Annotated in this window: 54 protein-coding genes and 2 tRNA genes (2 of these 56 running past the window's edge); 30 read left to right on the plus strand and 26 right to left on the minus strand. The window is 63.5% G+C overall.

Annotated features, from left to right (window positions below; genetic code table 11):
- From OOT43_RS19955 to OOT43_RS19985, 7 genes are all read right to left on the minus strand, one after another.
- Positions 1–246, minus strand: partial view of a putative molybdenum carrier protein gene (locus tag OOT43_RS19955; protein WP_266022464.1) — the beginning only. 672 nt of this gene lie to the left of the window's left edge; only the first 246 of its 918 coding nucleotides appear in the window; its start codon is at positions 244–246; its stop codon lies off the left edge, out of view.
- Positions 247–253: 7 nt separating this feature from the next.
- Entirely contained in the window at positions 254–466 is a 213-nt protein-coding gene (locus OOT43_RS19960; RefSeq protein ID WP_266022465.1) for a hypothetical protein, read from the minus strand.
- A gap of 143 nt (positions 467–609) precedes the next feature.
- A tRNA-Pro gene (locus OOT43_RS19965) sits at positions 610–686 on the minus strand.
- Positions 687–743: 57 nt separating this feature from the next.
- A tRNA-Arg gene (locus OOT43_RS19970) sits at positions 744–820 on the minus strand.
- A gap of 26 nt (positions 821–846) precedes the next feature.
- A complete protein-coding gene (gene rep, locus OOT43_RS19975; RefSeq protein ID WP_266022466.1) occupies positions 847–2,850 on the minus strand; it encodes a DNA helicase Rep in 2,004 nt (667 codons plus the stop codon).
- Entirely contained in the window at positions 2,847–4,367 is a 1,521-nt protein-coding gene (locus tag OOT43_RS19980; RefSeq protein ID WP_266022467.1) for a YifB family Mg chelatase-like AAA ATPase, read from the minus strand. The genes rep and OOT43_RS19980 overlap by 4 nt, the downstream gene beginning before the upstream one ends.
- 8 nt (positions 4,368–4,375) lie before the next feature.
- On the minus strand, positions 4,376–4,627 hold the full coding sequence (locus tag OOT43_RS19985; protein ID WP_266022468.1) for an accessory factor UbiK family protein: 252 nt from the start codon (positions 4,625–4,627) through the stop codon (positions 4,376–4,378).
- 260 nt (positions 4,628–4,887) lie between these two features.
- On the opposite strand from OOT43_RS19985, the gene glnK reads away from it, so the two are divergent.
- Positions 4,888–5,226, plus strand: a complete 339-nt coding sequence (glnK, locus tag OOT43_RS19990; protein ID WP_010961376.1) for a P-II family nitrogen regulator — start codon at positions 4,888–4,890, stop codon at positions 5,224–5,226.
- A gap of 31 nt (positions 5,227–5,257) precedes the next feature.
- Positions 5,258–6,700, plus strand: coding sequence for an ammonium transporter (locus OOT43_RS19995; protein ID WP_317134025.1), 1,443 nt, complete (start codon positions 5,258–5,260; stop codon positions 6,698–6,700).
- On the opposite strand, the gene OOT43_RS20000 is transcribed toward OOT43_RS19995, so the two are convergent.
- Complete coding sequence (locus OOT43_RS20000; protein ID WP_266022471.1) at positions 6,691–7,044, minus strand: DUF1810 family protein; 354 nt, start codon at positions 7,042–7,044, stop codon at positions 6,691–6,693. The two genes, OOT43_RS19995 and OOT43_RS20000, sit on opposite strands and share 10 nt — an antisense overlap.
- Positions 7,045–7,352: 308 nt before the next feature.
- Here OOT43_RS20000 and OOT43_RS20005 point away from each other — a divergent pair, with 308 nt between their 5' ends.
- The 8 genes from OOT43_RS20005 (at position 7,353) to OOT43_RS20040 (ending at position 17,075) form a co-directional block, all read left to right on the plus strand.
- Entirely contained in the window at positions 7,353–8,414 is a 1,062-nt protein-coding gene (locus tag OOT43_RS20005) for a BLUF domain-containing protein (RefSeq protein ID WP_266022472.1), read from the plus strand.
- An 812-nt stretch (positions 8,415–9,226) separates the two neighbouring features.
- Positions 9,227–9,904, plus strand: coding sequence for a response regulator transcription factor (locus OOT43_RS20010; RefSeq protein ID WP_266022473.1), 678 nt, complete (start codon positions 9,227–9,229; stop codon positions 9,902–9,904).
- A gap of 4 nt (positions 9,905–9,908) precedes the next feature.
- On the plus strand, positions 9,909–11,009 hold the full coding sequence (locus tag OOT43_RS20015; RefSeq protein ID WP_266022474.1) for a HAMP domain-containing sensor histidine kinase: 1,101 nt from the start codon (positions 9,909–9,911) through the stop codon (positions 11,007–11,009).
- Between the two features lie 279 nt (positions 11,010–11,288).
- Positions 11,289–12,394 (plus strand): IS3 family transposase gene (locus tag OOT43_RS20020; RefSeq protein WP_394358012.1). Its coding sequence is split into 2 segments (ribosomal slippage): positions 11,289–11,547 and positions 11,547–12,394, totalling 1,107 coding nucleotides; the frame shifts between segments, so codons are not numbered across the junction.
- A gap of 82 nt (positions 12,395–12,476) precedes the next feature.
- Positions 12,477–13,817 (plus strand): efflux transporter outer membrane subunit, encoded by a 1,341-nt coding sequence (locus OOT43_RS20025; protein WP_266024962.1) that lies wholly within the window; start codon positions 12,477–12,479, stop codon positions 13,815–13,817.
- Complete coding sequence (locus tag OOT43_RS20030) at positions 13,814–15,088, plus strand: efflux RND transporter periplasmic adaptor subunit (RefSeq protein ID WP_266022475.1); 1,275 nt, start codon at positions 13,814–13,816, stop codon at positions 15,086–15,088. The genes OOT43_RS20025 and OOT43_RS20030 overlap by 4 nt, the downstream gene beginning before the upstream one ends.
- Positions 15,089–15,174: 86 nt before the next feature.
- Complete coding sequence (locus OOT43_RS20035) at positions 15,175–15,876, plus strand: ABC transporter ATP-binding protein (RefSeq protein WP_266022476.1); 702 nt, start codon at positions 15,175–15,177, stop codon at positions 15,874–15,876.
- The gene (locus OOT43_RS20040; RefSeq protein ID WP_266022477.1) at positions 15,867–17,075 is read left to right on the plus strand and encodes an ABC transporter permease; all 1,209 of its coding nucleotides are present in this window, start codon (positions 15,867–15,869) and stop codon (positions 17,073–17,075) included. The genes OOT43_RS20035 and OOT43_RS20040 overlap by 10 nt, the downstream gene beginning before the upstream one ends.
- Before the next feature lie 278 nt (positions 17,076–17,353).
- Here the strand turns inward: OOT43_RS20040 and OOT43_RS20045 are convergent, their stop codons facing one another.
- The gene (locus OOT43_RS20045) at positions 17,354–18,979 is read right to left on the minus strand and encodes a Ppx/GppA phosphatase family protein (RefSeq protein WP_449406826.1); all 1,626 of its coding nucleotides are present in this window, start codon (positions 18,977–18,979) and stop codon (positions 17,354–17,356) included.
- On the opposite strand from OOT43_RS20045, the gene OOT43_RS20050 reads away from it, so the two are divergent.
- Entirely contained in the window at positions 18,973–19,899 is a 927-nt protein-coding gene (locus OOT43_RS20050; protein ID WP_266022478.1) for an ABC transporter ATP-binding protein, read from the plus strand. The two genes, OOT43_RS20045 and OOT43_RS20050, sit on opposite strands and share 7 nt — an antisense overlap.
- 6 nt (positions 19,900–19,905) lie before the next feature.
- A complete protein-coding gene (locus OOT43_RS20055; protein ID WP_266022479.1) occupies positions 19,906–20,670 on the plus strand; it encodes an ABC transporter permease in 765 nt (254 codons plus the stop codon).
- Here the strand turns inward: OOT43_RS20055 and OOT43_RS20060 are convergent.
- The 3 genes from OOT43_RS20060 to OOT43_RS20070 form a co-directional block, all read right to left on the minus strand.
- Positions 20,660–21,397: a helix-turn-helix domain-containing protein gene (locus tag OOT43_RS20060; RefSeq protein ID WP_266022481.1), complete on the minus strand. Its 738-nt coding sequence runs from the start codon at positions 21,395–21,397 to the stop codon at positions 20,660–20,662. The two genes, OOT43_RS20055 and OOT43_RS20060, sit on opposite strands and share 11 nt — an antisense overlap.
- A gap of 145 nt (positions 21,398–21,542) precedes the next feature.
- Positions 21,543–23,003, minus strand: coding sequence for a glycosyl hydrolase family 57 (locus tag OOT43_RS20065; protein WP_266022482.1), 1,461 nt, complete (start codon positions 23,001–23,003; stop codon positions 21,543–21,545).
- A gap of 77 nt (positions 23,004–23,080) precedes the next feature.
- Positions 23,081–24,319, minus strand: coding sequence for a polysaccharide deacetylase family protein (locus OOT43_RS20070; RefSeq protein ID WP_266022483.1), 1,239 nt, complete (start codon positions 24,317–24,319; stop codon positions 23,081–23,083).
- A 193-nt stretch (positions 24,320–24,512) separates the two neighbouring features.
- On the opposite strand from OOT43_RS20070, the gene OOT43_RS20075 reads away from it, so the two are divergent.
- Complete coding sequence (locus tag OOT43_RS20075) at positions 24,513–25,274, plus strand: ankyrin repeat domain-containing protein (protein WP_266022484.1); 762 nt, start codon at positions 24,513–24,515, stop codon at positions 25,272–25,274.
- Positions 25,267–26,034 carry a 4Fe4S-binding leucine-rich repeat protein gene (locus tag OOT43_RS20080; protein WP_266022485.1) on the plus strand — a complete coding sequence of 256 codons (768 nt, stop codon included), beginning with the start codon at positions 25,267–25,269 and terminating at the stop codon, positions 26,032–26,034. The genes OOT43_RS20075 and OOT43_RS20080 overlap by 8 nt, the downstream gene beginning before the upstream one ends.
- A 4-nt stretch (positions 26,035–26,038) precedes the next feature.
- On the opposite strand, the gene OOT43_RS20085 is transcribed toward OOT43_RS20080, so the two are convergent.
- Positions 26,039–27,154, minus strand: coding sequence for a transglycosylase SLT domain-containing protein (locus OOT43_RS20085; protein ID WP_266022486.1), 1,116 nt, complete (start codon positions 27,152–27,154; stop codon positions 26,039–26,041).
- Between the two features lie 161 nt (positions 27,155–27,315).
- Here OOT43_RS20085 and mltB point away from each other — a divergent pair, with 161 nt between their 5' ends.
- Complete coding sequence (gene mltB / locus OOT43_RS20090) at positions 27,316–28,443, plus strand: lytic murein transglycosylase B (RefSeq protein ID WP_266022488.1); 1,128 nt, start codon at positions 27,316–27,318, stop codon at positions 28,441–28,443.
- Here mltB and OOT43_RS20095 read toward each other — a convergent pair.
- Positions 28,424–28,909, minus strand: coding sequence for a hypothetical protein (locus tag OOT43_RS20095; RefSeq protein ID WP_266022489.1), 486 nt, complete (start codon positions 28,907–28,909; stop codon positions 28,424–28,426). The genes mltB and OOT43_RS20095 overlap by 20 nt on opposite strands.
- A 378-nt stretch (positions 28,910–29,287) precedes the next feature.
- Between OOT43_RS20095 and OOT43_RS20100 the strand changes: the two genes are divergently transcribed.
- Both OOT43_RS20100 and OOT43_RS20105 read left to right on the plus strand, forming a co-directional pair.
- The gene (locus OOT43_RS20100; protein ID WP_394358067.1) at positions 29,288–30,601 is read left to right on the plus strand and encodes a porin; all 1,314 of its coding nucleotides are present in this window, start codon (positions 29,288–29,290) and stop codon (positions 30,599–30,601) included.
- Positions 30,602–30,642: 41 nt separating this feature from the next.
- A complete protein-coding gene (locus tag OOT43_RS20105; protein WP_266022491.1) occupies positions 30,643–31,032 on the plus strand; it encodes a small metal-binding protein SmbP in 390 nt (129 codons plus the stop codon).
- A 378-nt stretch (positions 31,033–31,410) separates the two neighbouring features.
- Here the strand turns inward: OOT43_RS20105 and OOT43_RS20110 are convergent, their stop codons facing one another.
- A complete protein-coding gene (locus OOT43_RS20110; protein ID WP_266022493.1) occupies positions 31,411–32,817 on the minus strand; it encodes a TolC family protein in 1,407 nt (468 codons plus the stop codon).
- A gap of 322 nt (positions 32,818–33,139) precedes the next feature.
- On the opposite strand from OOT43_RS20110, the gene OOT43_RS20115 reads away from it, so the two are divergent.
- Both OOT43_RS20115 and OOT43_RS20120 read left to right on the plus strand, forming a co-directional pair.
- A complete protein-coding gene (locus OOT43_RS20115; RefSeq protein ID WP_266022495.1) occupies positions 33,140–33,328 on the plus strand; it encodes a hypothetical protein in 189 nt (62 codons plus the stop codon).
- 10 nt (positions 33,329–33,338) lie between these two features.
- Positions 33,339–33,791 carry an RDD family protein gene (locus OOT43_RS20120; protein WP_266022496.1) on the plus strand — a complete coding sequence of 151 codons (453 nt, stop codon included), beginning with the start codon at positions 33,339–33,341 and terminating at the stop codon, positions 33,789–33,791.
- Positions 33,792–33,798: 7 nt separating this feature from the next.
- Here OOT43_RS20120 and lptG read toward each other — a convergent pair whose 3' ends face one another.
- Together lptG and lptF are read right to left on the minus strand one after the other, a co-directional pair.
- A complete protein-coding gene (lptG, locus tag OOT43_RS20125; RefSeq protein WP_266022497.1) occupies positions 33,799–34,869 on the minus strand; it encodes an LPS export ABC transporter permease LptG in 1,071 nt (356 codons plus the stop codon).
- On the minus strand, positions 34,866–36,002 hold the full coding sequence (gene lptF, locus OOT43_RS20130) for an LPS export ABC transporter permease LptF (RefSeq protein ID WP_266022499.1): 1,137 nt from the start codon (positions 36,000–36,002) through the stop codon (positions 34,866–34,868). Before lptF ends, lptG begins: the two co-directional genes overlap by 4 nt.
- Before the next feature lie 81 nt (positions 36,003–36,083).
- On the opposite strand from lptF, the gene OOT43_RS20135 reads away from it, so the two are divergent.
- The 9 genes from OOT43_RS20135 (at position 36,084) to yacG (ending at position 46,438) form a co-directional block, all read left to right on the plus strand.
- Positions 36,084–37,577 (plus strand): leucyl aminopeptidase, encoded by a 1,494-nt coding sequence (locus OOT43_RS20135; protein ID WP_266022500.1) that lies wholly within the window; start codon positions 36,084–36,086, stop codon positions 37,575–37,577.
- On the plus strand, positions 37,574–38,005 hold the full coding sequence (locus tag OOT43_RS20140; protein WP_266022501.1) for a DNA polymerase III subunit chi: 432 nt from the start codon (positions 37,574–37,576) through the stop codon (positions 38,003–38,005). Before OOT43_RS20135 ends, OOT43_RS20140 begins: the two co-directional genes overlap by 4 nt.
- A gap of 94 nt (positions 38,006–38,099) precedes the next feature.
- Entirely contained in the window at positions 38,100–40,865 is a 2,766-nt protein-coding gene (locus OOT43_RS20145) for a valine--tRNA ligase (protein WP_266022502.1), read from the plus strand.
- 49 nt (positions 40,866–40,914) lie between these two features.
- A complete protein-coding gene (gene pilB / locus OOT43_RS20150; RefSeq protein WP_266022503.1) occupies positions 40,915–42,630 on the plus strand; it encodes a type IV-A pilus assembly ATPase PilB in 1,716 nt (571 codons plus the stop codon).
- A gap of 4 nt (positions 42,631–42,634) precedes the next feature.
- A complete protein-coding gene (locus tag OOT43_RS20155) occupies positions 42,635–43,849 on the plus strand; it encodes a type II secretion system F family protein (protein WP_266022504.1) in 1,215 nt (404 codons plus the stop codon).
- Between the two features lie 10 nt (positions 43,850–43,859).
- Positions 43,860–44,738, plus strand: coding sequence for a prepilin peptidase (locus OOT43_RS20160; RefSeq protein WP_266022505.1), 879 nt, complete (start codon positions 43,860–43,862; stop codon positions 44,736–44,738).
- A gap of 7 nt (positions 44,739–44,745) precedes the next feature.
- Positions 44,746–45,342, plus strand: a complete 597-nt coding sequence (coaE, locus tag OOT43_RS20165; protein ID WP_266022506.1) for a dephospho-CoA kinase — start codon at positions 44,746–44,748, stop codon at positions 45,340–45,342.
- A gap of 101 nt (positions 45,343–45,443) precedes the next feature.
- A complete protein-coding gene (zapD, locus tag OOT43_RS20170; protein WP_266022507.1) occupies positions 45,444–46,211 on the plus strand; it encodes a cell division protein ZapD in 768 nt (255 codons plus the stop codon).
- Positions 46,212–46,222: 11 nt separating this feature from the next.
- Positions 46,223–46,438 (plus strand): DNA gyrase inhibitor YacG, encoded by a 216-nt coding sequence (gene yacG, locus OOT43_RS20175; protein WP_266022508.1) that lies wholly within the window; start codon positions 46,223–46,225, stop codon positions 46,436–46,438.
- A gap of 38 nt (positions 46,439–46,476) precedes the next feature.
- On the opposite strand, the gene cysG is transcribed toward yacG, so the two are convergent.
- Positions 46,477–47,877 carry a siroheme synthase CysG gene (gene cysG / locus OOT43_RS20180; RefSeq protein ID WP_266022509.1) on the minus strand — a complete coding sequence of 467 codons (1,401 nt, stop codon included), beginning with the start codon at positions 47,875–47,877 and terminating at the stop codon, positions 46,477–46,479.
- A gap of 47 nt (positions 47,878–47,924) precedes the next feature.
- On the opposite strand from cysG, the gene OOT43_RS20185 reads away from it, so the two are divergent.
- Positions 47,925–48,155, plus strand: coding sequence for a sulfurtransferase TusA family protein (locus tag OOT43_RS20185; protein WP_266022510.1), 231 nt, complete (start codon positions 47,925–47,927; stop codon positions 48,153–48,155).
- A gap of 7 nt (positions 48,156–48,162) precedes the next feature.
- Here the strand turns inward: OOT43_RS20185 and OOT43_RS20190 are convergent, their stop codons facing one another.
- A complete protein-coding gene (locus tag OOT43_RS20190; RefSeq protein WP_266022511.1) occupies positions 48,163–48,825 on the minus strand; it encodes a histidinol-phosphatase in 663 nt (220 codons plus the stop codon).
- Between the two features lie 191 nt (positions 48,826–49,016).
- Here OOT43_RS20190 and OOT43_RS20195 point away from each other — a divergent pair, with 191 nt between their 5' ends.
- The gene (locus OOT43_RS20195) at positions 49,017–49,592 is read left to right on the plus strand and encodes an RNA pyrophosphohydrolase (RefSeq protein WP_266022512.1); all 576 of its coding nucleotides are present in this window, start codon (positions 49,017–49,019) and stop codon (positions 49,590–49,592) included.
- Here OOT43_RS20195 and cpdA read toward each other — a convergent pair.
- The 7 genes from cpdA to OOT43_RS20230 all read right to left on the minus strand — a co-directional run.
- On the minus strand, positions 49,493–50,284 hold the full coding sequence (gene cpdA / locus OOT43_RS20200; protein WP_266022513.1) for a 3',5'-cyclic-AMP phosphodiesterase: 792 nt from the start codon (positions 50,282–50,284) through the stop codon (positions 49,493–49,495). The two genes, OOT43_RS20195 and cpdA, sit on opposite strands and share 100 nt — an antisense overlap.
- A 6-nt stretch (positions 50,285–50,290) precedes the next feature.
- The gene (argA, locus tag OOT43_RS20205; protein WP_266022514.1) at positions 50,291–51,637 is read right to left on the minus strand and encodes an amino-acid N-acetyltransferase; all 1,347 of its coding nucleotides are present in this window, start codon (positions 51,635–51,637) and stop codon (positions 50,291–50,293) included.
- Between the two features lie 16 nt (positions 51,638–51,653).
- A complete protein-coding gene (gene argE / locus OOT43_RS20210) occupies positions 51,654–52,820 on the minus strand; it encodes an acetylornithine deacetylase (protein ID WP_266022515.1) in 1,167 nt (388 codons plus the stop codon).
- 15 nt (positions 52,821–52,835) lie between these two features.
- Positions 52,836–54,524 carry a dihydroxy-acid dehydratase gene (gene ilvD, locus OOT43_RS20215; protein ID WP_266022516.1) on the minus strand — a complete coding sequence of 563 codons (1,689 nt, stop codon included), beginning with the start codon at positions 54,522–54,524 and terminating at the stop codon, positions 52,836–52,838.
- A gap of 55 nt (positions 54,525–54,579) precedes the next feature.
- Positions 54,580–55,143, minus strand: a complete 564-nt coding sequence (locus OOT43_RS20220) for a TIGR04211 family SH3 domain-containing protein (RefSeq protein ID WP_266022517.1) — start codon at positions 55,141–55,143, stop codon at positions 54,580–54,582.
- Positions 55,144–55,271: 128 nt separating this feature from the next.
- Positions 55,272–56,168: an ornithine carbamoyltransferase gene (gene argF, locus OOT43_RS20225; RefSeq protein WP_266022518.1), complete on the minus strand. Its 897-nt coding sequence runs from the start codon at positions 56,166–56,168 to the stop codon at positions 55,272–55,274.
- 24 nt (positions 56,169–56,192) lie between these two features.
- Positions 56,193–56,542: the 3' portion of an acetylornithine transaminase gene (locus OOT43_RS20230; protein ID WP_266022520.1), read on the minus strand. Its footprint extends 826 nt past the window's final position; the window shows 350 of its 1,176 coding nt (coding positions 827–1,176); its start codon lies beyond the right edge, outside the window; it ends in the stop codon at positions 56,193–56,195.

Raw genomic sequence — 56,542 nt, forward strand, 5'->3', positions numbered from 1 at the left:
CCAGCCATCGCCGTTGAAGTTGTCGGAGTAAAACGCCGTCTGTTCAAACTCGATGGCCCAGTCCGCGAACATACGCCAAAGCCCTTGCGACATCGGAAAAGACTCATCCCAAGCGGTGCCGTCGCAGAGATTTCCACCGACTCCAGTCTCGTCTGGGCTGTTGACCAGCCACAGGAATGGTGCGTTGCCGTAGTCCACCATTACGGTGAGGAGGGGAACGAACGCTGCGTTATTGCCAGTCGTCATGGCGCAGTCATCGGTCTTCGGCGAACCACGGACGCTTCAAAACCCGATCTTTGGTCTGGATGTAGTACCCCTTCAGATCATCGTCTTGCCCATGATCCCAATGACGAGGGTTGAACTCCGAAGCAAAGAAGTGGCGCAGCTCGGATTTGAGGGCGGAAGCCACGGCGGTGCACGCCACCATACCTTCCAGCAAGGCCCGGTCTGAGTATTTCCGTATCACGCGGGGGCTATCCAAAGCCTGTCTGCTTCGACGAAGTACTAAGCAACTCCCATCGGATAAATTTGTTATCCCGAAAGTTATCCCGAAACAAATGAAGGCCGGTTTATTACGCCGGCCTTCATTCATAACTCTTTGATTTAATTTGGTCGGGGCGAGAGGATTCGAACCTCCGACCACCTGCACCCCATACAGGTGCGCTACCAGGCTGCGCTACGCCCCGAGATTTACCGCTTTTGCTGCGAATGTCCCCTGGTAGGGCATTCGTTCAGTCTTCAAATGGCGCGCCCGAGACGACTCGAACGTCCGACCTTTGGCTTCGGAGGCCAACACTCTATCCACCTGAGCTACGGGCGCGCTGAGCGGCGTATTATACAAATTCATCAGTCGCTTAACAAACTCCGCATTTGCGCGAGCGATGCGCGGCCGCGTTCGCGCTTGGTTTCGGGGTCTAGCGGCTGGCGGTCGGGCCATTCCAGGTCGTCCTGGGGCAGCTCGGCGAGGAAGCGGCTGGGCTCGCAGCCGATCATTTCGCCGTAGCGTTTCCGGTGGGCGCAGTAGCTCAGGGTGAGGTCGCGGCGGGCGCGGGTGATGCCGACGTAGGCGAGGCGCCGCTCTTCTTCGATGTTGTCTTCGTCGATGCTGGTCTGGTGGGGGAGGAGGTTTTCCTCCATGCCGACCAGGTAGACGTGGGGAAATTCCAGGCCCTTGGCGGCGTGCAGGGTCATGAGGCTGACCCGGTCGCCGGCGTCATCTTCCTGGTTGCGGTCCAGCACGTCGAGCAGCATGGCCTTGGCCACGGTTTCGGCGAGGCTGCGGTTTTCGCCGTCCTTCTCGGCGATGCGCTGGAGCCAGTCGAGCAGTTCGCGCACGTTGCCGAATTTGCGTTCGGCGGATTTGGCGTCGTTGCTGTTTTCCCGCACCCAGCTTTCGTAGCCGATCGCACCGATGAAGTCATCGACGACCTTGAAGGTGTCGCCGCGGGCGGTGCGGTCGGCGGTATCGGCGATGTGCTCGCCGAAGCGGCGCAGGCGCTGGACGGCGTTGGCGGGTAGGGATTGCTCGAGGCCCAGTTCGAAGCAGGCGGCATACAGGCTGATGTGGCGGCGGTTGGCGTACTGGCCGAGCTTTTCCAGCGTGGTGGGGCCGATCTCGCGGCGCGGGACGTTGACGATGCGCAGGAAGGCTGCATCGTCGTCCGGATTCACCAGCAGGCGCAGGTAGGCCATGACGTCCTTGACCTCCGTGTACCCGAAGAAGGACATGCCGCCGCTGATGTGATACGGGACGCTGAATTCGCGCAAGGTCCGCTCGAACAGGCGCGACTGGTGGTTGCCTCGGTAGAGGATGGCGTAGTCGGCGAACTGGGTGTTGTGGCGGAACTTGTGGTGCACGATGTCGGCCGCGATCTGGCGCGCCTCGGCGATTTCGTCGCGGTGCTTGAGCACCCGGATCGGGTCGCCATGGCCCATCGCGCTCCACAGCTTCTTTTCGAAGATGTGGGGGTTGTTACCGATGAGCTGGTTGGCGGCCTTGAGGATGCGGCCCATGGAGCGGTAGTTCTGCTCCAGTTTGATGACCTTGAGCCGGGGAAAGTCGTTGCGGAGCTGGGCCAGGTTTTCCGGCTGGGCGCCGCGCCAGGCGTAGATGGACTGGTCGTCGTCGCCGACCACGGTGAACTTGCCTAAGGTTCCGGTGAGCAGCTTGATGAGTTCGTACTGGGTCTGGTTGGTGTCCTGGTATTCGTCGACCAGCAGGTAGCGGACCTGGTTGCGCCATTTGTCCAGTACCTCCGGGTGCTGCTGGAACAGCATCACCGGCAGCAGGATCAGGTCGTCGAAGTCGACCGCGTTATAGGCCTTCATGTGGCGCATGTAGGCTTCGTACAGCTCGGCGGTCTCGGCCGCGCCGGGCTCGGCGACCAGGCCGGCGCGGTCGGGCGTGACGAAGCGGTTCTTCCAGCGCGAGATGCGGGAGGCGTAGGCATCGACTTCTTCCGGGTCGAAGCGGTGGTCGCCGTGGCGGACCAGTTCCCGCAGCAAAGCCTGCCGGTCCTGTTCATCGAAGATCGAGATGGCCGCCTTGAGTTCCAGCGCCTTGTGTTCGCGCCGGACGATTTCCAGCCCGAGGGCGTGGAAGGTGGAGACCGTGAGCCCCCGCAGTGACTTGTCGTCGGCCAGCTTGCCGACCCGGCTCTTCATTTCGCGCGCGGCCTTGTTGGTGAAGGTGACGGCGACGATGTGGCGGGCCGGCGTACCCTGGCGGATCAGGTAGGCGATCTTCTCGGTGATGACGCGGGTCTTGCCGCTGCCGGCGCCGGCGATCACGAGCAGGGGGCAGTCCAGCGTGGTGACCGCCGCACGTTGCTGGGGATTGAGGCCGTTCATCGGGCGGCGGGAGCCCGGTCGAGACGCCGGTAGCTGATGGCTTCGCCGATGTGGGCGGAGGTGATCGCCTCGCTGCCGGCGAGATCGGCGATGGTGCGGGCGAGCTTGAGGATACGGTGATAGGCGCGGTGCGACAGGTTCAGCCGCGCCATGGCCTGTTCCAGCAAGGTGCGTCCCGCGCCGTCGGCAATGCAGTGGCGCTCGATCTGGCGCGGCGTGAGCAGGGCGTTGGGCTGGCCGCTGCGGTGAAGCGCCTTTTCGCGGGCGGCGATCACGCGGGTCCGGACCGCGGCGCTGGATTCTTCGCTTGTGGGGGCGGCGTCCAGCAGAGCGGCAGGATCCTGCCGCGGCACGTCGATGTGCATGTCGATCCGATCCAGCAGGGGGCCGGAGATGCGCATCCGGTAGCGCGAGACTTGTTCCGTCGAACAATGGCATCGTCCGGAGGCATCGCCCAGATAACCGCAGGGGCAGGGATTCATCGCGGCGATGAGCTGGAACCGGGCCGGGAAGTCCAGCCGTTGGGCGGCGCGGGAGATGGTGATGCCGCCGCTTTCCAAGGGCTCGCGCAGGACTTCCAGGACGCGCCGGTCGAATTCCGGCAGCTCGTCCAGGAACAGCACGCCGTTGTGGGCCAGCGAAATCTCACCGGGCTTGGGCGCGCTTCCTCCGCCGACCAGCGCCGGGGCGGAGGCGGTGTGATGGGGCGCACGGTACGGCGGGCGGCGCCAGGCCGCCGGGTCGAAGGACATGCCGCTGACCGAGGCGACCGCCGCGGTTTCCAGCGCTTCCGTCTCGGTCAGGTCGGGCAGGATGCCGGGCATGCGCGAGGCCAGCATGGATTTGCCGGTGCCGGGCGGGCCCAGCATCAGCAGGTTGTGGCGGCCGGCGGCCGCGATTTCCAGGGCGCGCTTGGCCTGGAACTGGCCGCGGACTTCGGCGAGATCGGGAAATTCCTCGCTGGCCGGAACCGCTACGGTGCGCGATTCGGCGGCGGCGAGAGGGCGGCTGCCGTCCAGATGGGCGCACACGTCGAGCAGATGGCGGGCCGGGAGCACGCAGGCGCCGGAGACCAGGGCCGCTTCGCCGGCGTTGTCCCAGGGGACGATCAGGTTCCGCTCGGCGCGGCGCGATTGGAGGGCGACCGGCAGGGCGCCGGGCACCGGGCGCAGCTCGCCGGTCAGGGCCAGTTCGCCGACACATTCCATATCCGCCAGCCGATCGGCGCGGAGCTGCTTGGACGCGGCCAGGATGCCGAGGGCGATGGGTAGGTCGAAACGGCCGCCTTCCTTGGGCAGATCGGCCGGAGCCAGATTGACCGTGATGCGCTGGGCGGGAAATTCGAAGCCGGTGGTGATCAGCGCGCCGCGCACCCGGTCCTTGCTCTCGCGCACGGCGGTTTCCGGCAGCCCCACGATGGTGAGGTTGGGTAGGCCCGGGGCGATGTGGACTTCCACGGTGACTTCCGGCGCCTCGATGCCCTGGCGGGCCCGGCTGTGGACGATGGCGAGCGCCATGGCCGGAATCAGGCCGGAGGCAGTTGTTTTTCCAGTTCGGCGATGCGGGCCTCGAGTTGTTCCAGGCGGGTGCGGGCCCGTTCCAGCACGGCGCGCTGTACATCGAATTCTTCCCGGCTCACCAGGTTGAGGCGGCTGAGCGCGCTTTGCAGCACGGCCTGGAAATTTTTTTCCAGTTCGTCGCGGACGCCGAGAAGCCCAGTGGGCACGGCGTCAGCGAGGCGTCTGGAAAGTTCGTCGAGAGTGGTCTTGTCAATCATGACGGTCCGCCTGGAGGTTCGGAATGGGTAATGGCTGGATGTGCGCCAGCGCGCCTTAAATTGGTGCGTAATGTTGCCGTTGTTTGACAACAAAGGTGCAATTTGTCTGGTGCTTGACGATATATCGGCTCTCGGATGCTCTTTATTCCCTGTGGCATGGCTCATGCTTTTCATCCAGTGGAGCCATCGGATCGCGCCCGGCCCGCCCGGCTAAAGAGGCGTGAGGCCGACCGTGTAATACTTCAACCAAGGAGACCTGCATGAAATTCGTTACCGCTATACTCAAGCCATTCAAGCTTGACGACGTCAGGGAGGCCCTGTCCGAGGTCGGCATCACCGGCATCACGGTCACCGAAGTCAAGGGATTCGGAAGACAGAAAGGGCACACCGAATTATACCGTGGCGCGGAGTACGTCGTGGACTTTCTGCCCAAGGTGAAACTCGAAGTGGCGATCACCGACGACCAGCTTGAGGCCGTCATCGACGCGATCACCAAAACGGCCAATACCGGCAAGATCGGCGACGGCAAGATTTTCGTGGCCGATCTCGAACAAGTCGTCCGGATTCGCACCGGAGAGACCGGTCCGGATGCCCTGTAACCACAATAGCGGACGATAGGAGACCCCTCAAATGAAAAAAATCCTGACTTCCCTGGCCGGCTTGGCGTGCCTCGGTTTCGGAACCACGGCGATGGCCGAAGGCGTTGGCGAGATCGTCGAAACCGTCGTCGAGGCCGTCCAGCAAGCCGTTGCCCCTGCCGCGCCGACGCCGGACAAGGGCGATACGGCCTGGATGATCGTCGCCACGGTGCTGGTGACCATGATGGTGATTCCCGGCCTCGCGCTGTTCTACGGCGGCATGGTCCGCGCCAAGAACATGCTCTCCGTGCTGATGCAGGTCTTCGTGATCTTCTCTTTGATGGCGGTGCTCTGGGCCGTCTACGGCTACAGCATCGCGTTTACCGAAGGCAGCGCTTTCTTCGGCGGCCTGGACAAGGCTTTCCTGGCGGGCGTGACGCCCAATTCGGTCGCGGCGACCTTCAGCAAGGGCGTGGTGATCCCCGAGCTCATCTATGTCGCGTTCCAGCTGACCTTCGCCTGCATCACGCCGGCCCTGATCGTCGGCGCCTTCGCCGAGCGTATGAAGTTCAGCGCGGTGCTGCTGTTCATGGTGCTGTGGTTCACCTTCTCCTATCTGCCGATCGCCCACATGGTGTGGTACTGGGCCGGGCCCGACGCCTACACCGATGCCGCGGCGGGCGAAAAGGCGGCGGCGACCGCGGGCTTCCTGTTCCAGAAAGGCGCGCTCGACTTCGCCGGCGGCACCGTGGTCCACATCAATGCGGGCATTGCCGGCCTGGTGGGCTGCCTGTTGGTGGGTAAGCGCATCGGCTTCAAGAAGGAAGCGATGGCGCCGCACAGCGTTCCCATGACCATGATCGGCGCATCGCTCCTGTGGGTCGGCTGGTTCGGTTTCAACGCCGGTTCCAACCTCGAAGCCACCGGCACCGCCGCCTTGGCCTTCGTCAACACCATGCTGGCCACCGCCGCCGCCACCCTAGCTTGGTCGGCCGTGGAATGGATCGCACGCGGCAAGCCGAGCATGCTGGGCGGCGCTTCCGGCGCGGTCGCCGGCTTGGTCGCCATTACTCCGGCCTGCGGTTTCGTCGGTCCAATGGGTTCGATCGTGCTGGGTCTGCTGGCAGGGGCGGTGTGCTTCTGGTCCGTGACCAGCCTCAAGAACGCGCTGGGCTATGACGATTCGCTGGACGTGTTCGGCGTCCACGGCGTCGGCGGCATCATCGGCGCGCTGGGTACCGGCATCTTCGCCTCGCCCGCCCTCGGCGGCGCCGGCGTCTATGATTACGTCGCCAATGCCGTTGCCGAATACGATATGGTGACCCAGGTCATCAGCCAGGCTTGGGGCGTGGGCCTCACCATCGTGTTGAGCGGCGTGGTGTCTCTGGTCTCCTACAAGATCGTCGACCTGCTGGTCGGCCTCCGGGTTTCCGAGGAGACCGAGCGCGAGGGACTGGACGTCCGGGAACACGGCGAAACCGCCTATCACCTCTGATCCTGGTTCTTTTCCGGAATACCCCTGGCAGCGCATCGAAAGATGGGCTGCCAGGGACATTTGCCGTGGAGGCGGCGGGCTAGGCCTTCAACGCTCGCTGCGGCCTCCGCAACCCATCTCCCTTCCTCGATGTCATCTGCGCGAGGATTGGCCTGGCCTCTGCCGTCCCGTTTCCCGTCGAAAAACTTCTCCAGCACCGGCACGAGCGGTGCCTTTTCCATCGCTACGGCCTCGAAGAGGGTCAGCGACGACCGCAGTTTCCCCGCATCGACGCGACCGAAGACCTCTTTCGCGTAATCGGTCTCCAACTCATGAAGCGCGGAAACGTATTCACTGAGCCGCATTCCCGACATTTCCAGGCCAAATTGGGTCTGTTCAGAGCTTCCTTAGCGCATCTTTCCTGTGACGACTCAACGAAACGGCAACTGCTGCATGGGGGGCCGCGCGAAACGACTTCGCCCAGGCCCTCTGCTGCACCGCGACCCTTGACTTCACCTGGCAGGCCGGGGAGTTTTCACGTCCCGCAGATTCACCCGGCGCCGTCAGTGGAATACAATCCCCTTGAATCAAAATCCAGGCAAGACGCTGCGCCTATAAGTTACGGCCGGCGTCAACCGATGGGCCTTATCAAAATTCCCTAGCCGTAACTCTCATGAAAAGAGTCATCTATGTCAGCTCCAAAGCCGACACACTGACGGAGCACGATCTTGAGGATATTTCGGAAATATCGCGGCGGAATAACGCGGAACTTGGAATTACGGGGCTGTTGATTTCAGCTCACAGATATTTTTTCCAATTCCTGGAGGGAGGGGAATCCGCTGTCGAGCAGCTTCTCAAACGTATCCAGCAGGACCCTAGGCACAACCATTTTCTGATCCTCAAGGTTGAGGAAAATTTAGAAAGCCGAATGTTTCCGGAATGGTCAATGCGTATTATCGATCTCGACGAGATGAATAATGCCATTCTTGACCCCATCAGAATCATGCTCGAGAATATTACCCAGTCCCATCGCATCATCGAAAGGTATACCCAACCGTCGATTATCAAATTCATCACCGAGGGTGTTAATCCACTCGATATTCCTATCCGCAAAACCGAGAAAATTGTTCTATTCGGAGATATGGTTGGTTTTTCCTATCTCTCGGAAAATTTTCCAGTTGAGGAAGTCGCCGAAGTCGTGAATGAGTTTCTCGAAGTGTGTTCGCAGGAGATCGTCGATCAAGGTGGTGAAGTTACCAAATACATAGGCGATTGCGTGATGGCGCACTTCACTCCGGATCAAGGGGACAACGCCATCGGTACCTGCCTCAATCTCGCGCGGAAGCTGCGCGTCATCCGGGAATCTGCGGGGAGATGCCGCTTGAGCCGCTTTCTATATTGCGGTTTTGGACTGTCGATGGGAATGGTAATTCAAGGCAATATTGGATCGTCGATAAAATTAGACTACACCGTGCTCGGGGACGCCGTCAATATCGCAGCGCGGCTGGAAAGCCTGACACGGGAGCTCAGACGGATGATAGCGCTCACCGCGCCGGTCAAACTGGCTGCCAGGAAAAACTGGTTTTTTGAAAATGTCGGGGACTTTAAGTTCAAAGGACAAGAAAAGAAAATGCCCGTATATTCGGTCCTCCATCCGGATACAGCCGATTTTCCTGACCACCAGCAACTCGTCATGGCTATGCGCCGGCTACGCGTCAATAATGGATCGTGGTAACCGATCCGGCGTTATTGACATCTCCTTAAAATAGCTTCTGCCGCTGCGTGTCTATCGTTGCGGGGGGGGCAGGTATTTAAAAGCAGGACGCCCCCACAAATTCTGTCTCCCTGGCAAGACTATTACACATCGAGCTGTCAGCTGTCTGTATCATCTCGCGTGCGGCAATCCGCGCGAGGATATGTATCTGTCCGAGTCGCGAAAATTTACTGATGATCCTCGCGCGGGCAAAATTTTAGCGCACATTTCCGGCGATCACTCAACGATAGCTATCGTCGATATAATCGGCGTACATTATACTGCAGTCAGCCGGGCGGTAATGGCGTCTGCAACCAGTGGGTATATTATTTCGCAAGACCTTACCCTGGATTGCCCTCATCCGCGTCACCTCATAGGCCGAACTCAAATAGCGGATTTTGAAAGGCATCGCCGAGTTCGACGACGCCCCTGTTCCGTTCCGCCGGAAAAATTCGACTCCAGGCTTGTATGATTTGCGGCTTTTCTCATAGAACGTCCGACTAGTGCCAGGTTCACTGAGGATGTTGGCGCGTCAGCTCCGTTCAAAAAGGTAGACCTCAAGCTGGAAATTTGGACGCGAGTTTCTCGCCCGTAACTTCTACTTAGGGTACCCAGCTGCGCTCTGGAAGCTCTCACATCCGGCGTTGTCCGTCGAAAGCGGTCTCCAGCTAGGGAAATGTGACTTCAGCGACGAGCCAGGCGGAATGTAAAGGTGGGTAAAAATTACCAGGGCCATCTATTTCTCTGGCGTGGCTTGGTTATCATCGGGCCACAATGATGAGGAGTTCCGAACGATGAACGTGCTGCTGGTGGACGACGACGTGGAACTCGCCGGAATGCTGGCGGAGTATCTGCGGAGGGAAGGCTTCCAAGTGCTGGCGGTGCCCAACGGTGAAAGTGGCGTGGCCGAGGCCCTGTCCGGTCGCCACGATATCGTCGTACTCGATGTGATGATGCCGGGTATGGGCGGCATTGAGGCGCTGACCCGCATACGCTTGGAAAGTCGACTGCCGGTGCTGATGCTGACGGCCAAGGGCGATGATCTCGACCGCATTTTCGGCCTCGAACTCGGCGCCGACGACTACGTGCCCAAACCCTGCACCCCGAGGGAGCTGACCGCCCGCATCCGTGCCATTCTGCGTCGTACTCAAGGTATCACCGAGGTTCCGGCCACGCTGGAGGTTGGTCCGCTGACCCTGCACCCACGCAAGCGCGCCGCGCTCTGGGAGGGACAACCTTTGGACCTGACCAGTACCGAATTCAACCTGCTGGAAGTCTTGGCCCGCCATGCCGGCCGGGTGGTCGACAAGGCCGAATTGTCCCAGAACGGTTTGGGGCGGCCATTAGCCCGCTTCGACCGCAGCATCGATGTGCATCTGAGCAGCATCCGCCAGAAGCTGGCCCCCAGGCCGGACGGCGAGTCCTGGATTCAGACGGTGCGGGGCCGGGGTTATCTCTTGGTCCGGGAGTAAGCCGATGGGACGGCTGTTCTGGAAATTCTTCTTCGCACTCTGGCTGGCGCAGCTCACTGCCGGCCTCGGCATGTGGGCCGGAGTCCGCTGGCAATCGCCGGACATTCCAGGGACGGCGGTCGGCGCGGACGCGATCCCGTCCCAGGCTGCTCATAAAGGGCCCCCGGGAGGTCCGCTCGTGCCCATCGTGGCGGGTTTTCTCACCAGTGTGATGTTCAGCGCCGGGCTCGCCTGGTATCTGTCCAAGCCTATCCGCCATCTTCGATCGGCATTTGGCGCCCTGGCGGAAGGCCAATTGGCCACGCGAGTGGGTCCGGCCATGGGACGGCGGCGGGACGAACTGGCCGATCTCGGCCGGGCTTTCGATGACATGGCCGATCGGATCGGTACCCTGGTGGATGCGCAACGGCGACTTCTTCACGACGTTTCCCACGAATTGCGCTCGCCTCTGGCCCGTTTGCACGCAGCCATCGGCCTGGCCCGGCAGCAACCCGAGGAGACGAACGCCAGCTTCGACCGCATCGAGCGCGAGGCGGGACGTTTGGACGATCTGGTGGGTGAGGTGTTGACCCTGTCCCGGCTGGAGGCCGGAGTCCTCGGCGCGAGGCCTCGGGACTTCGATCTCGGCGAACTGCTCGACGCCATCCTGACGGATGCCCGTTTCGAGGCGGCCGCCAAGGGCGTCGCGGTCCAATGCGCAGGGTTGGACGCGTCGGAAATGCCCGTCCGTGGCCATGCCGAACTGATCCTCCGGGCCATCGAAAACATCGTTCGCAATGCCATCAAGCACACGCCACCGGGCAGCACTGTAACGGTTGAACTCGCGCCTGCCGCGGACGAACGCCACTTAGGGCTAGCGGTCACGGACCAAGGGCCCGGCGTGCCAGAAGCTCAGCTGGGGTCCATCTTCGAACCGTTTTTTCGGGGTGCCGACGACCCTTCGGGTTACGGATTGGGGTTAGCCATTGCGCACCGGGCCGTGGCGGCCCACGGCGGTTCGATCAACGCCAGGAACCGGCCTTCCGGCGGTCTCCGAGTCAATCTGGTCTTGCCGAAGAACCTCCCAAGAGACCTATCGCAACCCCCTGAAAAGAAGCGCTCGTAAGTTCAAAACCGTGCGGCATCTTTACAAAGATTTACCCCTCCCTAACCCTGTTTCACACGGGGTTCTCCCACAATGGAGCCATGAATCGACATGGCCCCATACCCAAGACGACGTCCCCGATGCGTTTTGTACCGCTCGCATTGAGCATGACCCTGCTGGCCGGCTGTGCAGGGCTGTTCCCCATGGTCGGGCCGGATTATCAAAAGCCGGCGCTCACCCTGACCTGCTCCCCGAGATTAGTCCGGTCGTGATGTAGAGTCTGCCTCGATAGGAGGCAGCATGAAGAAGCGTTTCACCGAAGAACAGATCATTGGCATCCTGAAGGAAGCCGAAGCCGGCCTAAAAGTAGCGGAGCTGTGCCGCAAGCACGGGCTCAGCGAGGCGACGTACTACAACTGGAAAGCGAAATACGGCGGCCTGACAGTGTCGGATGCGCAGCGGCTCAAGGCACTGGAGACCGAGAATGCCCGGCTCAAGCGCCTGCTGGCGGAGGCGATGCTGGACAATGCTGCGTTGAAAGAGGTTGTAGGCCGAAAGTGGTAAGCCCACAAGCCAAGAGGGTGGCGGTCTCCCATCTGATGACAAAGCACCAGATGGGCGTCACGCGGGCTTGTGGGCTGATCGGTATTTCTCGGTCGCTGTATCGCTACGAAGCTAAGCGGCCAGCAGACCAGGAGCTCAAGGAACGACTGTGCGAATTGGCAGCGCAGAAGCGGCGCTATGGGTATCGCCGGCTGCACGTGCTACTTTGCCGAGAGGGTTGGGAAATCAACCGAAAGCGCACCTATCGCGTGTATCACGAGGCCGGCCTGATGGTCCGCAAACGAAAGCGGAAGCGCATTGCCGGCGTGGAGCGCCAAATCAAGGTCGCGCCATCGGCGCCTAACGAGAGTTGGTCTATGGACTATGTTTCGGACGGTTTGGCCGATGGTCGGCGGCTGCGGTGCCTGAATATCGTCGATGACTTCACGAAGCAGTGCTTGGCCATCGAAGTCGATACTTCGCTGCCTGGCAGACGTGTAGTCGGTGTGCTGCAACGGCTGGCAGAGATCCGCGGATTGCCCAAATCAGTCACCGTCGACAACGGCCCCGAGTTTGCCGGCAAGGCTTTGGATGAATGGGCCGATAGCCAAGGACTGTGCTTGAGCTTCATCCAGCCAGGTAAGCCACAGCAGAACGCCTACATCGAAAGCTTCAACGGCAAATTCCGGGATGAATGCCTGAACGAGCATTGGTTCGTCTCGATGTGCCATGCTCGCCAAGTCATTGAGGAGTGGCGTCGGGAATACAATGAGCAACGCCCCCACAGTTCGTTGGCTTACCTGACGCCAGATCAGTTTGCAGACACATTTTTAACCGCAGACTCTATGTCCGTTTCGGACTAAATCGGGGAGCAGGTCAACCCCGCCATCCCACTGGTCGGACGATGCGGCAGCAAGCCCAAACGCCTCAGTAGCCGGCTCCCGGATCGTCCATTGGTGGCGGCAATTGGGCGATTCGCAACTGGACAAGCTGATCGACGCAGCTTTGGCAGGCAACCTCGATCTCCGCCTTGCGGAGGCCCGCCTTCGGCAGGCCCGCTTCAGCCGGGAACAGGCCGAAGCCAATCTATATCCCACGTTGAAGGCTACCGGCGACATTACCCAGCGTGAGATCGGTGGATGGGGTACCGGAAACCAATCCTCCAGCACCGACCTAGGGGCCGGCATCGGGTCCGGAGGCATCGGCTCGACGGTCGCCGGCACTGAATATAACGCCGGGTTCGACGCGGGTTGGGAAGTCGACCTTTTCGGCGGTAACCGGCGCGGCATTGAAGCCGCGACCGCCGATCAGGACGCGACTGAGGCGCGCTTGAACAACACCCGGGTCAGTTTGGCCGCCGAGGTGGCGCGGAACTATGTCGAGGTCCGATCCTATCAGCGCCGGCTGACCATCGCCCGGGACAACCTGGCGACCCAAAGCGATACCCTGCAAATCACCGAATGGCGCTACCAGGCCGGCTTGACGACGGCAAGCGATGTCGAGCAGGCCCGAACCAACCGTGAGCAGACCCGCGCCGGCATTCCCGACCTGGAGGTCGGCCAGCGAACCGCGGAAAACAGGCTGGCAGTCTTGCTGGGCCGCAATCCGGGCGATCTGCACTACGAATTGGCCGAGCCCAGAGATTTGCCGGCCTTGCCCGCCACCCTCGCCACGGGCATTCCCGCCGACGTATTGCGCCAGCGCCCCGACGTGATCGCCGCCGAACGCACGCTGGCCGCCGAGACCGCTCGGGTTGGACAGAAGCTGGCAAAGCGTTTCCCCAGCCTGAATCTGAGCGCTTCCCTCAACTGGTATACCTTCGCATCGTCCGGGATTACCGCTGCGATTCAGACGGTGGGCGCCAGCCTGGCGACGACCCTCTTCGACGCCGGCCGCCTGCGCACGGCAGTGGACATCCAGAGCGCAGTCCAGGAACAGGCGCTCATTTCCTACAGAAACAGCGTGTTGACCGCCCTGGAAGAGGTTGAGAATGCACTGAAATCCTACGCCGCCGGCCATGAACGAGTCGATGCCCGGCGCATAGCGGCCGGAGCCGCGCAGAACGCCGCGCAGCTGTCGCGCCAGCGCTATGAGGCCGGACTCGCCGACTTCGAGGACGTGTTGATCACCGAGCGCACCCGGCTGACCGCCGAGGACAATCTAGCGCTCGCCGAAGCGGAACTGCGGACCAGCCTGATCTCGCTTTACAAAGCGCTGGGCGGCGGCTGGGAGGAAACCGCCGGCACCTCCGTCTCTTCCAATACAGAGCATCGGACACCCTCATGACACACCACCCGCAAAATTCGCCGGACGCCCTGCAAACCATCCTCGACGCCGCTCCCAAACGCCGGAGCAGACACTGGTGGCGGCTGGCCGTTGTTGCTGTGGCTTTGCTGCTGCTCGCCCGGCTGCTCATACCCGGCGGATCCGAAGCCGGCGGCCGGTATCTCACCGAAGAGGCGGCGATCGCCGACCTGGTAGTCACCGTCTCGGCCAGCGGCACCCTCGAACCAACGACCTCGGTAGATGTCGGCAGCGAGATGTCCGGCACCATGGCGGAGGTACTGGTCCAGGAAAATGACAGGGTGAGGAAAGGCCAATTGCTGGCCCGGCTCGATCTCGCAAAGCTGAGCGACTCCGTCATCCGCTCGAAGGCCTCGCTGACGGCGGCGGAAGCCTCGGTGGCCCAGAGCCGGGCCACGTTGGCCGAGGCTAGGGCGGCGCTGTCGCGGATGCGTCACGTGGCGGAGACTTCCGGCGGCAAGGTGCCGGCGAAGACCGAACTGGAGACGGCCGAAGCCACCCTGCAACGGGCCATCGCCAACGAAGCCAATGCCAGGGCCGCCGTGGTCCAGGCGCAAGCGGCCGTGAAGACCGACGAAACCAACCTGGCAAAAGGAACCATTCGATCTCCGGTCGATGGTGTGGTCCTGGCGCGGAAGATCGAGCCCGGTCAGACCGTGGTTTCCGCCATGACCATCCCGGTGCTGTTCACGCTGGCGGAAGACCTCACCCAAATGGAATTGCAGGTTAAGGTGGACGAGGCCGATGTCGGCAACGTGAAGGTCGGACAGCCCGCCACCTTCACTGTTTCCGCGTGGCCGGGACGCAACTTTCCGGCCAGCATACAGCGTGTCGGTCTCGGGTCGACGATCACCGACAACGTAGTGACCTACAAGACCGTGCTCGAGGTCCGTAACAACGATCTGGCCCTGCGACCGGGCATGACCGCAACGGCGTCCATCGTCACCGCCAGGCGCGAAAACGTGCTGCTGGTGCCGAATGCCGCCTTGCGCTTCACGCCGCCGGAGGCCAGCGAGCCGAAACGGACCGGTGGAATCGTCAACCGTCTTCTGCCGCGTCCCCCGGCCGAGCCGAAAAAGCGGAACGGCACGACCAAATCCGGTGCCCCGCAGGTCTGGGTGCTCGACAACCAACAGCCCAAAGCCGTCCCGGTCAAGACCGGCGTCAGCGACGGCCGATGGACCGAAATCGTGGGCGGCGACATAAAGCCGGGCATGGCTGTGATTACCGAGTACCAGGAGGCAAAGCCATGAGTCCGGCGGAGGCTTCGCTGCTCATCAAGCTACGAAGCATCACCAAAATTTATGGCGCGGTCTTTTGTGTAAACGGAGGAATAGTTATGTACGAGATCGAACTGCGCGGCGTCACCAAGACTTATGGCGAGGGGCAAGCTGCCTTCCAGGCCCTGCGCGGCATTGACCTCCGCGTCGCCGCCGGCGAGTTCGTTGCCGTGATGGGGCCGAGCGGCTCCGGCAAGTCGACGGCGATGAACATTCTCGGCTGCCTGGATACGCCCAGCACAGGCGAGTACCTGTTTCGCGGCATCCACGTTGAGCGGCTCGACCGCAACCAGCAAGCGCTGTTGCGCCAGCACTGCTTAGGGTTCGTCTTTCAGGGCTTCAACCTCCTGCCCCGCACCTCGGCGCTGGAAAACGTCGAGTTGCCACTGCTTTATCGCGGCGAGCAGGCCGCTGCCCGGCACGCGGCGGCGCGGGAGGCGCTCGCCCGCGTAGGCTTGGCGGGCTGGGAATCGCATACTCCGGCCGAGCTTTCCGGCGGGCAGCAACAACGCGTCGCTATTGCCCGCGCCATCGTGACCCACCCGGCGATGCTGCTAGCCGACGAGCCGACCGGCAACTTGGATACCCAGCGCAGCCACGAAATCATGGAACTGCTGGTGGCGCTGAACCGGGACCAGGGCATCACCATCCTCATGGTCACCCATGAGCCGGACATGGCGGCTTATGCCCGGCGCACCGTTCATTTCGTCGATGGTCGGGTGGCCAAGGACGAAATCAAAGGAAATGCCGCATGTTCCTGAACACCCTGCTGCTCGCACTGCGCGCGATTCGCCGCAATCTGATGCGGTCCTTCCTCACGACACTCGGCATCGTCATCGGAGTTGCCGCGGTGGTGACCATGGTGACGCTGGGCCAGGGTGCGACGCAGATGGTTTCCGACCAGATTTCCAGCCTCGGCAGCAATCTGGTGATGGTGCTTCCGGGCCAGCGGCTGGGACCGGGGAGCGCGAGCGTGGGGGCTCCGAACTTCAAGAAGGCCGATGTCGAGGCGATCCGGACACAGATCGGCGGTTTACGGGAAGCGGTGTCGGTGGTCGGCAGTCCGGTGACGCTGGTTGCCGGCAACAACAACTGGTCGACCACGGTCAACGGCACCACCAACGCCTATCTCCTCGCCGGCAACTGGAAGCTGGCCGCCGGCCGGGCGTTTCTGGACGACGAGGAACGCGCCGGCAAGGCCGTTTGCATCATCGGCGCCACCATCAGGAAGGAGTTGTTCGGCAGCCGCAATCCTTTGGGCGACGAAATCCGCGTCAAGACCTTCGCCTGCCAGGTGATCGGCCTCCTCGCCGCCAAAGGGCAGGGCGCGATGGGCTCGGACCAGGACGACACGGTGCTCATGCCGATCAATACCGTGCAGCGTCGGCTGACGGGGAGCCTGGAGATTTCCACCATCATGATTTCGCTGAAAGACGGTACCAGTACCCAGGCCGCCATGTCGCAAATCCACTCGCTGCTGCGCGAACGCCGCAAGCTGGCAGAAAACGAGAATGACAACTTCAACATCATGGATACCAAGCAGATCGCGGAGACGCTCTCCGGCACCGTCGGCACGATGACCGCTCTGCTCGGTGCGGTGGCCGCGGTGAGCCTCCTGGTGGGCGGTATCGGCATCATGAACATCATGCTGGTTTCGGTGACCGAAAGGACGCGCGAAATCGGCATCCGCCTCGCCATCGGCGCCTTGGAACGCGAAGTGCTGCTGCAATTTCTGATCGAGGCGGTGGCGCTCTCTTGCTTGGGCGGATTGGTCGGCATCGTGCTGGCCTTCGTGGCCTGCCTTGGTCTGTCATCGCTGATGCACGTGCCTTTCGTGTTCAATCCGGGAATCAACCTTTTGGCGTTTTGGTTCTCGGCCATCATCGGCGTTCTGTTCGGCTTGATGCCGGCGCGGCGGGCGGCGCGGCTCGACCCGATCGTCGCGTTGCGGCATGAGTGAGGGCCGAGTGTCGACGGCGGGGGAGGGCCGGTATCGCTAACCTTTTTGTGAGCGTTTTCCACCTCCGCCAGGAGACCGGACTCTTGTCACCGCGATTTCAGCCTCCGGCCAGGAGCCGGTCATTGCCGGGCCCAGGCTATCCGGGCGCTTCGATGCCCGAAAGTCGGCATCCGGTAGCCTGCCGGTTTCAGCGATGGCCGAGGATTCGTTGGCGGCAAGATGACCACGAAGGACCGGTCCACCCAAATAGGGGATTTCCCCCGCCAATGGGCAGGGGTTCAGGTGAAATTCAGCGCCAGGTCCGCTCCGCGCAGGTATTCGGCTTCCTGTTCCAGGTCGGCGCAGGTGAGGGGATGTTCGCTGAGCCAGCCTTCTGGAAAGCCCAGGGCGATGGCATTGCCCCGGTGGTCCAGTGTCGTGTCCGGCGGAACGTTTTGGCGGCTGCGGTTGAGGACCACGGCGAGCCGAAGTATCACTGCGAGGGCTTTCCCGGCCTCGTTCCAAGGGGCGGGTAGTTCGCGGAACAGCTTGGCCGGGAACTTTCGCCGGTGGGCGCGGATCAGCGCGGCCAGGACGTTCTGCTCGTGGCGTGAAAATCCGGCCAGATCGGCGTTGGCGGCGATGTAGGCGCCGTGTTTCTGGTATTGGCTGTGGGCGATGTCTAGGCCGATCTCATGCAGTTCCGCCGCCCAGTCCAGCCAGAGCCGGGCGACATCGCGGTCGATGGTGCCGGTCCAGGGCCATTGTTCCAGCAGCTGGCGGGCGGTATCGCGCACCCGGCCGGCATGGGCGGCGTCGACGTGGTAGCGCGCCGCCAGGGCCGACACGCTGCGGCTCCGGACGTCGTCGTCGAACAGACGGCCCAGCAGGTCGTACAGCAATCCCTCCCGCAGAGCGCCGTCCGCGACTTTCATGAGGGGGACGCGCAGCACGTTGAAGGCGGCATGGACGATCGCCGTTCCGCCAACGATGATGGGCCGGCGCTCCGGGCTGAGTTCGGGAAGCGCAAGGCGGTCGACGTGGCCAGCGGCAAGCATCGCGTCCGCCAGGCGGTTCAGTCCTTCCGGCGTGATGCCGTCCCGACTCCAGCCCGAGGTCTGGATGATGCGCTGGATTACGCGCAAGGTGCCGGAGGAGCCGACCGCTTCGTCCCAGCGGTCGCGGTTGAAGACATGCTCGATCGGTTCGAGTTCCTGTTCGGCGTGGAGGACCGCGCGCCGGAAGCGCTTGGGGGTGATCTTGCCGTCTCCGAAATGGGCGAGGCTCATGGACACGCAGCCCAGGCGCAGGCTTTCCTTGTCGCGCGGGGTGTTGTCCACGCCGATGATGAATTCGGTGCTGCCGCCGCCGATGTCCATGACCATCCGGCGCCGGCCGTTGGCGGCCAGACTCTGCGCGACGCCCAGATAGGTCAGGCGGGCTTCCTCGATGCCGGAAATGATCTCGATGGGATGGCCCAGCGCCTGTTCCGCCATGATGAGGAAAGCCTGGGCGTTGCGGGCGGCCCGGAGTGTATTGGTGCCCACGGCGCGGACGGTGCCGGGCGGCATGTCGCGTACCCGCTGGCCTAACCGTTCCAGGCATTCCAGTGCGCGCAGTTGGACTTCCGGGCTCAGATTGCGCGCCGGCGTGAGGCCGGCGGCCAGCCGGACCATTTCGCGCAGGCGGTCGACCACCACCAGTTCGCTGCCGCGAAGGTTGGCGACGATCATGTGGAAGCTATTGGAGCCGAGGTCGATCGCCGCGACGAGTTCCGGCGGATTTCGGCGGCCTTGCGGTCCGCAGTTTGTGCGTGAAACCGGGGACGAGGCGGCGGGAGGGTTCTGATACAATGCCTGGCCTTGAATGTTGGGGGGACGGACGCCTCCATTGTAATCAATCGAGCCGTTAAATTTCCGTGACACCGGCCCTCTCCATCCGCAATCTCCGCAAGACCTACCGCAACGGACACGAGGCTCTCAAAGGCATCGACCTGGACGTGGCGGCGGGGGATTTCTTCGCGTTGCTCGGGCCGAATGGCGCCGGCAAGTCGACCACCATCGGCATCTTGAGTTCGCTGATAACCAAAAGTTCGGGTACGGTGCGCATTTTCGGCCATGATCTCGACCGCGAGCGGGAGGCCGCCAAGTGCTGCCTGGGCCTGGTTCCGCAGGAAGTCAATTTCAACCAGTTCGAGAAAGTCATCGACGTCGTGATCAACCAGGCGGGCTACTACGGCATTCCCCGCCGCGAGGCTCGTCGCCGCGCCGAGGAGTGCATCACCCAATTGGGGCTCTGGGACAAGCGCAATTCCGTGTCCCGCCATCTCTCCGGCGGCATGAAGCGGCGCCTGATGATCGCCCGCGCGCTGGTGCACCGGCCGCGGCTCCTGATCCTCGATGAGCCGACCGCCGGGGTCGACATCGAGATCCGCCGGTCGATGTGGGCCTTGCTGCGCCGCATCAACCGCGAAGGCACGACCATCATCCTGACTACCCATTACCTGGAAGAAGCCGAAAACCTCTGCCGCCACATTGCCATCATCAATCACGGCCGGATCGTGGAGCACAGCGACATGGCCAGCTTGCTGGCCAAGCTCGAGGCGAACGCCTTCATCCTGGAACTGCGTCACCCCGTGTCGGCGCTGCCCGAGGTTCCCGGCTATCGGCTGGAACTGCGGGGCGAGCGCACCGTCCTGGCCACGGTGCCGACGGAACTCGGGGTGCATGGCCTGTTCGACGCCCTCGGCCAGGCCGGCATCGAGGTGGCAACTCTGCGCAATGCGGCGAACCGGCTGGAACAGCTTTTCGTGGACATGCTCGAGACGTCCGAAGACGGTGCCTGATCGCCTATGAACTACCGCGTCGCTCTGCAGACCATCCTGTTCAAAGAAATCTACCGGTTCCTGCGGATCTGGCCGCAGACCGTGCTGCCGCCGGCGGTGACCACGGGCCTGTATTTCCTGATCTTCGGTACGGTGGTCGGCGCCCGGATCGGCGAAATGGGCGGTTTCAGCTACATCGACTACATCGTCCCCGGCGTGGTCCTGATGTCGGTCATCACCAATTCGTACATGAACGTGGTGTCTTCGTTCTATTCCACCAAGTTCCAGCACAACATCGAGGAATTGCTGGTGGCGCCGGTGCCCGATGGAGTGATTCTGGCGGGCTACGTCGGCGGCGGGGTGGTGCGGGGGCTGGTGGTCGGTGGGGTGGTGCTGGCGATCTCGGCGCTGTTCGCCGATTTCCGCCCGGTGCATCCCTGGGCGGTGGCGGCCATGTTCGTGCTGACGGCGACCCTGTTCTCCCTGGCGGGTTTCCTGAACGCGATATTTGCAAACAGCTTCGACGACATTTCCATCGTGCCGAATTTCGTGCTCACGCCGCTGGTTTACCTGGGCGGCGTGTTCTACTCGATCGAACTGCTGCCGGAATTCTGGCGGGAGGCTTCGCGCTTCAACCCCATCCTGTACATGATCAACGCCTTCCGCTACGGCTTTCTGGGGATTTCCGACGTTCCGGTGGAACTGGCTTTCGCCATGGTCGGGATTTTGATCCTGGGCTTGACGCTGGCGGCGCTGATCCTGTTGCGGCGGGGAACGGGTCTCAAGGCTTGAGCAACTGGTCGCCCCGGGCGATCCGTTTCAGCGCAGCGGTGTCGAGGATCTGGACGTTGCGGCTGTTGATGGTGATGACGCCCTGGTTGGCGAACTGGCTGAGAATGCGGCTCACGGTTTCCAGCGCCATCCCTAAGTATTCGCCGATCTCCTGGCGGGTCAGGCTCAGGCGGAACTCGGCGCCGGAAAATCCGCGCTGCTGCAGGCGTTCGGACAGATCGGCGAGAAAGGCGGCGACGCGGGCCTCGGCAGGCCGCTTGGCGAGCAGGGCAAGGTCGGTGGCGCTGTCGATGCTCTTGCCCGCATGCCGGAACAGCTCGCGCAGGAGTTTGGGCACCTCCCGGCACAGGGAGTCCAACTGGGCGGCGGGCAGCTCGCAATAGCTGAAGGTTTCCAGCGCGATGGCGGAGCACTGGTGAATGTCCGTGGAGAGGCCGTCGAACCCGAGCAGTTCGCCCGGCAGCAGGAACGCGGAGACGAACTCCTCCCCACGCCGGTCCTGGGCGATCAGCTTGGCGGTGCCGGCCTTGATCGCGATGATGCCGCGGAAGGAATCCCCGCGCCGGTAGAGGTATTCGCCGCGCGCCAGGGTCTTCCTGCGCCCGACGATGTCGGCGATCCGGTCGACGTCTTCCTGGGCGAGGCCGCGCGGTATGCACAGCGAGTTGAGGCTGCAGTTGGTACAGGTGACGCGGAGTTTTTGGGAGACGTTGGGCTGGTGTTCCATGTCAGGTCTGGCTGGTCCCGGCCGTTTCCTTATCCTTGACAAAGCGATGGCCACGCTCCGCAGGACGCCGGCGGCGAAAAAGTGCAAGGATAACATCCGGAAGCCGCCTCAGGGCGCCTTCCGGTCAGGATATTTTGCAGTTTTCTCAGAATTCGTGCTGGAGGATGGACAGGGTGCGGCGGCAAAGCTCGCGTCCGTAGTCGGTCCACAGTCCCTGGCCCCAGTAGCGGTAGCAGCTCGTCTGCGCCGTCAGCAGGTGGAACAGCCCCTTGCGGAAGCGCGCTTCGGCGGGGTTCACCCCAGGTGCGATGGCCTTGGCGTTGAACGCCACGCTGGCCTCCTCCATCGGCCCCAGCACATTCTCGTAGCCACGCACCCAGGAGATGTCGTTGGTCCAGCTTCCGCCTTCCATGTGGAAGCGGTGGTCTTCCTTCCTCAATTCCTCGATGGTGTTAGCCAGCTTCTCCGGGCCATCGCCGGGCTGGAAGCGCTCCCAGATCTTGTTCTGGTGGATCGGCTGGAGTTCGGGCAGGTCGGACTCCCGTATACCCAGAGCGAACAGGAACTCCAGATATTCGGTGGCGTTCATCAGCGGGGTGTCGCTGGCACTGGCTTCGCGCACCACCTCCAGGAACTTGGGCGGGAATTCGTTCATCATCACCCCGCCGTTCTCGCCGTCGGCGATCTGGGTGACCAGGGGCGGTACGCTCTTGCCGGCGAGCTCCCAACGCGACAGGCTCTTGGCTTCGTAATAGGGCTGCATCTGCGCGACCAGTTTGGTGTCGCTGCCCTGGGTCTTGACGATGGCGATGATGCTGACGCTTTCGCCGGCGGAGTTGCGGCAAACCAGCCGGTGCGGCAGGTGCTTCAGCTCCGGTCCCCGGCCGTTTTCCGGACCCTCCACCGTGTGCTCCTGTACCAGCACCCACAAATAGCCGCAGTCCTTGAGGGTCTTGACGTATTCGTAGGCGACGTCGGGATGATTGGGCAGAGCCATCTCGGACGGAGAAAAGCCGCGAACCCGTTCCAGGGCCTCCAGGCCGAAGATGCCGGCGAAATGCTGCTGCCAGGCCTGGACGTGGAGCCGGAAGTCCTGGCTCGGGGTGGACGGCGCGACCGCGTGCCCCCAGGGGCAGCCCAGCCACTCGACGGCGCGGCGGTATTCCGGGTGGCAGGTAATGGTCTTCAAGCTGTCGAGGACGTCGTCCAGGCCCATCTTGCGCAGCCCATGGAACAACGTGCCTGAATACTCCAGCATCACCCGCGGTTCCTTGCCTTCCTCCATCAGCTGGGGAATGAATTCGCCCATGCGCTTGTAGCACCAGCGGAACACCGGGGCATTGTGGTTGTCGCCGATGTGCTGGTTTTCCATCATGTACTGGAGATTGCTGATGATCTCGGCGCTGGCGAGGTCGCCGCCGCCGGCGGGAATGAGCGGCTGGTGCATGTGCAGGGCGATGGCGCAGGCGCTGCGGACACGATCGAATGCGATCGGGCTGGAGGGTCGGAAGACCTCGGCCGGGCGATGCTCCAGCGCCTCTTCGATCAGGCTTTCGCTGCCACAGATGTTGGGCAGGCCGTCCACGTATTCCGCTATCTCAGTCATGAACAACTCCTCGAATTGGGGCGGGGGGTTTGAGTAACGCCCGGCAATGATACACAAGCGATTGCGCCGGATAGGTGTCAGCCCGCAGGCTGTTTGGGCGTTTCCGGTAGATGCCGAGTTTCCGGCGCGGCGACGGACGTCTCACGGCGCTGCGGTAGGCGGGTGGCGAGGTGGCGCGCCAGGGCAGCGCGGGATTCCTCCAGATCGGCGCGGGCGCGTCCGACCCAATCCTCACCCCAGTAGAAATTGCAGCTCGTTTCCGCCCGCAGTAGCCGCCACAGCGCCGTATCGAGGTCCTGGCCGGCCGCCTGAGCGCCGGGTTTGTCGAGTTCGGCGTGCAAGGCATCGCTCAGCGCCTGGAGTTCGGCCAGCCCGTGTTTCTGCGCTTCCGAGCCTGTCCATTGGGTGAAGTCGCGGCCGTGGTGCCAGCCGGTGTTCCATGCGCCGGTCTTGACCTTGACTTCGCCGAACACGCCGTAGCGGTCCAGATAATCGTGGATGAAGGCCGGCTGGATGTCGCCGCCCCTGCGCGCCGCCGCCAGCAGCGGCTGGTAGAACGCCCCCCAGAAATTGGCCTCGTGGGTGGTGTTGCGGAACCAGCCGCCGTTCTCGCCGTCGGTGCAGGTGGTGACCAGCGGCTCGAAATTGCACCACTTGGTGCGCTCCTTCAGCTCGCTCTCGAACCAGCCAGGCTCCATCCCGGCTTCCTGGGCGTCCGATAGGTCGCGGTCGCGCACGATGACGATGATTTCCATGCTGCCGTGGCGGGCGATGTGGGGGCGGTAGCGGATTTCCTGCCAGGCCATGGGGGTGACGGGCTCCACGTGCTCGCTGTCGACGATCACGTAGCGGTAGCCGCATTTGCGCAGCACGGGGATCAGTTCCATGGAGAAGCCCATCTCCGGCGGCCAGAAGCCGTTGAAGCGCTGACGCCAGAACACGTGGCCGGCGATGCCCTGCCAGCGTTTGAGGTGTTCGAGCCGGTCGCGCTCGGGAATCAACGGCAGCACCGGGTGGTAGTAGCCGGTGCCTAGGATGTCGATGATGGACTGGTTCTGCCAGTGCCAGAGCACCGAGCCGCAGTCGACGATGCCGTAGACCCGTTCCTGGAATCCCGGACTGGAGAGGGTTTCCAGCAGGGTCCCGGAGACCGACAGATGCACCCGGCCGACGTCGGAATAGTCCCACAGCGAGCGGGCGATGCGGTCATAGGCGAACAGGATTTCCTTGGCTTCCCAATCCTGATGGTCGAGCAGGTACTCCAGGTTGCCGGGAGGCTGGTGCAGGTTCAGCACCAGGGCATGGTGGATGGTCATCGTCGCTGGACTCCGGATAACGTCGTTTTCGTCGTGAGTGGGCGGTCTGGCAGGGTATTTGCTCGAAAGTGGTTGAGACGTTCGGCGCCGCTGGGGCATTCAAGGCCCCAGGTCCCGGTTTCTGCCGGGGAGGTGCGGCCTTAGAGCGCCGTGATCGTTGTCCCGAACCCTACAACCGATCCGACACAGTACGATGTACCGACGCATATCGACACGTGAAGCACGCGAAGTGATCGAGACGAAAGAGCCGCTGTTGCTCGACGTCCGCGATGCCGGCGCTTACCACAGCGGCCACCTGCCCGGCGCGCTGCTGTTCTCCGATCTCAATCCGTTGGAATTGCGCAGAAGCCTGCCGCGCGACAAGCCTTTGCTTGTGTACTGCTATCACGGCATCGCCAGCCAGGATGTCGCCCAGATGTTCGCCGATTTCGGTTTCGGCGAAGTATACAGCCTGGACGGCGGTTTCGAAGCTTGGCATGCCGACACTGCGCAGCTGCGGGCACCGTCCGATCCGCTGGCCGGCTGGCTGCGCGAGCACGGCTTCGAGCCGGGCGGGCCGAACGGCGAGGGCGGCGGGACGTGGCCCCTCATCAAGGCCTGCCAACTGGGAAGAGCCGACGTCGTCGAGGCACTTGCCGCCGCCGGGGCGGACCTGACCGTAACCGACGCCTATGGCAACGACGCCCTGTGGGCGGCGTGCTACAGCGGGGATCTTCCGACCATTGCGGCCCTGCTCGATGCCGGCATCGATCCGGACCGCCGCAACCCGTCCGGTGCGACCGCACTCATTTTCGCCGCCTCGTCCGGCAGGACCGAAGCCGTTTCGCTCCTGCTCGACCGCGGCGCCGATCCCGGTATCCGGACGGAGGACGATTTCACGGCCCTGGATCTGGCGGAGAACATCGAGATCCTCCGTCTGCTGCGGCGTGCGGAACGGCGCGAAAGCCATGCCTGAGCCCGTTCCCGAAAATGCCGCTACAGCCGGGACGGGAGCCGGTCCCGCCTCCACGCCGGACTGCGCCGGCTGCGAATTCGAAAAGGACCTGCTGCCGGCGGGCCGCTGCGATCCGGCCGACGCTTGCATCCAGGTTCAGAACAGCCGGCGGATCGACGGCTTCCTGAAGGGCAATCCGGCACTCGCCGAGCGCTACCTCTTCGACTCCCAATGGGAGCGCCGGGCCGTCGCCGCCCGTTATGCCGCTCAGAGCGCACTCAAGCCGCTCTTGTTCGACGACGACGAGGCGGTCCGGCGCACCGTCGCCTATCGTGTGCCGGTGGACTGGCTGGACGCTCTGATGCACGACGTCGACCGGGAGGTTCGGATCACTGTGGCCGACCGTCTGCCCGCGGAGCGGCTGGAAGCGATGGTAGCGGATGCGGATTACCTGGTGCGTGTCTACGTGGCGCGGCGGATGCCGGCGGGCCGGCTGTTCCGCATGATCGCCGACCCCGACGAACAGGTGCGCAAGGAAGTGGCGCGGCGGCTGCCGCCGCAGAGCCTCGCCCTGATGGCTTACGACGAGAACCTGCAGGTCCGCCAGATCGTCGCCGAGCGGATGGATCCGGACAGCGCGACGCTGCTGCTGCGCGACCGTGAATGGCTGATCCGCTACCTCGCCGCCGTTAAAGTGCCGCCGGAGTCCTTGCGGGAGCTGCTCGACGACCCGGTGGAAGAGGTGCGCGAGGTGGTCCGGGCGCGGCTGGCGGGAGGGTGACCCTTCAGCGCAGCAGCGCGGCGCTCAGCGGCGATCCGGCAGGCCCGCCGGGTTCCAGGCCGGGAATGCCGACGTTCTGGATGTGCATGGCATTGTCGCCTTCCTCGTAGCGCGGCAGCTTGCCGTCCAGCCGCCAGAGCCGGAAGGCGAGGGCCGAACTCAGCACCCGGATCGGATAGTCCCGCGGCAGGTTTTGCAGGTACGGCTGGATCGTGACGAAGTCGCGGGCGCCGTACTGGCTCATGATGGACTGGAGGCCGCCGTTCTTGGGGCCGATGTTGTAGGCCAGCAGCGCGAGGAACAGATCGCCGCGCATTTCGGCCAGATAGTGCCGGAACGTGGCGGCCCCGACGTAGGCGTTGTGGCGCGGATTCGCCAGGTCCAGTTTGGCGGCGTCCAGCCGTTTCCGGGCGGCTTCCACAGCCGGCGCCGGAGCCGCGGTGATCTGGAACAGGCCGCGGCCGCCGTCTTTGCTGTCGCGGGGGAGAAACGAGGATTCCGTGGAAGCGACGCCGAGCAGGAGTTCCGTGTCGACGTCGAAGCGCGCGGCGGCCTCCTGGATCGCGGGCCAGAAGAGCTGGCTCCGCTCGATCAGCCGCTGCAGATCGGCCAGGTTGGAGCGCCGGTAGGCCGCGAAGACTTGATGGGAGAGGGTGACGCGCTCGGCCTCTTCCTTGCCGCCGACCAGGGTCCTCAGGCTGCCGAGTTCATGCCGGAATTGCTCGTGGGAGGCGTGGGTCCCGGCGCCTGTGGCGATGAGGACTGCCAGAATGGCAGGCAGGACTTCGGTCTTCCCGGCGAGCCAGGGTCGGATGAGGAACCAGAGCCGGAGCACCAGGGCGTGCAGGAGGGCCAGGGCAAGCACCGTCGCCGCGAAGGGCAGCAGATGCGCCCAGAAGCCGGTTCCGGAAAACCAGTCCGCCGAGTGACCCAGAACGGCGATGACCGCCACCAGAGACGCGGCCGTCAGAGCGCCCGCTTCGGTGCCGATCATGGCCGTGCGCTTCCAGGCCGGGACGCTCTTTTTTTTCTTCTTGCGGCGCCTCGGCTTGGATTGCCGTTTCGGCCGGGGTTTGGGGGCGGGCTGGTCCGGCTGTGTCGGTGTGGAATCGGGTTCCATCGGCGGGGGCTGCATGTGTCCGGGGCTGGCGGCTGCATGGATTATCCGTCCCAAGGATACCGTCCGGACAGGCTGCCACGCCAGCCTCCGGGAAGCCGATGGATTAGAATACCCGGCTGGGCCCCGAGCTGCGGGGCGTAGTCACGGACAGTTCTGTCGCCATGCATCGTCGATTTCATGTTGCCCCTGCAATATTCATCGGACTCGCCCTGCTGTCGGGCTGCGCTTCCGATCCGCCGGCACGGCGCAGCGCCATTGCGGGTGGTGTTTCGGCGTCTCCGCCTGCGGCCGTGGAGGCGCCCGCAACCACCGTAGCCGCATCAGGCACGCCGCTGAAAGGAGGCTATTCGGCGAGAACGGTGACGGGGGATTATGCCGGTTATCCGGCGCTCGACCGGTTCATCGCCAGGATGGCGCAGCAGCACGGCTTTCCCCGCGACTATCTGAACGGCCTGTTTTCCCAGGCGCAGCGTAAAACCTGGACGATCAACTACATGCGCAAGGAATCCAAGCCGGGGCCGCCCAGCCCGGGCGGATGGTCCAGGTATCGCGCCCAGTTCCTGGATAATTTGCACATCTCCCGTGGCGTCGATTTCTGGCGCCGGCATGCCGGTACCTTGCGGCAGGCCAGCGAGCGCTACGGCGTGCCTCCGGAATACATCCTCGGCATCATGGGGGTGGAGACCGCCTACGGGGCCAACCTCGGCAGTCACCGGGTGCTGGACGCCTTGACGACCCTGGCGTTCGATTCGCCGCGGCGTGCCGATTATTTCGCGGAGGAACTGGAGAAATTTCTGCTGATGGCGCGGCAGGAGCGGATCGATCCTGCGCAGCCGAAAGGGTCTTTCGCCGGCGCCATGGGGCTGGGCCAGTTCATGCCCAGCAGCTTCCTGAACTGGGCGGTGGACTTCGACGGGGACGGCAGGAAAGACCTCTGGCAGCCAGCGGACGCCATCGGCAGCGTAGCCAACTATTTCGCCGTGCATGGCTGGCGGACAGGGGAGGGGGTCGTGACGCCGGCGGTCTTGAAGGCCGGCGGGGCTTATGAACTCGAAACCGGATACAACACCCGCTACTCGGTGGCTGAACTTGCCCGCAACGGGATCGTGCCTCCACGGAACCTGGGTGCGGAGACGCCCGTCAGCCTGCTACGCCTGCGCGCGCAGGCGGAAGACGAATATTGGCTGGGCTTGCCGAATTTCTATGTGATCACCCGCTACAACAACAGCACCTACTATGCCATGGCCGTGCACGATCTGGCGCAGGCGATCAAGGCGCAGTACGACTAGCCGGACTACCGCCGGCACCGGAGGTTCCGCTGCTTTTGTTCACGTTGGTATCGGTGAGGTCAAGGGTTGTGGGGTGCAAGAGGGCCTCCAGCTCACGGGTCAGGGACTCGCACTCCGGCACCACGTCCGCGAGTTTCATCAGGGTGGAAAAGCTCGCATGGCGCTGTTCGGCTTCCGCCGCAGCGACTTCGTTCAGAGGATCGCAGGTCCGGATCATGTCCGTTTCCGCGTCCTCGAGTTCGTCCGCGTCGACGTCTCCATTCCCTGCGGCGGTTTCTTCCGAGGTGATCAGCTCGTTCAAAACCTGGTTGTGATGGCGGAAAACATGTTCGACATAGGTCGCGAATTCTTTTTCGTTCATGGTGACGTCGCCGCCTTCCGGGGTGCGGGTTCTGATGGCCGTGCAGCCGGCGAGGACGATCCCTGTGAGCAGCGCGATGCTGACGATAGCCGTAGGATGCCGCATAGATCGTAAATTGGTGGTCTCGGAGTGCTTTATTGTGAGCTTTGTGCAGAGTGTGCCTTGGTGTTCCGGGTCACTGTTGGGCTGTGGGGTGGGCAGACGACGAAACCACACTTTAGCGCAATGCGGAACGTTGCGGTATGGGTGGACGAGGCCAGGTGTATGCCGCAAAGCCGTTGTTGGTGATAAGTCGGTTTCTGTTGTAATTGTACAAATCTGGAGCACAAATGCACCGATATGGTGCTTTCATGAGCGGTTCATGATGCTGTAATCCGCTCAACTCATTGTTTGTCCTTTTGATTTGAAGTGGCATATTCTGTGCTAAAAAACTTCTGAGAGTGGCGATCCAAGACAACGCTGCATAACCAACAGGAGACGATGATGATTCAAACAGCCAAGCTGAGACCGCTGGTGTTCGGGATCCTGGCGACACTTGCCGCCGGTGGGGAAGCGAAGGACTTTGCCGAAACGACGGGGTTGCTGGACTGGGCGACCGATGGCGCCAACGTGCAGCCTTTCGAGGAGTGGGGCGTCAAGTGGGGCGGCTGGATCGATACGGGCATATCGACGAACTTCAACAACAGCAAATGGAACGGTCCGGTATCGTTCGGCGACCGCTCGGCCGAACTGCAGATGAACCAGCTGTACGTCTACTTGGAACGGGCCGTGGCCACCTCGGGCGACGACTGGGACTTCGGTGGCCGTTTCGACTTCATGTACGGCACCGATGCAGGCTATACCCAGGCCTACGGCGCCCCGCAAGGCAGCTGGGACCTGCATCTGAACGCCAGCAACATCAAGTACTACCGTACCGCGCTGCCCCAGGCCTACGCTTCGGTCTACGCGCCCATCGGCAACGGCCTCACCCTCAAGGTCGGCCACTTCTACACCATCATCGGCTATGAAGTCGTTACCGCGCCGGACAACTTCTTCTACTCGCACGCCTACACCATGCAGTACGGCGAGCCCTTCACCCACACTGGTCTTTTGGGCAGCTACCCGATCGACTCCAACTGGACCCTGACCGGCGGTGTCGTCACCGGCAGCGTAGTCGGCGGCTGGGACGGCGGCTTCAACCAGGGCCTGGGCGCCTGGTCCGGCATCGGCGGCGTCGGCTGGGCCAGCGACGACCAGGGCACCAAGGTCAACATCAGCGGCACCACCGGTCCCACCTCCGAGACCAACTCCAACCAGTGGAGCATCTACAGCCTGGTGATCCAGCACAACTTCACGGAAGACCTGCACTATGTCTTCCAGCATGACCACGGCTTTGCCGACGGCGCGTCCGTCGGGGCCAACGGCAAGCCGCAGGACGCCACCTGGTACGGCATCAACAACTACATCTTCTACGACCTGATGGACGACCTGTCGGTCGGCCTTCGCGGCGAATGGTTCCGCGACGACGATGCGGTCGTCTCCTCCGACCCGACTGGCGCCAACTTCGGCCGCGTGTTCTCGGTCGGCCGTCAGGTCGGCGGTGTCGGGCTGGGCTCGTACCTGCCGGCCTCCAGCTTCTACGCATTCACCCTGGGGTTGAACTGGAAGCCGTCGAAGTGGCTGATGGTGCGACCCAATCTGCGTTACGATTGGGCGGACGGTTCGAGGCCGTTCAACAACGGCGGCGCATCGGTGGGCTACGCCGGGGATCGGGGCGACCAGATCCTGTTTTCGACTGATGTGGTCATCAGCTTCTGACCGGATCTGGCCGGGGGCAGTTCTTTGAGGAGATTGTTGACATGAAAAATAATCTGAGCATTTTTGGTGCAGCTCTCGCAGCGTTCGTTTCGTGCGCGGCGCCATCGACGGTCTTCGCGGACGAGCAAGGAAAGGAAGCCGTCGAGGATCTGGAGAAGGCGGCGCAGGACAGCGCCAAAGGCGCCACTTCGAAAGCGGCGAAAGAACTCGACGAGGCCGAGAAACATCTGATCAAGGAAAACAAGGCGCACCCCTACGCCGAACCCATGAAGCAGATCAGTGGCGATGCCCCGAAGGCGGAAGCCGACCGCAAGGCTTTCCGTGATCTGAAGAAAGCCGAGAAGGATGCGAAAAAGAAAGTCGCGGGTGATGCGGCCGACGAAGCGAAAAAAGCCCTGTCGGACGTCAAGGAAAAGGAAAAGGCTCCTTGACCTCTTCGGCTGAGTTTCGCCGGGCCGGGTAGGCCTGGCGAAACTCCCGCCGGCTCCGGCGGCCGCTTTTACAGGGGTGCGGTCTTCTCCTTTCGTTAGGGATGCTTTCCCTGCGGCGCTTAGGGTCTGTCGAAAATACCTTCCCGGAGTGACCGAACGGCATTTTCGTTCAAAGTACCGTCATGCCGGCACAAATCCGCCGGGAGCGGATTTTATGCGGCACATCCCTATGCCGCCCTCTGCGGGGGCTACGCGTGCAAATCGGCTTTCCTGCCGATTTGTGCATCGACCCGATAAGGCGGCAGGCAGGCTGGCCTGCCGTGAGTCCATGCCGGAACGACCGCTGTTAATTTCCGGAAGTTATTCCCTGCCAAATCCTTACTCCTCGCCGATGGCCATTTTCAGGTCGACATAAGCATATGCCCGGTTGGCCTGAGCCTGGTAGTAGTCCAGAATGGTGTTACGGTAGTCGCGCTGTGCCTGGATAAGGTCGAGGATGTCAGTGCTTCCGCTGGTATATGCGATTTCCGCCGAATCCCGGATATGTGTCGCCTTCTGCATCACCTCGGTTTCGAAGCGTTTGACGATAGTGTTGGCCGAGATCCAGGCGGCGAAGGCGGTACTCACTTCGGAACGCACCGCGACTTCCGTTTGTCTGACGCGTAATTCGGCGTCGTTCGATCGGATGCCTGCCTGGGCGATTTCGCCTTCCTGCCTGTAAAACAAAGGCAGAGGAACGCTGAGTCCCAGCGTTGCTCCATTTTGTACGTAGTTGCCGAGGTCATGCGCGAATCCGGCCGTGATCTTGACGTCCGGGATGCGCTGCGCCTTCGCCAAATCGACCCCGTGTTTTGCCTGCGTATACCGAGTCCTGGCTGCCAGAAGGTCTGGGCGTCGCTCCATGGCGGCGTTCATCGCCGACACCTCGTCTTTCAAACCGTCAAAGGCTTTTCCCTCGGGCCATTGGTCTTTCACGCTCATGCTTGCAGTATTTTCCGGCCATGCCAAGAACACGGCCAGCTGCGACCGTGCGGAAACGATCTGGGCGGAATTTTTGTCTATGTCCGATTGAGCCTTTAGTGCTTCGATCTTGATGCGGGTGAGGTCCCGTTCCGAAATGTCGCCTACATCGAAACGCTTCTTTTGTACTTCGACCAGCCGCTGGACGTGGCGGCTCTGCTCTTGGGTGGCGTCCATCGTTTCCTGCGCCAAGAGCAGGTCGTAGTAGGCGCGGCGTACCGCCTGGGTCAGTATGCGGATAGCGTCGCGCAGATCGCTTTCCGCGGCTTGTTCGCCCAGCAGGCTGTTTTCCATCCTCAGGCGGCGTTTCCCTGCGGTTTCAATGAGCTGGGAGACCGAGACGTAGATGACCGGTCCATTCGATGAAATGGGGTAATTCGGTGCCAGTTCCTGCGAATACAGGTTCAGCTCCGGGTTCGGTATGGCGGCAGCGATCACCTTTTGCGCCTGCGCCGTTTCCAGCCCGAATTCCGCTGAGATGAGGGAGAGGTTGCGGGCGTAGAACAGGCCAATGACCTGGCTTTCGCTCAAAGGCTCCGCCGCCGCCCAGGATGCCGAAAGCCCCAGGTGAAGGAGGATAAGTAGTCCAAGACGAGCCAAAGTCGTTTCGAACGGTTTGCAGCCATCGCGGCGCCGTGAAATTTTGGCTATCCGGTGAACGGAAGTTTCCATAAGGAGGACACGAAACGCTGACAAGGATTCCCTTTTTAGGTGCAATGAGTTGAGCCGCCTGAGGGGTGGGGGCGCTTGAGGCGAGAGCGACATGCGCGCTGGAGCAAGTTAGAAGCCAAGCCGGATTTAATTTTATAAATCAGTAATATGAAGATTCCGTGATGCGATTGGTTCGCCGGAATGGGTTGTAATGCACCACAAGCCGTGTCGGCGGCGGGGCGGGAATCCTTTCTCCCCGCCCTGGGGCCGCGACCAGCGCCGCGTCACTTTCCGGTTGTAAGCACATCGGCTGATGGCCGCACCGCAATGGACGGTTATAATTCCCCTGGTCTGACCGGTGGAATCCAGACCGGGCAGATGGCTAAGATCCAAAGCGGCCTTTCCGGTCCACAATAATTAATTTGGAGGAGGTTCTATGCCGTTCAAGTTCGATCTCAACACGTTCGTCGGTCATCCGCTGCTGACCAGTCTGCTGGTCGCCGACATCGGCATCCTGATGTTCATGCCGCTGGTTCGTCCCCCCGTCGTGCTCAACATACTCTTCGTCGGCGGGCTGATTTATCTGTCGATGTATTTCGGAGCAAAGCTGGTGACGCGGGAGTGATGCGCCCTCGGTGAAACCTGTCAGATCCGCTGCGAGCTCAGGGGACCGCAGCGTTCCAGTGCGCGGCGCGGCGGCGGGGGTGTTTCGCCGCTTCGCCGCGTTTCTTTACGACGTCTTAATGGTAGCGGGGGTGCTGTTCGCGGCTACGGCACTGGTATTGCCATTGAATGCGGGTCAGGCTTTCGCTCCTGGGCAGCCGATATACTCGGCGCTTATGGCGGCGGTCGTTTTCCTATACTTCGGCTGGTTTTGGGTACATGGCGGACAGACGCCCGGTATGCGTGCCTGGCGCATCCGTCTCTGCCCGGAAGGCCGTGAACCGCTTCGGTGGTCCCAGGCCGCGATCCGATTGCTGGTCGGCGTCCTCACACTGGGCGTCGGTACCTTGTGGGCCTGGTTCGATGCACGGCGCCGGACTTTGCAGGACATCGTTTCCCGTACGTCGGTCCTGCGGACGGACTGACCCCCGCCTACGGCCTTCGCTTGAAGGCGATCAAGGCGGCGCTGAGGACCACCAGGGGAGGCGTCACCATCGTCAGCGGGGCATTCAGTTCGTATACCAGTCCCAGATGGGACACCATCCTGCTGGTCAGATAAAAGCCAAGGCCGATCGTGACGCCGACCACGATCCGCTGTCCGCTGCTGACGTCGCGGCGGACGTTGAGCACGAAGGGGATGGCCAGCAGCAGCATGGCCAGCGTGATGAACGGGTTGACCATGCGGCCCCAGAAGGCCTGCTCCACGGCCAGCGATTTTTGCGCGTTTTCGGTCTGATAGGCCATGTATTTGGCGAGATCCTGCGCCGACAGGTTTTCCGGCCGGACGATGAACACGTCGAGCATGTCCGGAGACAGCACGGAGGACCAGTCCTCCTGTTCCTTGTGTTCCGCGACGGCGGCGTTCCCATCAGCATTGAAGCGGGTGACGCCGATGTCCTTGAGTTTCCAGATGCCGCGGTCGAAACTCGCGCGCGCCGCATGCATTGCCAGGGTTGGCCGGCCGTCGGGTGAGATTTCGAAGATGTGGATGTCGCCTAATTGTTCCTGGTTCTCGATTTCCCGGATATTGACGTAAACGTTGCCATCGCGGATCCAGACTCCGTACTTGGTCTGGGAAGCGACCTGTTGGCGGGTCGCGGTGGCCTTGAGCATTTGGGCGGCCCGTTCCGCCGGCGGAATGATGTATTCGCTGATGACAACCGATATCAACGAGATCACTATGCCCGCTCGCAGGACCGCCCAGACGATGCGGCCCCGGGAAACTCCGGCGGCCTGCATCGCCACCAGTTCATGGCTGTTCGCCATGTTGCCGAGCACCACCAGCCCGCCGATCAGTGCGCCGGAGGGGATGAGTTCGTACAGACTATGGGGAGAGGTCAGCGTCAGGTAGAGGAAGATGCTGCCGAGTCCATAGTTTCCCTCGCCCAGATCGCGCAGTTCGTCGGCGAAGGTGAAGAAGTTGAGGAGGGCGACCAGGACCAGTGCGGCAAATGCGGCCCCCTTGACGACTTCCCGTCCGATGTAGCGGTTCAGAGTATTCATCGGCGGCCAAGAGCCGTGTCACGTAGCCAGCGCCAGCCGGTGTTGCGGGCCAGGAGCAAAGCGGTGGCGAGCAGCATCACGGCATAGATGCCGCCGTAGCTCAATCCCAGCGACAACTTGCCGGTGGCGAGCAGGCCCTGGGAGATTTTCTGCAGGTTCTCGTAGACGATGTAGATCAGGAAGGCGCCGATCAGGTTGCCCCACACGCCGCCGCGCGGCGATGTCCGTGCAATCGGGACGGCCAGGAGAGTCAGGGCGAGGGTGCCCAGCGGTACCGCCAGCCGGCGCTGGAGTTCGGCGAGTTCGCGCGGCCGTCCCGAAATCCACAGATGCAGGCTGTTCGCGGCTTCGCGCTTGAGCGCCGCTTGGCTGCCTTCGGGCGGATTGATTCGCACGCCATAGGCGTGAAATTCGCTGAGTACGAAATCGGGGCGTCCGGGCACACCCTGGTAGCGGCGGCCGTTGTTCAAAACGACGAAATGATCGCCCGCGTCGTTGATTTCCATATGGCCGCTTTCGGCGATGACGATGCCGGTTTCATCGCCGCGGCGGCTTTGTGCAAAAACCTTGCTCATGGTCTTGTCGGTGTTCAGCTCCTCGGCGTAGAGCACGACGTCGCCCTGGCTGAATTCGTTGAACCGGCCGGCTTTGATGCCGCGCACGTCCGCGCCTTTCTCGTCCTGGCTGATGAGTTCCTGGCTCAGCCGTTCGGACCATGGCATGGCTTGCAGGGAAAGGAACGCGCCCAGGACGCAGACCGGCCCGGCGAAGAGGAGGATGGAGCGGTAAATCCGCATGGGTCCTATGCCCGCGCAGGCGAACACCGTCATCTCGTTGTCGCGGTACATGCGTCCGAGCACCATCAGAACGCTGAGAAACATGGATGCCGGCAACAGTGCTGCGAGAGTGACGACGATTTTCAGGCCCAGCAGAGTGAAGATCGTTTCGGTGGCGACTTCGCCCTCGATGGCCCGCGCCAGGATGGCCAGGAACTTACGGCTGACCACGATGGCGACGAGCACGAACAGCACCGCGGACAGCGTCTTGGCCAATTCGCCTGCAATCAGACGGTCGATCGTCGGGAGTCCGAAGGGGCGGCGTGCTTTTCTGGGTTCAAAAGGCGGCGGATTCATACTAACCTAGCAGCTTTTCCGGCGGCTGAGCTGCGCGTGGACGCGGCGGTGCCGGGTGACTCAAAGCAGGCGGATGATAGCATGGAGTATTCGACAAGAACTGATGCGCTGGATCGGCTTTCGACCGATTGTCTGGTCGTGGGCGTGTTCCAGAAGCGCAAGCTCGCGCCCACGGCGGAAGCCCTGGACGCAATGCTCGACGGGCTGCTGGCCAAGCTGCTCAAACGCGACGATGTGGAAGGCAAGGCCGGCGACACTTTGCTGATCAACCACGTGCCGGGCGGCCGGATCGACCGGGTGCTGCTGGTGGGCCTGGGAAAGCGCGAGGAGCTGAACGTGGCCGGCTACCGCAAGAGCCTGGCGGCGGCGTTCAAGGTGCTCAAGGAATCCGGCGCCAAGCATGCCGTGTCGGCATTGCACGAGGTCGAGGTCGGCCAACGCGGGGTGGACTGGAAGGCCCCCCAGGCCGTCGAACTGCTGGAAAGCGCGCTCTACCGCTTCCAGGAGATGAAGGGCGACACTTCCGAAGATCACCCGCCGCGCCTCTCGAGACTTCAATTCCTGGCGGCATCCGAGACGGATCGGGCCCTGGCCGAGACCGGAATCCGCGAAGGGCAAGCCGTTGCCCGCGGCATGACCCTGGCCCGCAACCTGGGCAATCTTCCGGGTAACGTCTGCACCCCCGCCTACCTGGCGGAGCAGGCGCAGGCCATCGGCAAGGAGCACAAGAAGCTCAAGGTTTCGGTGCTGGAAGAGAGCGATATGGAGGAGCTCGGGATGGGCGCCCTGCTGTCGGTGGCGCGCGGCAGCCGCCAGCCGGCCAAGCTGATTGTCATGGAATACCGCGGCGCCGGCGGCAAGGCCAAGCCCTACGTCCTGGTCGGCAAGGGCCTGACATTCGACGCCGGCGGCATTTCCTTGAAGCCCGCCGCCAACATGGACGAGATGAAGTACGACATGTGTGGGGGCGCCAGCGTGATCGGCGCGATCCAGGCGGTGGCGGAGCTCGGGCTGCCGCTGAACGTGGTTGGACTGGTGCCGGCCTCGGAGAATCTTCCCGACGGCAACGCCAACAAGCCCGGCGACATCGTCAAGAGCATGGCCGGCGTCACCATCGAGATCCTCAATACCGATGCGGAAGGTCGCCTCATCCTGTGCGATGCGCTGACCTACGCCAAGCGCTTCGATCCGGTGGCGGTGATCGACGTGGCGACCCTGACCGGGGCCTGCATCGTGGCGCTGGGGCGCCATCCCAGCGGCCTCATGGGCAACGACGACTTACTATGCGAGCAGCTGATCCGGGCTGGTGACGCCACCTGGGATCGGGTCTGGCGTATGCCGATCTGGGACGATTACCAGGAGCAGCTCAAGTCCAATTTTGGCGACGTCGCCAACATCGGCGGGCCGGACGGCGGCAGCATCACCGCCGCCTGCTTCCTGTCGCGGTTCGCCAAGGACTTCAAATGGGCGCATCTCGACATCGCGGGGACCGCGTGGAAGACCGGGGCGGACAAGGGTGCCACCGGCCGTCCCGTGCCGCTTCTGGTGCAATACCTCATCGACCGGGCGGTATGACCCGCGTCGATTTCTATCTGCTGCCGGGCAACGAAAGCGTTTTTCCCTATGCCTGCAGGCTGACCGAGAAGGCCTACCGGCAGGGGCACAAGGTATTCCTGTCGACGGACACGGAAGAGGAGGCGGCGCGGCTGGACGAACTGCTGTGGACCTTCCGCCAGGGCAGTTTCGTCCCGCACTTGGCGGTTACCGGAAACACGGATGCCGGTGCCTGTCCGGTGGCAGTGGGCCGGGAGCCGCCCGCCGGCTTCGACGACGTGATGATCAATCTGGGTTCCTCCGTGCCGGAGGCGTTCCGCCGGTTCCGGCGCGTGATCGAGCTGGTCGAGCCGGATGATGCGGCGCGGGCACTCCGGCGCGAGCATTTCCGTTATTACCGCAGCCAGGGGCTGAGTCCCGAAATGCTCGACCTCGAATCCGCCGCATGACCGCCCCTGCGGGTTCGCTATCATTAACATATTATAATTGCTGGAAAACGCCGGCTTCGGAGCCGGCCGGTTTCGCTCATCTTTCTTGAAATCCATGGACAAAGTCTACGAACCCCACGCCATCGAACAGCGCTGGTATCAGCTCTGGGAGGAATCCGGTTTCTTCGCCCCGGCGGGCGAGGGCGCGCCGTACTGCATCATGATTCCGCCGCCCAATGTCACCGGCAGCCTGCACATGGGGCACGCTTTCCAGGACACGGTGATGGACCTCCTGATCCGCTACCACCGCATGAAGGGCAACCGCACCCTGTGGCAGGCCGGCACCGACCATGCCGGCATCGCCACCCAGATGGTGGTGGAGCGCCAGCTCGCCGCTGGCGGCCAGACCCGCCACGATCTGGGCCGCGAGGCGTTCATCGGCAGGGTCTGGCAATGGAAGGAGACCTCCGGCGGCACCATCACCCGCCAGCTCCGCCGCATGGGGGCCTCGCTGGACTGGTCGCGTGAGCGTTTCACCATGGACGATGGGCTGTCGCAGGCCGTGCGCGAGGTGTTCGTCCGGCTGTACGAGGAGGGATTGATCTACCGCGGCAAGCGCCTGGTGAACTGGGACCCGGTGCTGCACACCGCCGTGTCCGACCTGGAGGTGATGTCCGAGGAAGAGCAGGGCCATCTCTGGCACATGCGCTACCCGCTCGCCGACGGCAGCGGCCATCTGGTGGTGGCGACCACCCGTCCGGAAACCATGCTCGGCGACACCGCGGTGGCGGTGCATCCGGAGGACGAGCGCTACCGCCACCTGATCGGCCAGTCGATCCGGCTGCCCCTCACCGGCCGCGAGATTCCGGTGATCGGCGACGACTACGTCGACCCCGAATTCGGCTCCGGCTGCGTCAAGATCACCCCGGCCCATGATTTCAACGACTACGCCATCGGCGTGCGCCACGCGCTGCCGATGATCGGCGTGTTCGACAAGAGCGCGGCGATTTTGCCGCTGGCGGACGTCCCCGCCAAGTACCACGGCCTCGACCGCTACGAGGCCCGCGACCTGATCGTCCACGACCTCGACGAACTCGGTTTGATCGAGAAGATCGAGGAGCACCGCCTGATGGTGCCGCGCGGCGACCGCACCGGCGTGGTGGTCGAGCCGTTCCTCACCGACCAGTGGTTCGTCAAGGCGGGCCCCCTGGCCGAGCCGGCGATCAAGGCGGTGGAGGAGGGACGTATCCGCTTCGTGCCGGAGAACTGGAGCAACACCTATTACCAGTGGATGTACAACATCCAGGACTGGTGCATCAGCCGGCAGATCTGGTGGGGACACCGCATCCCGGCCTGGTACGACGGCGAGGGCCGAGTCTACGTCGGCCGCTCCGAGGACGAAGTCCGGGCCAGGCACGGCCTCGGTGCGTCCGTCGCGCTGCGGCAGGACGAAGACGTGCTGGACACCTGGTTCTCCTCCGCCTTGTGGCCATTTTCCACCCTGGGTTGGCCCGAGCGTACCCCCGAGCTCGACACCTTCTATCCCACCAGCGTCCTGGTCACCGGTTTCGACATCATCTTCTTCTGGGTCGCCCGGATGATCATGATGGGCTTGAAGTTCATGGGCGACGTGCCATTCCGCGAGGTCTACATCCACGGGCTGGTGCGCGACGCCGAAGGCCAGAAGATGTCCAAGTCCAAGGGCAACGTGCTGGACCCGATCGACCTGATCGACGGCATCGCCCTGCAGGATCTGGTCGCGAAGCGGACCCAGGGGCTGATGCAGCCGCAGATGGCGGCGCGGATCGAGAAGCGCACCCGCCAGGATTTCCCCGAGGGCATCCCGTCCTACGGCACCGACGCGCTGCGCTTCACCTTCGCCTCGCTGGCCTCCACCGGCCGCGACATCCGCTTCGACCTGAAGCGGGTCGAGGGCTACCGCAACTTCTGCAACAAACTGTGGAACGCGGCGCGCTACGTGCTGATGAACACCGAAGGGCAGGATTGCGGCCTGGGCGGCGGCGCCTGCAGCTACAGCCTGCCGGACCGCTGGATACGCAGCCGCTTCCAGGCGGCCGTCGGCACCGTGACGGAGGCGGTGGGCCAGTACCGATTCGACCTGGCGGCGCAGGCCATCTACGAGTTCGTCTGGAACGAGTACTGCGACTGGTACCTGGAGCTGGCCAAGGTCGTGCTCCAGTCCGGCGACGAGGCTGCCGCTCGCGGCACCCGCCGGACCCTGGTGGGCGTGCTCGAAGCCCTGCTGCGGCTGGCACATCCGTTCATGCCCTTCATCACCGAGGAAATCTGGGCCAGGGTGGCGCCGCTGACGGGGGCGTCCGCGCCGACCGTCATGCAGCGGAACTATCCGGAAATCGACCCTGCCCAGGCCGATCCCGAGGCCGAGCGCGAAATGGCCTGGGTGATGGACGTGATCCTGGGCGTGCGGCGCATCCGGGCGGAAATGAACCTCGCTCCGGCCAAGCCGCTGCCGGTGCTGCTGAGCCACGGGACCGATCTGGACCGCGTCTGGTCGGAGCGTTCGGCCCCCTTGCTGGAGAAACTGGCGCGGCTGGAGAGCCTGAGCTGGCTGGCGCCGGGTCAGGCCGAGCCGGAATCGGCGATCGCCCTCGTGGGTGATCTGCGCGTCCTCATTCCGATGCGGGGGCTGATCGACAAGGCGGCCGAGCTGACGCGGCTGGATAAGGAAATTCAGCGTCTGAGCAAGGAGCTGCCGCGGCTGGAAGGCAAGCTCGGCGATGCCAGCTTCCTGGGCAAGGCCCCGCCGCAGGTGGTGGAAAAGGAGAAAGCCCGCCTCGCCGATTTGCAGGCCGGCCTCGCTTCGCTCGTCGCCCAGAAAGAACGCATTCAGGCCCTGTGATGCTCACGCATCTGTCACAACGGGGCGGGTTCGGGGGAGCGGCCTGAACATGGCCGCGGTTTCCGGCGTCCAGCAACTGAGCGGCTTGGCGAAAAGCCTGGTCAAGGCCCAGCTGCTTTCGGAGACGGATGCCCAGGCTTACTTCGAGGATGCGCGCCGGAAGAAGACCCCTTTCGTCAGCTATCTCGTCTCCAACAAGATCCTCGACGGTCTCCAGATCGCCCAGGTCGCCCATCAGGAGTTCGGGCTGCCGCTGCTCGACCTGGACGCGGTCGTCTTCGACATTCCCCCGACCCAGTGGGTCAGCGAGAAGCTGATTCGCCGCCATCACATCCTGCCCCTGCTGCGGCGGGGCAACCATCTCTTCGTCGCGGCCTCGGATCCGACCAATTTTCTGGGTCTGGACGAAATCACCTTCCAGACCCGTCTCGTCACCGATTGCATCCTGGTCGAGGAGAACAAGCTTTCGCGCTGCATCGAAGCGGTCCTGGACGCGGCCGACACCAGCCTGAAGCAACTGCTCGAAGAGGACCTGGACAGTCTCCAGATCACTGCCGGGGACGACGAAGGCTCGCACGCCGAACCGGAAGTTTCCGGCATCGACGATGCGCCGATCGTGCGTTTCGTCAACCGGCTCTTGCTGGACGCGGTGCGAAAAGGGGCGTCGGACATCCATATCGAGCCCTACGAAAAATTCCTGCGCATCCGGTTTCGGCACGACGGCATCCTGCACGAGGTCGCGAATCCTCCGGCGGCGCTGGGGATCAAGATATGCGCCCGCATCAAGGTGATGTCGCGCATGGACATCGCGGAACACCGGATTCCCCAGGACGGCCGCATCAAGATGACGCTGTCGCGCTCCCGCGCCATCGATTTCCGCGTCAATACCTGCCCGACGTTGTTCGGGGAAAAGATCGTGTTGCGTATCCTCGATCCCGGTTCGGCCCAGATTGGCGTCGAGATGCTCGGATTCGAGCCGGAGCAGCGGGACAATTTCCTCCGCGCCCTGGAAAAGCCCTATGGCATGATTCTCGTCACTGGGCCCACCGGCAGCGGCAAGACCGTCACTCTCTACACCGGCCTGAACCTGCTCAATCGCGTCGAAGCCAACATCTCTACCGTGGAGGACCCGGTCGAAATCACGGTGCCCGGTATCAACCAGGTCAACGTCAACTACAAGACCGGCCTCACGTTCGCCGAGGCGCTGCGCGCGTTTCTGCGCCAGGATCCCGACATCATCATGGTCGGCGAGATCCGCGACCTGGAGACCGCCGAGATCGCCGTCAAGGCGGCCCAGACCGGCCATCTGGTACTTTCGACCCTGCACACCAACGATGCCCCTCAGACCTTGAACCGTCTGATGCAGATGGGGATCCCGGCGTTCAACATCGCCTCCTCCGTGCTCCTGATCATGGCGCAAAGGCTGGCCCGCAGGCTTTGTCCACATTGCAAACGGGAGGAGAAGGTTCCGCCCGAGGTTCTGCTCGCGTCCGGCTTCCGGGAGGAAGACATCGGCAATTTCACGCTCTACGGACCGGTGGGCTGCGAGCAGTGCGTGAAGGGCTACAGGGGGCGGGTCGGCATCTACCAGGTCATGCCGATTTCGGAGGAAATCAACCGCATCATCCTGGAGGGTGGGAACGTGATGGCCCTGACCGAGCAGGCGCACGCGGAGGGCATCGCGGATTTGAGGGAGTCCGGCTTGAAGAAGGTGAGGGCGGGTGTCACCAGCCTCGAGGAAATCGACCGTGTGACGAGAGACTGAGAGGGTGGCGAGCCAGGAAACCGTATTGTTCGTCTGGGAGGGCCTGGACAGGAACGGCAGCCGGACCAAGGGCGAAGTCAGCGCCCGGTCGGAGATCACCGCGCGCGCGGAGCTGAGACGGCAGGGCATCCGCGTCGTCAAGATCAAAAGGAAGCCCAAGCCGCTGTTCGGCGGTCCGCGCAAGAGGATCACGCCGAAGCACATCGCGGTGTTCAGCCGCCAACTCGCGACCATGCTGTCGGCCGGGGTGCCCCTGGTGCAGGCTTTCGAAATCGTGGGCCGCGGCCACGACAATCCGGCCATGCAGGATCTCCTCCTGGGGATCAAGGCAGACGTCGAGAGCGGCACGACCCTGGCGGATGCGCTGTCGAAGCACCCGGTCCATTTCGACGAGCTGTTCTGCAACTTGGTCAGGGCCGGCGAACAGGCCGGTGTGCTGGAAACCCTGCTGCACAAGGTGGCCGATTACAAGGAAAAAACCGAGTCCCTCAAGGGCAAGATCAAGAAGGCTTTGACCTATCCGATCGCGGTGATCGTCGTTGCGGTGATCGTGACTTCCATCCTGCTGATTTTCGTGGTGCCGACCTTCGAGGACCTGTTCAAGAGCTTCGGTGCCGACCTGCCCGCCTTCACCCAACTGGTGATCGATCTTTCGCGCTGGCTGCGTGACTGGTGGTACGTGGCCTTCGGCTCGCTGGGCGTCGCGGCGACGGCGTTCGTGAAGGCCCGGCAACGTTCGCCGGCGTTCAATCATCTGCTGGACCGGCTGGCCCTGGGAGTGCCGGTTGTCGGCGCCATTCTGCACAAGGCCGCCGTCGCCCGCTTCGCCAGGACCTTGTCCACCATGTCCGCGGCAGGCGTACCCTTGGTCGAGGCGCTGCAGTCGGTGGCGGGCGCGACCGGAAACATCATTTACGGCGAGGCGGTCATGCGTATGCGCGAAGACGTATCCATCGGCCAGCAGCTCCAGATGTCGATGCGCCAGGCCAACCTGTTCCCCAACATGGTGATGCAGATGGTGGCGATCGGCGAGGAATCGGGGTCGCTCGACAGCATGCTGTCGAAAGTCGCCGATTTCTACGAGGAAGAAGTGGACAATGCCGTGGACTCGCTGAGCAGCCTGCTCGAGCCTTTGATCATGGTGGTTCTGGGTGTGCTGGTCGGGGGGCTCGTGATCGCCATGTATCTGCCGATTTTCAAACTGGGTTCCGTCGTCTGAAGGGGTAATCTTGACTGACTTTATTTTGTTTCCGGAGGGGCTGGCGTTGATCGCGCTCTGCGGCCTGTTCGGACTGATCATCGGCAGTTTTCTCAACGTGGTCATCCATCGCGTGCCGCTGATGATGGAACGGACCTGGCGCAGGGAGTGCCGGGAATTTCTCGAGCCCGGTGTTGAGCACCCTTCCGGTGAGCCCGAATACAATCTGTGGAGGCCGGGATCGCAGTGTCCGCATTGCCAGGCGCCGATCCGGTTCTGGCAGAATGTCCCGCTGCTCAGCTATCTCTGGCTTCGCGGCCGTTGTGCCGCCTGCGGCACGGCAATTTCCTGGCGTTATCCTCTGGTCGAGATGCTCACGGGGGTGCTGTTCGCCACGGTGGCCTGGCATTTCGGCGCGTCCTGGCAAGCTCTGGCCGCGTCCGGCCTGACGGCGGGCCTGATCGGACTGGCCTTCATCGATCTCGATCACCTAGTGCTCCCGGACAACATCACGCTTCCTATACTTTGGCTGGGGCTGCTGCTGAACGCCCAAGGTCTCTTCTGTACCTTGGAGACGGCGCTGTACGGCGCCGTTGCCGGCTATCTCCTGCTGTGGACGGTGCATCGCGGTTTTCTGCTGCTGACCGGACGCGAGGGCATGGGCTTCGGCGACTTCAAGCTGCTCGCGATGCTGGGAGCCTGGTTGGGCTGGCCGATGCTGCCGGTGATCATCCTGTTCTCATCGATCTCCGGGGCGGTGATCGGTTCGATTGCGCTGGCGGTGGGCGGAAAGGATAGGGATACCCCGATCCCCTTCGGGCCGTTTCTGGCGGCTGGCGGCTGGATCGCCCTGCTGTGGGGAAACGCACTCAACGATGTCTACTGGCGCTGGGCCAGTGTCGGAGGCTAGCGTAAAAATGCTTGTGGTCGGTTTGACGGGCGGCATCGGTGCCGGCAAATCCACGGTTGCCCGCATGTTCGCGGCGCGCGGCCTCGAGGTGTTCGACGCGGACGCAGTGGCGCACCGGCTGCTGGAGCCGGGGCAGCCGGCTCTGAAGGGCGTCGTCCGGGCATTCGGCAGCGACATCCTCGGTGCGGACGGCAGACTCGACCGGGCGACGCTGAGGCGCCGCGTCTTCGCCGAACCGAAGTCCCGCAGGCGCCTGGAGGGGATCGTGCATCCCCTGGTCTATGCCGAACTCGCGCGTCTGGTGCTGGGGGCGACAGGCAGCTACTGCCTGTTGTGTGTTCCCCTGCTGTTGGAGACAGGTCGGCGCCGGTTCGTGGACCGCCTGCTGGTCGTGGATTGCCCGGAGACCGTGCAGATCGAACGGGTGGTTCGGCGGAGCGGTCTGCAGCCCGAGGAGGTGCGTGCCATCATGGCTGCCCAGGTATCCCGTAGCGAGCGGCTGGCGGCGGCGGACGACGTCATCGTCAACGCCGCCGATCCGGCCAGCCTGGAGGCGGAAGTGGATGTCCTGCACCGGCGTTACAGCCTTCTCGCTGCGGCTTGACTAATCGAGGCCAAAGTTGACAATGACGCCGTCGACCGATTGTCCGGTCCGACGATCTCGCGGGCTTACCCCGTATCCCAAATCCGACCGGTTTCCCGAACTTGAAGAATCAAATCGTTTATGAGTTTCCGTTAAACGAACGGATGCGCTTGTTTCTGCGCCTGGAGCAATTGTTCCGTCAAGCCAGGCATTTCGCCCAGGGCGGTTCGGTCTGGGATTGCCGCGCGGTCGTGGCGACCCTGAACGAGATCGTCGCCCTGCTCAGCCGGAACGACATCAAGTCGGAAATGCTCAAGGAGCTCGACCGGCTCGGCGGGGCATTGGGCAAGATGCAGGGCAACCAGCACATCGACCAGGAGGCGTTGAGCTCGGTGCTCGGCCAGCTCGATTCCGCCGGCCAGCGCATCTACGGCCACAGCGGACGGATCGGCTTTCAGGTGATGGAGAACGAGCTGTTCAAATCGGTCGCGCAGCGGACGGCGATTCCGGGCGGCACCTGTTCGTTCGATTTGCCAGGCTACCATTTTTGGCTGGAGCGGGATGCCGAGCGGCGGAGGAACGAGGCCACCGAATGGCTGGACAGCTTCCGTTCCGTGCAGGAGGGGATAGGACTCATTCTCGGTCTGCTCCGTGACAGTGCCGCAGGCATCTGGGAAACCGCCCATGGCGGATTCTTCCAGAAGAATCTGGACCATGCCGCGGCAGTCCAACTGCTTCGCGTCGCGGTGCCGATCGAGCTGCCTTATTTCGCGGAAATCAGCGGCGGCAAGCACCGCTTCACGGTCCGCTTCCTGACCGGCCTTCCGAACGAGCGTCCCGTGCAGTGCAGCGAGAACGTGCCTTTCCAGTTGACCGCCTGCCTGCTCTGAAGCTTCCACCGATGTCGCGCGTTTACACCGTCGTGCGTTGCCCCCAATGCGGCAAGCCGGTGCCCTGGACCGAAACGCAGAAATTCAAGCCGTTTTGCAGCGAACGTTGTAAGCTGATTGATCTGGGCGGCTGGGCCAACGAGGACTACGCCATTCCCGGAGAGTCGGTCGACACCGAGGAGTCGTCCGAATATCGGAACGGCGAGGAAGATCCCTCCGCCGGCTGATACTCCGCTCCTAACGGCCATTTCCGGACGTTCCTTCCTCATTCTTTCCGGTTGCGGTACCAGGCGAGTTTTTCCCGCAATTCCACCACGTCTCCGATGATGACGAGAGTGGGCGCCTTGACCTCCGAGTCCGAGATCCTGGCAGGGAGCGTTTCCAGCGTGGCGACCGCTACCTGCTGGTCGCGGGTGGTGCCCTGCTGGACCAGCGCGGCCGGGCGGGACGGCGGCGCGCCGTGGCGGATCAGCTCGGCACAGATTTGCGGTAGTCCCTGCAGGCCCATGTAGACCACAACGGTCTGATGGGGCCGGGCGAGGTGGGGCCAGTCGAGGCCCTGCAGGGTTCCATCCTTCAGGTGGCCGGCGACGAACACGCAGGCATGGGCATGGTCGCGGTGGGTGAGGGGAATGCCGGCATAGGCGGCGCATCCTGCCGCCGCCGTGATTCCGGGGACGACCTGGAATGGAATGCCGCGCGCCATCAGGGTTTCGATCTCTTCGCCGCCCCGGCCGAAAATGAACGGATCGCCACCCTTGAGGCGGACCACGCAGTTGCCTTCGGCGGCCAGATTTGCCAGCAGCTCGTTGATGCTGTCCTGGGGAATGCTATGGCGGCTGCGCTCCTTGCCCGCATAGATGCGCCGCGAGTCGCGGCGCACCAGCGCCAATATCTCTGGCGAAACCAGACGGTCGTAGACCACGACGTCCGCCTCCTGGATCAGCCGCAAGGCGCGCAGGGTCAAAAGATCCGGATCGCCGGGGCCTGCGCCGACCAGCGCGACCGACCCCGGCGAAGGCCCGCCTTGTTTCGCGGAGGCTTCGGCTTCCTCGAGCAGCAGCATCTCGGCTTCTTCCGCGCGTCCCTGCAGCGCCAGTTCCGCGACCGGGCCTTGCAGCGCCTGCTCCCAGAAATGCCGGCGCGTGCGGGCGTCGGGGATAGCTCGCTTGATATGGTCGCGCAGTCCGCCGGCGATCCGGGCCAGAGTCCCGAAACGGGACGGAATACAAGCCTCGATGCGGGTCCGAAGCTGCCGGGCCAGGACGGGTGAGGCGCCTCCGGTGGATACCGCGATCACCACCGGGGAGCGGTCGATGATGGCAGGGAAGATGAAGTCGCACAGGTCGGGGCAATCGACTACGTTGACCGGGATGCCGCGCCCCCGCGCGGCGGCTGCGACATCAGCGTTGACCTCGCGATCGTCGGTCGCCGCGATGACCAGCCGAAAACCTTCGCTGTCGGCCGCCTCGAAGGTTTTCGCGCGCAGCCGGATGCGGCCGCCTTCGGCCATTTCGACGATGGCTGCGTCGGCCGCCGGGGCGATCACGGTGACCGCTGCGCCAGCTTCGAGCAACAGGCCGAGTTTGCGACCGGCGACCTCCCCGCCTCCCACCACTAGGCAGGGGGCGCCGCAAAGCTTGAGGAAAATCGGCAGGTAATCCATGGGGTGGGCTTTTGTTAAAATGGGAACATGTATAACGGAGTCAGAGCATGATCACCATAGACCAGGAGCTGGATACCAGTGGGCTGATGTGTCCGCTGCCGCTGCTGCGCCTGAAAAAAACCCTGCAGCTCATGGGCAGTGGCCAGACTGTGCGGGTGCGGGCGACCGATCCCGCGTCAGTCCTCGATTTCGGAGTCTACCTCGAACAGGCGGGACACGATCTCGTCGAATATGCCGAAGAAACCGGCGCGCACCTCTTCCTGATCCGGAAAGGCTGAAGAGAACTCAGGCGGCTCGCAGGCTGATGACCGGCCAGCCCCGCTCCTCGGCCGTGCGGCGCAGGGTGGGGTCGGGGTCCACCGCCACCGGATGGGCCACCCGCGAGAGCAAGGGAATGTCGTTGTGCGAATCGCTGTAGAACCACGTGTCGGCCAGATCGTAGCCCTCGTTGTCCCCCAGCCATGCCGACAGCCGGTGAACCTTGCCTTCGTGGAACGATGGAATACCCTCGACCTGCCCGGTATAGCGGCCTTCGCGGAACTCGGGCTCGGTGGCGATGAGGTTGTCGATGCCGTAGAGCCGCACGATGGGCTCGGTCACGAAGCGGTTGGTGGCAGTGATGACCAGCAGCGTGTGGCCCGCCGACCGGTGCCGTTCGACCAGATCCCGGGCTGGGGTCTGCACGATCGGCAGGATTTTTTCTTCGACGAACGACTCGCGCCAGCGAAACAGTTGCTCGGGTTCGTTTTCCGCCAACGGGCGCAGAGCGAACGCCAGGAATTCGCCGATATCCAGCGTGCCGTTTTTGTATGCTTCGTAGAATCGGGCATTGGCCGCTTCGTAGGCCTCTGGATCGACGATGCCCCTGTCCACCAGGAAGCGGCCCCACAGGTAGTCGCTGTCGCCGGCAAGCAACGTATTGTCGAGGTCGAATATTGCCAGAGTCACGGGTTTCCTTTACATTCCAAATACATTAACGGGATTTCGCATCGGTGTACTGCTAACAGCCGTCGAGGCTTTCGCGCAGGGCTCTTGGGCCGGTGCGGGGTGTGTGGTCGGCGGCGGGCGAAACGACGCTAAGTCACTTGCGACCGGGAACAGTATACCAGTTGGAGACAATGGGCGGATTAGCGGGAGATATGATCGATGCCGAGGGCTATCGCCTGAATGTCGGCATCATCCTCAGCAACGACGAGGGCCGGGTGTTCTGGGCGCGCCGGGCGGGCATGCGTTCATGGCAGTTTCCTCAGGGCGGCATCAAGGTCGATGAAGACCCGGATGCCGCGATGTTCCGGGAACTCTACGAAGAGGTTGGGCTGGAACGCCAATACGTCGAGATTATCGCTCGCACCAAGGGCTGGCTGCGCTACCAGCTTCCGGAACGCTTCATCCGCCGTCGCTCCTATCCTCTGTGCATCGGCCAGAAGCAGATATGGTATATCCTGCGCCTCACCGGTGCCGAAGCCAACATCCGGTTGGACTGTTCCGAGCGCCCGGAGTTCGACCGCTGGTGCTGGGTCGATTACTGGCATCCCTTGAGCGACGTCGTCTACTTCAAACGGGAAGTCTACCGTCAGGCCTTGGGCGAACTGCAGCGTGCATTGCAGGCGGGCGCTCAGGCGCTGTCCGACCCCGGTGGGGGGGGCGTCAGCACTGCGACGCGGCAGATTCCTGTTGCGACGGACCCTTCCGGCCCCAGTTCGAGCCAGCGGTAGCCCGGCTGCTCCTCATCCAGCGCGAAGGTCCGGCTGGCAGGCCTGAACTGGATGCAGGTGGACGGTGTGCCGAATACCCGCTTTCCTTCGATTTCGAAGTCCGAAACCTGGTGGGTATGGCCGTGCAGGATGGTCTTTACCTGCGGGTGCCGGCCCAGCACGGCGAAAAATTCACCGGCATTGTCCAGGATCATCGTATCCATCCAGGCGCTCCCGCTGGGGACGGGATGGTGGTGCAGGGCGATCAGGGTATGAAGCGACGGATGGCGGCTCAGCGTCCGCTCAAGCAGGGCGAGCTGTTCTTCCGACAAGGAGCCGCCAGCCGAGTCGGGCACGGTGCTGTCCAGGCAGACGATCAGCCAGGGGCCCTTCCGGATCACGGGTTCGTTCAGCAGCGGCGTTTCGTCCAGAATCCGCCGCGCGAGCGCGGGTTCGTCGTGATTTCCGGGTAGCCAGTAGCAAGGCGCCCGCAGTCCGGCGCAAAGCTCGGCAAGCCTCCGGTAGCTTTGCGGCACCGGGTCCTGCGTCAGGTCGCCGGTGAACAGGATCAGGTCGAAGCGGTCCCGGTTCGCATGATCGATGACCGCGCGCAGCGTGGCCGCACTGTCGGCACCGTAAAACCGCGCTTCCGGGTCGGGCAGGATGTGCGAGTCGGTGATGTGGAGGAGGCGCAGCGTTCCTGAATCCGGCATGGGCGCTCAGCTTTTCCTGGGAATTTCGGCTGGCCTGATCGTCTTGATCAGCACCTGGGAGTTGCGTTCTGGGCTGTAGCTCGCACGCCGCTGCGCGGGCAGGTCCGCGGGCGAGGCGGGTTCGAAGCCGCGTTCGCGGAACCACTGCATCGCCTGGGTGGTCAGCGCGAAGAGCCGTGCCAGGCCGAGCTTGCGCGCGCGCTGCTCGACGAATTCCAGCAGCCTTTCGCCGCGGCTCTCGCCGCGGTAGTCTGGGTGCAGGGCGAGACAGGCGAATTCGCCCAAGGCCTCGGCCGGAAACTCGTGCAGGGCGGCGCAGCCCACGATCAGGCCGTCGCGCTCGATGACGACATAATCCTCGATTTCGGTTTCCAGGCGTTCGCGGGAGCGGTTCACCAGGGCGCCGGTTTGTTCGAGCGGCTGGATCAGGTCCAGGATGCCGACCACGTCGTTGATGCGCGCCGGGCGCAACTCTTCGAACGGATTGGCGCTGACGAGGGTGCCGACGCCGTCGCGGGTGAACAGTTCCAGCAGCAGGGCGCCATCGATGTGGCGATCGAGCAGATGGGCGCGGGCCACGCCGGAGCGGCAGGCCTTGATGGCGGCTGCCAGATGCGCGGCCACACCCGACTCCAGCGAGCCGGCCCGTTCCAGCAGGCGCTCGGCCTCCTGCACCGTGATCTGGTGGATCATCCGGCCATCCGGATCGGCGCAGGCCTGTTCCATCAGCAACAGCAGCTTGTCGGCCCCCATGGCGCCGGCTACGGCAGTCGCCACCTCCTCGGCGCTGAGGTTGAAAATTTCCCCGGTGGGCGAATAGCCGAGCGGGGAGACCAGAACGACGCTGCCTTCATCCAGCAGCCGGCGCATCGCGCCGGCGTCGACGCGGCGCACGTCGCCGGTATAGCCGAAATCCACGCCTTCGCGTACGCCTAAGGGCTTGGCGACCACGAAATTGCCCGAGGCGACTCGGATCCGCGCTCCGGCCATGGGTGAATTGGCAGCGCCCATCGACAGCAGGGCCTCGATCTCGACCCGCACGGCGCCGGCGGCCTCCTGCACGCATTCCAGCGCGGCCGCGTCCGTGATCCGCAGACCCTGGTGGTAGCGCAGTTCTGCACCGCGGCTGCGCAGGCGCCGCTCGACCTGAGGGCGGGTGCCGTGCACCAGCACCAGCTTGATCCCTAAGCTGTGGAGCAGCGCGAAGTCATGGACCAGCTCGGCGAAGCGCCCGTCGGTAAGGGCTTCGCCGCCGAAACTGACGACGAAGGTGCGGTTCCGGTGCGCATGGATGTACGGTGCGGCGCCGCGGAACCAGCGTACGAAGGTTTGGGGGGCGATGCCTGGATTCATCCCGAGCTATCCTCCGTCAGGGTGCCGGCGCGATGCAGTAGCGCTCGATGAGACCGCGGAGAATCGCAGTCGCAGGCTCGATGTGTTCCAGCGGGAGGTATTCGTCGGGCTGGTGGGCCTGTTCGATGTGGCCGGCGCCCAGGACTACGGTTTCCACCCCGAGCCGGGACAGGAAGGGGGCCTCGGTACCGAAGGAAACGGCGCCGGCCCGGGCGTGGCTCAAGTGCTCGCAGCAGCGTACCAGTCCGGCGTCCGCCCGGGTCTCGAAAGCCGGCACGCCGCCGAACAGGGATTCGACGGAAAGCTCGAGCCGGGGCGAAGCCGGCAATGCCTGTCCCAGCCGCCGCTTCAGCAGGCTGCGGAGCTCCCCGATGTCCATGCCGGGCAAAGGCCTCAGGTCGATGCTCAGCTCGCAATGGCCGCAGATGCGGTTGGGATTGTCGCCGCCGTGGATGGCGCCCAGGTTCAGGGTCGGCACCGGCACGGCGAAGGCCGGATTGCGGTAGCGCTCCTGCAACTCCTCGCGGATGGCCAGCAGTTCGGAAATCACCCGGTGCATGCCCTCGATGGCGTTCGCACCCAGGGCGGGATCGCTGGAGTGCCCGGCCTGGCCGCGGACACGGATCGACTCCATCATGACGCCCTTGTGCATGCGAATGGGCCTGAGGCCGGTAGGTTCGCCGATCACGCAGCAACGGGCCGGGGCGAGCTGTTCCGGCAGGAGCGCCTTGGCACCGGCCATGGAGCTCTCCTCGTCCGCCGTGGCGACCAGCAGCAGGGGCCTCCGCAGCGTAGCCGGGTCGATTTCGCTCGCGGCGGACAGTACCAGAGCAAAGAAGGATTTCATGTCTGCACTGCCGAGGCCGTAGATCCGCCCGTCCTTCTCGATCGCCGTGAACGGGTCGCTGTGCCAGCGGTCGGGATCGCAGGGCACCGTGTCGGTATGGCCGGACAGGGCCAGGCCTTCGCCGCCCTCCGCCGGTCCGAGGGTGGCGATCAGGTTGGCCTTGCCGTGTTCCAGCGACTGGATTGCGACGCGGAAGTCCAGCGCTTCGGCCCATTCCGCCAGCAGGTCGATCACGGTCCGGTTGGGCTGGTCGAAGCGCGGGTCGGTGCAACTGACCGAGGGCCGGGCGATCAGCGCCCGGATCATCTCGCGCGGGTGCGGCAGGCGCCGTGCCATGGTTGCGGTGCGAGGCTAGAGATGGTTGTCGGTGACGGCGCCTTCCGAGGCCGAGCTCACCAGCTTGGCGTACTTGGCCAGCACGCCTTTGGTATAGCGCGGCGCTGGCTGGCTCCACTGCGCCAGGCGTCGGCCGATTTCGTCGTCGGTGACGTGCAGCGTCAGTTCGCGGGTCTCGGCGTCGATGGTGATGGTGTCCCCGTCCCCGACGATCGCCAGCGCTCCGCCGGTGTAGGCTTCCGGGGTGATGTGGCCGACCACGAAGCCGTGGGTGCCGCCGGAGAAGCGTCCGTCGGTGATCAGGGCGACCTCCTTGCCCAGGCCCTTGCCCATGACCGCCGAGGTGGGGGAGAGCATCTCGCGCATGCCGGGGCCGCCCTTGGGGCCTTCATAGCGGATGACGATGACGTCGCCTTTCACGATCGTGCCGTCGAGGATGGCCTTGAGTGCATCTTCCTCGCAGTCGAACACGCGGGCGGTGCCGGTGAAGCTCAGGCCCTCCTTGCCTGTGATCTTGGCGACCGCGCCGTCCGGCGCCAGGTTGCCTCTGAGGATCACCAGATGGCTGTCCTTCTTGATGGGGTTGTCCAGCGGCCGGATCATGTCCTGCCCAGCCGGGTAGTCGGGCGCGTCGGCCAGATTCTCCGCCAAGGTCTTGCCGGTCACGGTGATGCAGTCACCGTGCAACAGGCCGGCCTCGAGCAGTTCCTTCATCAGCGGCTGGATGCCGCCGATTTCCACCAGTTCGGCCATGGAGTAACGCCCGCTGGGCTTGAGATCCGCCAGCATCGGCACCTTCCGTCCGATGCGGGTGAAGTCGTCGAGCTTCAGATCGACGCCGCAGGCGTTGGCCATGGCCAGCAGATGCAGCACCGCGTTGGTGGAACCGCCCAGAGCGACCACCACCGTGATGGCGTTCTCGAACGCCGGCTTGGTCATGATGTCGCGGGGTTTGAGTCCCAGGTCTAAGAGCTTGAGCACCTGCGCACCGGCCCGCTCACAGTCCAGTTCCTTGTCCCGGGAAATGGCCGCCTGGGCCGAACTGCCCGGCAGGCTCATCCCCAGTGCCTCGATGGCGGAGGCCATGGTGTTGGCGGTGTACATGCCGCCGCAGGAACCGGGACCGGGGATCGCCTTGGATTCGATGGCGTGCAGCTCGGCGTCGTCGATGCGGTTGTTGGCGCGGGCGCCGACCGCCTCGAACACCGAGACCACGTCCAGCTTCTTGTCGCCGTAGCAGCCGGGCAGGATGGTGCCGCCGTACACGAACACCGCCGGGCGATTCAGGCGGGCCAAGGCGATCATGCAGCCGGGCATGTTCTTGTCGCAGCCGCCGATGGCGACCACCCCGTCATAACCCTGGCAGCCGACCACCGTTTCGATCGAATCGGCGATGACTTCGCGCGACACCAGGGAATATTTCATCCCTTCGGTGCCCATGGAGATGCCGTCGGAAATGGTGATGGTGTTGAAGATGACCGCCTTGCCGCCGCTGCCGTCGACGCCGCGCGCAGCGTCCTCGGCCAGCTTGTTGATGTGCATGTTGCACGGCGTCACCATCGCCCAGGTGGAGGCGATGCCGATCTGCGGCTTGGCGAAATCGGCGTCGCCGAAGCCGACGGCGTGCAGCATGGCGCGGCTCGGTGCGCGCTCCATGCCGTCTACGACCTGGGACGAAAAGGGACGGGGGTGCTTGTCGGTCATGTTGAGTTTCCTTCGGGAATGTCCGGTTCGCCCTGGATGGCGAGGATGAGAGACGTCAGAACGAATCCCAGCTGCTGCGTTTGCGCCAGCCGAGCTGCGGAACGATCAGGCCGAGCACGAAGCCGCCGGCCAGTACGCCGGCGCCGATCAGGAACCAGCGTTGGCGGGTGTCTTCAGCCAACGCCTGGTTTTCCAGGCGCTTGGCTTCGAGATCGCGCTCGACGGTCGCCAGCGTTTCGCGCAGACGGTTGCGTTCCGCTTCGATCTGAAGGGCGTTGGCTGAGGTCTGCCAGATGGAGGCCAGCTCCGCCGTCAAACGCTCGTTTTCGGAGCCGAGATTGCGGGAGTTCGATTCTGCCGTTTCCCGGCCGGATCGCAGGTCGGCGAGTTCGGCTTCGAGTGATTTGCGCTCGTTTTCGATTTCGGCGAGCTTCTGTTTGAGCTCGAGGTTCTTCTGCTTTACCTCGTTGAAGTCCTTCAGGAGAACGACCTGGCCGCCGCGCGGTTTCGGGGCCTGGACCGGCGGTGAGACGGACTCGGCCGGCGCACGGCCGCGTTCCGGTGCGGCGCTCGCTCCCGAGGCCGCGGCAAGCAGAAGGCAGGCTAGGGTTCTTTTCATCTCGGGCCGAATACCAATGAAAAAAACGGACGAATGCAGGTATGGAGGGGCGGAACTCGCCGTATGCCGGCAATGAAAACGAATTATAACGCCGACTGCGGATTCACCAACGCAGTCCGAAAACCGCTTCAAGCCGCCAGCAGAAATTCCAGCAGGGCTTTCTGGGCGTGCAGCCGGTTCTCGGCTTCGTCCCATACGACACTTTGCGGACCTTCGAGCACTTCGGCGGCAACTTCCTCGCCGCGATGGGCGGGGAGGCAGTGCATGAACAGCGCGTCGGGGTGCGCCAGAGCCATGAGCGCAGCGTCCACCTGGTAGCTCCGGAACGCGGCGATGCGCTCGGCCTGTTCGCTTTCCTGTCCCATGCTGGCCCAGACGTCTGTCACGACCAGGTCGGCGCCGGTCACCGCGGCCCGGGCGTCCTGGCCGATCTCGATCCGCTTGCCCGCCGCTTCGACCAGATCGGTCTCGGGTTCGTAGCCCGGGGGGCAGGCGATGCGCAATTCGAAATCCAGCAGTTCGGCGGCGTGGACGTAGGTCTGGCACATGTTGTTGCCGTCGCCGATCCAGGCGACGGTTTTGCCGGCGATGTCCCCGCGGTGCTCGAAATAGGTCTGCATGTCCGCCAGCAGTTGGCAGGGATGGAAGCGGTCGGTGAGTCCGTTGATGACCGGTACCCTGGAACAGTCGGCGAAGATTTCCACGGTGCGGTGCGAATGCGTGCGGAGCATGATGCAGTCCACCATGCGGGACAGCACTCGCGCCGAATCCTCGATCGGTTCGCCGCGTCCGAGTTGCGTATCCCGCGGGGACAGGAAGATGGAACTGCCGCCGAACTGGGCCATGCCGACTTCGAACGACACCCGGGTACGGGTCGAGGATTTTTCGAACACCATCCCCAGGACCTTGTTTTTCAGGGGTTCGTAGGGTTCCTTCCGTCCCTTCAGTTCGATGGCGCGGGTGATCAGTTCCCGGAATTCAGCGGAGCTGAGATCGCGCAAGGTCACGAGATGACGCGGTTTCATGGCGGATCTGCTGGATCGGTGATATCAAGCAACGGTGCCGAGATAGGCATCCACGATGGAGCTCAGTCGCTCCACCAGGTCGTCGGCCTCGGCGTCCGTCAGTATCAGGGGCGGGAGCAGACGCACGGTCCGATCCGCGGTGACGTTGATGAGCAAGCCCTGCTCCCGGGCGATCCCGACGAGATCGGTACAGGGCTGCTCGAATTCGATGCCGACCATGAGGCCCAGGCCCCGGATTTCGGTGATGCCGGGATGCCCGCCAAGGCGGGCCAGGAAGCCGGCCTGCAGCCGCCGGCCAAGGCTTTCCGCCCGTGCCGCCAAGGCCTGCTGTTCCATGGTGTCTATCACCGCCAGGGCAGCGGCGCAGGCCAGCG

The sequence above is a fragment of the Methylococcus mesophilus genome (assembly GCF_026247885.1).
GTDB lineage: Bacteria > Pseudomonadota > Gammaproteobacteria > Methylococcales > Methylococcaceae > Methylococcus > Methylococcus mesophilus.

Coding starts and splice junctions, on each gene's coding strand:
- rep (WP_266022466.1), bottom strand. CDS start 2,850: ATGAACGGCCTCAATCCCCAGCAACGTGCGGCGGTCACCACGCTGGAC.
- OOT43_RS19980 (WP_266022467.1), bottom strand. CDS start 4,367: ATGGCGCTCGCCATCGTCCACAGCCGGGCCCGCCAGGGCATCGAGGCG.
- OOT43_RS19985 (WP_266022468.1), bottom strand. CDS start 4,627: ATGATTGACAAGACCACTCTCGACGAACTTTCCAGACGCCTCGCTGAC.
- glnK (WP_010961376.1), top strand. CDS start 4,888: ATGAAATTCGTTACCGCTATACTCAAGCCATTCAAGCTTGACGACGTC.
- OOT43_RS19995 (WP_317134025.1), top strand. CDS start 5,258: ATGAAAAAAATCCTGACTTCCCTGGCCGGCTTGGCGTGCCTCGGTTTC.
- OOT43_RS20000 (WP_266022471.1), bottom strand. CDS start 7,044: ATGCGGCTCAGTGAATACGTTTCCGCGCTTCATGAGTTGGAGACCGAT.
- OOT43_RS20005 (WP_266022472.1), top strand. CDS start 7,353: ATGAAAAGAGTCATCTATGTCAGCTCCAAAGCCGACACACTGACGGAG.
- OOT43_RS20010 (WP_266022473.1), top strand. CDS start 9,227: ATGAACGTGCTGCTGGTGGACGACGACGTGGAACTCGCCGGAATGCTG.
- OOT43_RS20015 (WP_266022474.1), top strand. CDS start 9,909: ATGGGACGGCTGTTCTGGAAATTCTTCTTCGCACTCTGGCTGGCGCAG.
- OOT43_RS20030 (WP_266022475.1), top strand. CDS start 13,814: ATGACACACCACCCGCAAAATTCGCCGGACGCCCTGCAAACCATCCTC.
- OOT43_RS20035 (WP_266022476.1), top strand. CDS start 15,175: ATGTACGAGATCGAACTGCGCGGCGTCACCAAGACTTATGGCGAGGGG.
- OOT43_RS20040 (WP_266022477.1), top strand. CDS start 15,867: ATGTTCCTGAACACCCTGCTGCTCGCACTGCGCGCGATTCGCCGCAAT.
- OOT43_RS20055 (WP_266022479.1), top strand. CDS start 19,906: ATGAACTACCGCGTCGCTCTGCAGACCATCCTGTTCAAAGAAATCTAC.
- OOT43_RS20060 (WP_266022481.1), bottom strand. CDS start 21,397: ATGGAACACCAGCCCAACGTCTCCCAAAAACTCCGCGTCACCTGTACC.
- OOT43_RS20065 (WP_266022482.1), bottom strand. CDS start 23,003: ATGACTGAGATAGCGGAATACGTGGACGGCCTGCCCAACATCTGTGGC.
- OOT43_RS20070 (WP_266022483.1), bottom strand. CDS start 24,319: ATGACCATCCACCATGCCCTGGTGCTGAACCTGCACCAGCCTCCCGGC.
- OOT43_RS20075 (WP_266022484.1), top strand. CDS start 24,513: ATGTACCGACGCATATCGACACGTGAAGCACGCGAAGTGATCGAGACG.
- OOT43_RS20080 (WP_266022485.1), top strand. CDS start 25,267: ATGCCTGAGCCCGTTCCCGAAAATGCCGCTACAGCCGGGACGGGAGCC.
- OOT43_RS20085 (WP_266022486.1), bottom strand. CDS start 27,154: ATGGAACCCGATTCCACACCGACACAGCCGGACCAGCCCGCCCCCAAA.
- mltB (WP_266022488.1), top strand. CDS start 27,316: ATGCATCGTCGATTTCATGTTGCCCCTGCAATATTCATCGGACTCGCC.
- OOT43_RS20095 (WP_266022489.1), bottom strand. CDS start 28,909: ATGCGGCATCCTACGGCTATCGTCAGCATCGCGCTGCTCACAGGGATC.
- OOT43_RS20100 (WP_394358067.1), top strand. CDS start 29,288: ATGATTCAAACAGCCAAGCTGAGACCGCTGGTGTTCGGGATCCTGGCG.
- OOT43_RS20105 (WP_266022491.1), top strand. CDS start 30,643: ATGAAAAATAATCTGAGCATTTTTGGTGCAGCTCTCGCAGCGTTCGTT.
- OOT43_RS20110 (WP_266022493.1), bottom strand. CDS start 32,817: ATGTCGCTCTCGCCTCAAGCGCCCCCACCCCTCAGGCGGCTCAACTCA.
- OOT43_RS20115 (WP_266022495.1), top strand. CDS start 33,140: ATGCCGTTCAAGTTCGATCTCAACACGTTCGTCGGTCATCCGCTGCTG.
- lptG (WP_266022497.1), bottom strand. CDS start 34,869: ATGAATACTCTGAACCGCTACATCGGACGGGAAGTCGTCAAGGGGGCC.
- lptF (WP_266022499.1), bottom strand. CDS start 36,002: ATGAATCCGCCGCCTTTTGAACCCAGAAAAGCACGCCGCCCCTTCGGA.
- OOT43_RS20135 (WP_266022500.1), top strand. CDS start 36,084: ATGGAGTATTCGACAAGAACTGATGCGCTGGATCGGCTTTCGACCGAT.
- OOT43_RS20140 (WP_266022501.1), top strand. CDS start 37,574: ATGACCCGCGTCGATTTCTATCTGCTGCCGGGCAACGAAAGCGTTTTT.
- OOT43_RS20145 (WP_266022502.1), top strand. CDS start 38,100: ATGGACAAAGTCTACGAACCCCACGCCATCGAACAGCGCTGGTATCAG.
- pilB (WP_266022503.1), top strand. CDS start 40,915: ATGGCCGCGGTTTCCGGCGTCCAGCAACTGAGCGGCTTGGCGAAAAGC.
- coaE (WP_266022506.1), top strand. CDS start 44,746: ATGCTTGTGGTCGGTTTGACGGGCGGCATCGGTGCCGGCAAATCCACG.
- yacG (WP_266022508.1), top strand. CDS start 46,223: ATGTCGCGCGTTTACACCGTCGTGCGTTGCCCCCAATGCGGCAAGCCG.
- cysG (WP_266022509.1), bottom strand. CDS start 47,877: ATGGATTACCTGCCGATTTTCCTCAAGCTTTGCGGCGCCCCCTGCCTA.
- OOT43_RS20185 (WP_266022510.1), top strand. CDS start 47,925: ATGATCACCATAGACCAGGAGCTGGATACCAGTGGGCTGATGTGTCCG.
- OOT43_RS20195 (WP_266022512.1), top strand. CDS start 49,017: ATGATCGATGCCGAGGGCTATCGCCTGAATGTCGGCATCATCCTCAGC.
- cpdA (WP_266022513.1), bottom strand. CDS start 50,284: ATGCCGGATTCAGGAACGCTGCGCCTCCTCCACATCACCGACTCGCAC.
- argA (WP_266022514.1), bottom strand. CDS start 51,637: ATGAATCCAGGCATCGCCCCCCAAACCTTCGTACGCTGGTTCCGCGGC.
- argE (WP_266022515.1), bottom strand. CDS start 52,820: ATGGCACGGCGCCTGCCGCACCCGCGCGAGATGATCCGGGCGCTGATC.
- ilvD (WP_266022516.1), bottom strand. CDS start 54,524: ATGACCGACAAGCACCCCCGTCCCTTTTCGTCCCAGGTCGTAGACGGC.
- OOT43_RS20220 (WP_266022517.1), bottom strand. CDS start 55,143: ATGAAAAGAACCCTAGCCTGCCTTCTGCTTGCCGCGGCCTCGGGAGCG.
- argF (WP_266022518.1), bottom strand. CDS start 56,168: ATGAAACCGCGTCATCTCGTGACCTTGCGCGATCTCAGCTCCGCTGAA.